The sequence below is a fragment of the Pseudomonas sp. FW306-02-D09B genome, assembly GCF_058782685.1.
The window spans coordinates 1-56,077 of sequence record NZ_JBYSXY010000006.1; the positions used below are offsets into that span (position 1 = coordinate 1).

At 54.7% G+C, this 56,077-nt stretch carries 60 protein-coding genes and 2 tRNA genes (1 of these 62 cut by a window edge); 48 read left to right on the forward strand and 14 right to left on the reverse strand.

The window, feature by feature from the left end; translation table 11 throughout:
- Nucleotides 1-313: 313 nt before the first annotated feature.
- On the reverse strand, nt 314-1,597 hold the full coding sequence (locus tag AC3WK5_RS11900; protein ID WP_103319760.1) for an NAD(P)/FAD-dependent oxidoreductase: 1,284 nt from the start codon (nt 1,595-1,597) through the stop codon (nt 314-316).
- 184 nt (nt 1,598-1,781) lie between these two features.
- Here AC3WK5_RS11900 and AC3WK5_RS11905 point away from each other — a divergent pair.
- Nucleotides 1,782-1,858, forward strand: a tRNA-Val gene (locus AC3WK5_RS11905).
- Between the two features lie 637 nt (nt 1,859-2,495).
- On the opposite strand, the gene ybiA is transcribed toward AC3WK5_RS11905, so the two are convergent.
- Together ybiA and AC3WK5_RS11915 are read right to left on the reverse strand one after the other, a co-directional pair.
- Entirely contained in the window at nt 2,496-3,041 is a 546-nt protein-coding gene (ybiA, locus tag AC3WK5_RS11910) for a riboflavin biosynthesis intermediates N-glycosidase (RefSeq protein ID WP_054598287.1), read from the reverse strand.
- A gap of 887 nt (nt 3,042-3,928) precedes the next feature.
- Nucleotides 3,929-4,450 (reverse strand): GNAT family N-acetyltransferase, encoded by a 522-nt coding sequence (locus AC3WK5_RS11915; protein ID WP_103319766.1) that lies wholly within the window; start codon nt 4,448-4,450, stop codon nt 3,929-3,931.
- 231 nt (nt 4,451-4,681) lie between these two features.
- On the opposite strand from AC3WK5_RS11915, the gene AC3WK5_RS11920 reads away from it, so the two are divergent.
- Entirely contained in the window at nt 4,682-5,404 is a 723-nt protein-coding gene (locus AC3WK5_RS11920) for a metallophosphoesterase (RefSeq protein ID WP_103319769.1), read from the forward strand.
- A 14-nt stretch (nt 5,405-5,418) separates the two neighbouring features.
- Here AC3WK5_RS11920 and AC3WK5_RS11925 read toward each other — a convergent pair whose 3' ends face one another.
- Nucleotides 5,419-5,601 carry a hypothetical protein gene (locus AC3WK5_RS11925; RefSeq protein WP_054596640.1) on the reverse strand — a complete coding sequence of 61 codons (183 nt, stop codon included), beginning with the start codon at nt 5,599-5,601 and terminating at the stop codon, nt 5,419-5,421.
- 162 nt (nt 5,602-5,763) lie between these two features.
- On the opposite strand from AC3WK5_RS11925, the gene AC3WK5_RS11930 reads away from it, so the two are divergent.
- Both AC3WK5_RS11930 and AC3WK5_RS11935 read left to right on the forward strand, forming a co-directional pair.
- On the forward strand, nt 5,764-6,312 hold the full coding sequence (locus AC3WK5_RS11930; RefSeq protein ID WP_103319805.1) for an NADPH-dependent FMN reductase: 549 nt from the start codon (nt 5,764-5,766) through the stop codon (nt 6,310-6,312).
- A gap of 159 nt (nt 6,313-6,471) precedes the next feature.
- Nucleotides 6,472-6,672: a hypothetical protein gene (locus tag AC3WK5_RS11935; RefSeq protein WP_054596642.1), complete on the forward strand. Its 201-nt coding sequence runs from the start codon at nt 6,472-6,474 to the stop codon at nt 6,670-6,672.
- Between the two features lie 250 nt (nt 6,673-6,922).
- Here AC3WK5_RS11935 and AC3WK5_RS11940 read toward each other — a convergent pair whose 3' ends face one another.
- Complete coding sequence (locus tag AC3WK5_RS11940; protein ID WP_103319771.1) at nt 6,923-7,624, reverse strand: alpha/beta fold hydrolase; 702 nt, start codon at nt 7,622-7,624, stop codon at nt 6,923-6,925.
- A 187-nt stretch (nt 7,625-7,811) separates the two neighbouring features.
- Between AC3WK5_RS11940 and AC3WK5_RS11945 the strand changes: the two genes are divergently transcribed.
- A complete protein-coding gene (locus AC3WK5_RS11945) occupies nt 7,812-8,330 on the forward strand; it encodes a DUF2214 family protein (RefSeq protein WP_256585321.1) in 519 nt (172 codons plus the stop codon).
- Nucleotides 8,331-8,494: 164 nt separating this feature from the next.
- Here AC3WK5_RS11945 and csrA read toward each other — a convergent pair whose 3' ends face one another.
- A complete protein-coding gene (csrA, locus tag AC3WK5_RS11950) occupies nt 8,495-8,689 on the reverse strand; it encodes a carbon storage regulator CsrA (RefSeq protein WP_007920550.1) in 195 nt (64 codons plus the stop codon).
- A gap of 249 nt (nt 8,690-8,938) precedes the next feature.
- Here csrA and AC3WK5_RS11955 point away from each other — a divergent pair, with 249 nt between their 5' ends.
- A complete protein-coding gene (locus AC3WK5_RS11955) occupies nt 8,939-9,304 on the forward strand; it encodes an SPOR domain-containing protein (RefSeq protein WP_103319773.1) in 366 nt (121 codons plus the stop codon).
- A 14-nt stretch (nt 9,305-9,318) separates the two neighbouring features.
- Here the strand turns inward: AC3WK5_RS11955 and AC3WK5_RS11960 are convergent, their stop codons facing one another.
- From AC3WK5_RS11960 to AC3WK5_RS11970, 3 genes are all read right to left on the reverse strand, one after another.
- Nucleotides 9,319-10,011 carry an endonuclease gene (locus AC3WK5_RS11960; protein ID WP_103319775.1) on the reverse strand — a complete coding sequence of 231 codons (693 nt, stop codon included), beginning with the start codon at nt 10,009-10,011 and terminating at the stop codon, nt 9,319-9,321.
- A 4-nt stretch (nt 10,012-10,015) separates the two neighbouring features.
- Nucleotides 10,016-10,297 (reverse strand): DUF1654 domain-containing protein, encoded by a 282-nt coding sequence (locus AC3WK5_RS11965; RefSeq protein ID WP_103319777.1) that lies wholly within the window; start codon nt 10,295-10,297, stop codon nt 10,016-10,018.
- A 196-nt stretch (nt 10,298-10,493) separates the two neighbouring features.
- The gene (locus AC3WK5_RS11970) at nt 10,494-11,582 is read right to left on the reverse strand and encodes an asparaginase (RefSeq protein ID WP_103319779.1); all 1,089 of its coding nucleotides are present in this window, start codon (nt 11,580-11,582) and stop codon (nt 10,494-10,496) included.
- Nucleotides 11,583-11,933: 351 nt separating this feature from the next.
- Here AC3WK5_RS11970 and AC3WK5_RS11975 point away from each other — a divergent pair, with 351 nt between their 5' ends.
- From AC3WK5_RS11975 to AC3WK5_RS12010, 8 genes are all read left to right on the forward strand, one after another.
- Nucleotides 11,934-12,389, forward strand: a complete 456-nt coding sequence (locus AC3WK5_RS11975; RefSeq protein ID WP_103319781.1) for a hypothetical protein — start codon at nt 11,934-11,936, stop codon at nt 12,387-12,389.
- Between the two features lie 235 nt (nt 12,390-12,624).
- The gene (locus AC3WK5_RS11980; RefSeq protein WP_054596650.1) at nt 12,625-13,578 is read left to right on the forward strand and encodes a sugar ABC transporter substrate-binding protein; all 954 of its coding nucleotides are present in this window, start codon (nt 12,625-12,627) and stop codon (nt 13,576-13,578) included.
- A 57-nt stretch (nt 13,579-13,635) separates the two neighbouring features.
- Complete coding sequence (locus AC3WK5_RS11985; RefSeq protein WP_103319783.1) at nt 13,636-15,189, forward strand: sugar ABC transporter ATP-binding protein; 1,554 nt, start codon at nt 13,636-13,638, stop codon at nt 15,187-15,189.
- Nucleotides 15,186-16,163: an ABC transporter permease gene (locus AC3WK5_RS11990; protein WP_103319785.1), complete on the forward strand. Its 978-nt coding sequence runs from the start codon at nt 15,186-15,188 to the stop codon at nt 16,161-16,163. Before AC3WK5_RS11985 ends, AC3WK5_RS11990 begins: the two co-directional genes overlap by 4 nt.
- Before the next feature lie 3 nt (nt 16,164-16,166).
- Complete coding sequence (locus AC3WK5_RS11995; protein ID WP_103319787.1) at nt 16,167-17,186, forward strand: LacI family DNA-binding transcriptional regulator; 1,020 nt, start codon at nt 16,167-16,169, stop codon at nt 17,184-17,186.
- Between the two features lie 23 nt (nt 17,187-17,209).
- Nucleotides 17,210-18,127, forward strand: coding sequence for a ribokinase (gene rbsK, locus AC3WK5_RS12000; RefSeq protein WP_103319789.1), 918 nt, complete (start codon nt 17,210-17,212; stop codon nt 18,125-18,127).
- Complete coding sequence (rbsD, locus tag AC3WK5_RS12005) at nt 18,124-18,528, forward strand: D-ribose pyranase (RefSeq protein WP_103319791.1); 405 nt, start codon at nt 18,124-18,126, stop codon at nt 18,526-18,528. Before rbsK ends, rbsD begins: the two co-directional genes overlap by 4 nt.
- A gap of 45 nt (nt 18,529-18,573) precedes the next feature.
- Complete coding sequence (locus tag AC3WK5_RS12010; protein WP_103319793.1) at nt 18,574-19,602, forward strand: nucleoside hydrolase; 1,029 nt, start codon at nt 18,574-18,576, stop codon at nt 19,600-19,602.
- Nucleotides 19,603-19,643: 41 nt separating this feature from the next.
- Here the strand turns inward: AC3WK5_RS12010 and AC3WK5_RS12015 are convergent, their stop codons facing one another.
- Nucleotides 19,644-19,847, reverse strand: a complete 204-nt coding sequence (locus AC3WK5_RS12015; protein WP_054596657.1) for a hypothetical protein — start codon at nt 19,845-19,847, stop codon at nt 19,644-19,646.
- Between the two features lie 128 nt (nt 19,848-19,975).
- Here AC3WK5_RS12015 and AC3WK5_RS12020 point away from each other — a divergent pair, with 128 nt between their 5' ends.
- Entirely contained in the window at nt 19,976-20,281 is a 306-nt protein-coding gene (locus tag AC3WK5_RS12020; protein ID WP_054598288.1) for a hypothetical protein, read from the forward strand.
- A gap of 163 nt (nt 20,282-20,444) precedes the next feature.
- On the forward strand, nt 20,445-20,759 hold the full coding sequence (locus tag AC3WK5_RS12025; RefSeq protein WP_054596658.1) for an I78 family peptidase inhibitor: 315 nt from the start codon (nt 20,445-20,447) through the stop codon (nt 20,757-20,759).
- A 72-nt stretch (nt 20,760-20,831) separates the two neighbouring features.
- Here AC3WK5_RS12025 and AC3WK5_RS12030 read toward each other — a convergent pair whose 3' ends face one another.
- Nucleotides 20,832-21,044, reverse strand: coding sequence for a cold-shock protein (locus AC3WK5_RS12030; protein WP_003179963.1), 213 nt, complete (start codon nt 21,042-21,044; stop codon nt 20,832-20,834).
- Between the two features lie 293 nt (nt 21,045-21,337).
- Complete coding sequence (locus tag AC3WK5_RS12035) at nt 21,338-21,637, reverse strand: hypothetical protein (RefSeq protein WP_103319795.1); 300 nt, start codon at nt 21,635-21,637, stop codon at nt 21,338-21,340.
- Nucleotides 21,638-22,022: 385 nt separating this feature from the next.
- Between AC3WK5_RS12035 and thrS the strand changes: the two genes are divergently transcribed.
- The 31 genes from thrS to AC3WK5_RS12190 all read left to right on the forward strand — a co-directional run bounded on the left by thrS (nt 22,023) and on the right by AC3WK5_RS12190 (nt 54,196).
- Entirely contained in the window at nt 22,023-23,945 is a 1,923-nt protein-coding gene (thrS, locus tag AC3WK5_RS12040) for a threonine--tRNA ligase (RefSeq protein ID WP_019692640.1), read from the forward strand.
- Nucleotides 23,945-24,496, forward strand: a complete 552-nt coding sequence (gene infC, locus AC3WK5_RS12045; protein ID WP_173860028.1) for a translation initiation factor IF-3 — start codon at nt 23,945-23,947, stop codon at nt 24,494-24,496. The genes thrS and infC overlap by 1 nt, the downstream gene beginning before the upstream one ends.
- Before the next feature lie 60 nt (nt 24,497-24,556).
- Complete coding sequence (gene rpmI, locus AC3WK5_RS12050) at nt 24,557-24,751, forward strand: 50S ribosomal protein L35 (RefSeq protein ID WP_002553160.1); 195 nt, start codon at nt 24,557-24,559, stop codon at nt 24,749-24,751.
- Nucleotides 24,752-24,780: 29 nt separating this feature from the next.
- Nucleotides 24,781-25,137: a 50S ribosomal protein L20 gene (rplT, locus tag AC3WK5_RS12055; protein WP_007905879.1), complete on the forward strand. Its 357-nt coding sequence runs from the start codon at nt 24,781-24,783 to the stop codon at nt 25,135-25,137.
- Nucleotides 25,138-25,246: 109 nt separating this feature from the next.
- On the forward strand, nt 25,247-26,263 hold the full coding sequence (pheS, locus tag AC3WK5_RS12060; protein ID WP_007905876.1) for a phenylalanine--tRNA ligase subunit alpha: 1,017 nt from the start codon (nt 25,247-25,249) through the stop codon (nt 26,261-26,263).
- A gap of 26 nt (nt 26,264-26,289) precedes the next feature.
- Nucleotides 26,290-28,668, forward strand: a complete 2,379-nt coding sequence (gene pheT / locus AC3WK5_RS12065; protein ID WP_103319796.1) for a phenylalanine--tRNA ligase subunit beta — start codon at nt 26,290-26,292, stop codon at nt 28,666-28,668.
- Between the two features lie 3 nt (nt 28,669-28,671).
- Nucleotides 28,672-28,974: an integration host factor subunit alpha gene (gene ihfA / locus AC3WK5_RS12070; RefSeq protein WP_002553164.1), complete on the forward strand. Its 303-nt coding sequence runs from the start codon at nt 28,672-28,674 to the stop codon at nt 28,972-28,974.
- Nucleotides 28,955-29,311, forward strand: a complete 357-nt coding sequence (locus tag AC3WK5_RS12075; RefSeq protein ID WP_003179985.1) for a MerR family transcriptional regulator — start codon at nt 28,955-28,957, stop codon at nt 29,309-29,311. Before ihfA ends, AC3WK5_RS12075 begins: the two co-directional genes overlap by 20 nt.
- A gap of 89 nt (nt 29,312-29,400) precedes the next feature.
- Nucleotides 29,401-29,477: transfer RNA gene (locus AC3WK5_RS12080), tRNA-Pro, on the forward strand.
- Between the two features lie 318 nt (nt 29,478-29,795).
- Complete coding sequence (locus AC3WK5_RS12085) at nt 29,796-31,487, forward strand: ShlB/FhaC/HecB family hemolysin secretion/activation protein (protein ID WP_256585322.1); 1,692 nt, start codon at nt 29,796-29,798, stop codon at nt 31,485-31,487.
- Nucleotides 31,488-31,498: 11 nt separating this feature from the next.
- Entirely contained in the window at nt 31,499-32,011 is a 513-nt protein-coding gene (locus tag AC3WK5_RS12090; protein ID WP_103319800.1) for a toxin-activating lysine-acyltransferase, read from the forward strand.
- Nucleotides 32,012-32,077: 66 nt separating this feature from the next.
- Entirely contained in the window at nt 32,078-40,735 is an 8,658-nt protein-coding gene (locus AC3WK5_RS12095) for a two-partner secretion domain-containing protein (protein ID WP_371919154.1), read from the forward strand.
- A gap of 28 nt (nt 40,736-40,763) precedes the next feature.
- Entirely contained in the window at nt 40,764-41,183 is a 420-nt protein-coding gene (locus tag AC3WK5_RS12100) for an SMI1/KNR4 family protein (RefSeq protein ID WP_103319803.1), read from the forward strand.
- 770 nt (nt 41,184-41,953) lie between these two features.
- On the forward strand, nt 41,954-42,439 hold the full coding sequence (locus tag AC3WK5_RS12105) for a hypothetical protein (RefSeq protein ID WP_285378656.1): 486 nt from the start codon (nt 41,954-41,956) through the stop codon (nt 42,437-42,439).
- 21 nt (nt 42,440-42,460) lie between these two features.
- The gene (locus AC3WK5_RS12110; protein ID WP_103315111.1) at nt 42,461-43,066 is read left to right on the forward strand and encodes a tetratricopeptide repeat protein; all 606 of its coding nucleotides are present in this window, start codon (nt 42,461-42,463) and stop codon (nt 43,064-43,066) included.
- 23 nt (nt 43,067-43,089) lie between these two features.
- The gene (locus tag AC3WK5_RS12115; protein ID WP_103315112.1) at nt 43,090-43,491 is read left to right on the forward strand and encodes a DUF6911 family protein; all 402 of its coding nucleotides are present in this window, start codon (nt 43,090-43,092) and stop codon (nt 43,489-43,491) included.
- Nucleotides 43,492-43,679: 188 nt separating this feature from the next.
- Nucleotides 43,680-44,132, forward strand: coding sequence for a hypothetical protein (locus AC3WK5_RS12120; protein ID WP_146039797.1), 453 nt, complete (start codon nt 43,680-43,682; stop codon nt 44,130-44,132).
- 181 nt (nt 44,133-44,313) lie between these two features.
- Complete coding sequence (locus AC3WK5_RS12125; RefSeq protein ID WP_256585128.1) at nt 44,314-44,613, forward strand: hypothetical protein; 300 nt, start codon at nt 44,314-44,316, stop codon at nt 44,611-44,613.
- A 347-nt stretch (nt 44,614-44,960) separates the two neighbouring features.
- The gene (locus AC3WK5_RS12130) at nt 44,961-45,428 is read left to right on the forward strand and encodes an Imm6 family immunity protein (protein WP_103315114.1); all 468 of its coding nucleotides are present in this window, start codon (nt 44,961-44,963) and stop codon (nt 45,426-45,428) included.
- 152 nt (nt 45,429-45,580) lie between these two features.
- A complete protein-coding gene (locus AC3WK5_RS12135) occupies nt 45,581-45,991 on the forward strand; it encodes a hypothetical protein (RefSeq protein WP_146039798.1) in 411 nt (136 codons plus the stop codon).
- A gap of 431 nt (nt 45,992-46,422) precedes the next feature.
- On the forward strand, nt 46,423-46,896 hold the full coding sequence (locus tag AC3WK5_RS12140) for a lytic transglycosylase (RefSeq protein WP_146039799.1): 474 nt from the start codon (nt 46,423-46,425) through the stop codon (nt 46,894-46,896).
- Nucleotides 46,897-47,082: 186 nt separating this feature from the next.
- Nucleotides 47,083-47,238, forward strand: a complete 156-nt coding sequence (locus AC3WK5_RS12145; protein WP_103315296.1) for a GH-E family nuclease — start codon at nt 47,083-47,085, stop codon at nt 47,236-47,238.
- Nucleotides 47,238-47,792, forward strand: a complete 555-nt coding sequence (locus AC3WK5_RS12150) for a suppressor of fused domain protein (protein ID WP_103315117.1) — start codon at nt 47,238-47,240, stop codon at nt 47,790-47,792. Before AC3WK5_RS12145 ends, AC3WK5_RS12150 begins: the two co-directional genes overlap by 1 nt.
- A gap of 495 nt (nt 47,793-48,287) precedes the next feature.
- Nucleotides 48,288-48,764, forward strand: a complete 477-nt coding sequence (locus AC3WK5_RS12155) for a lytic transglycosylase (protein ID WP_103315118.1) — start codon at nt 48,288-48,290, stop codon at nt 48,762-48,764.
- A gap of 640 nt (nt 48,765-49,404) precedes the next feature.
- Nucleotides 49,405-49,890: a hypothetical protein gene (locus AC3WK5_RS12160; protein WP_103315119.1), complete on the forward strand. Its 486-nt coding sequence runs from the start codon at nt 49,405-49,407 to the stop codon at nt 49,888-49,890.
- Between the two features lie 320 nt (nt 49,891-50,210).
- On the forward strand, nt 50,211-50,924 hold the full coding sequence (locus AC3WK5_RS12165) for a hypothetical protein (protein WP_146039800.1): 714 nt from the start codon (nt 50,211-50,213) through the stop codon (nt 50,922-50,924).
- 135 nt (nt 50,925-51,059) lie between these two features.
- The gene (locus AC3WK5_RS12170) at nt 51,060-51,548 is read left to right on the forward strand and encodes a hemagglutinin repeat-containing protein (protein WP_256585119.1); all 489 of its coding nucleotides are present in this window, start codon (nt 51,060-51,062) and stop codon (nt 51,546-51,548) included.
- A gap of 118 nt (nt 51,549-51,666) precedes the next feature.
- Entirely contained in the window at nt 51,667-52,086 is a 420-nt protein-coding gene (locus AC3WK5_RS12175; protein WP_103315122.1) for an RDD family protein, read from the forward strand.
- Nucleotides 52,087-52,237: 151 nt separating this feature from the next.
- Nucleotides 52,238-52,798: a hypothetical protein gene (locus AC3WK5_RS12180; protein WP_103315123.1), complete on the forward strand. Its 561-nt coding sequence runs from the start codon at nt 52,238-52,240 to the stop codon at nt 52,796-52,798.
- 65 nt (nt 52,799-52,863) lie between these two features.
- Nucleotides 52,864-53,274: a hypothetical protein gene (locus tag AC3WK5_RS12185; protein WP_103315124.1), complete on the forward strand. Its 411-nt coding sequence runs from the start codon at nt 52,864-52,866 to the stop codon at nt 53,272-53,274.
- Between the two features lie 532 nt (nt 53,275-53,806).
- Nucleotides 53,807-54,196: a hypothetical protein gene (locus AC3WK5_RS12190; protein WP_103315125.1), complete on the forward strand. Its 390-nt coding sequence runs from the start codon at nt 53,807-53,809 to the stop codon at nt 54,194-54,196.
- Nucleotides 54,197-54,571: 375 nt separating this feature from the next.
- Here the strand turns inward: AC3WK5_RS12190 and AC3WK5_RS12195 are convergent, their stop codons facing one another.
- Complete coding sequence (locus AC3WK5_RS12195; RefSeq protein ID WP_103315126.1) at nt 54,572-55,183, reverse strand: hypothetical protein; 612 nt, start codon at nt 55,181-55,183, stop codon at nt 54,572-54,574.
- Between the two features lie 390 nt (nt 55,184-55,573).
- Between AC3WK5_RS12195 and AC3WK5_RS12200 the strand changes: the two genes are divergently transcribed.
- Nucleotides 55,574-55,801, forward strand: a complete 228-nt coding sequence (locus AC3WK5_RS12200; protein WP_103315127.1) for a hypothetical protein — start codon at nt 55,574-55,576, stop codon at nt 55,799-55,801.
- Between the two features lie 212 nt (nt 55,802-56,013).
- Here AC3WK5_RS12200 and AC3WK5_RS12205 read toward each other — a convergent pair whose 3' ends face one another.
- Nucleotides 56,014-56,077: the final stretch of an MFS transporter gene (locus AC3WK5_RS12205; RefSeq protein ID WP_103315128.1), read on the reverse strand. Its footprint extends 1,202 nt past the window's final position; only the last 64 of its 1,266 coding nucleotides appear in the window; the start codon falls outside the window, past its right edge; its stop codon occupies nt 56,014-56,016.

A 56,077-nucleotide genomic window follows, 5' to 3' on the forward strand; every position in this document is an offset into this window, starting at 1 on the left:
GCGGTAGTTCAGTCGGTTAGAATACCGGCCTGTCACGCCGGGGGTCGCGGGTTCGAGTCCCGTCCGCTGCGCCATATCTGCCTCAAGGCCCACTGAACGCCTTGAAGCACGAAGAGAGCCACTGGCTACTTCGAGTCGATAGCAAAGACCCTGGTCGAAAGGCCGGGGTTTTTTGTTTCTGGAATTTGGAATCCGAATGTTGGCTCCCGCCGTGCGTAGGAGCCAAGCTTGCTCCGGGCGGCGATCCGACGATAGCGATTTCAATGACGCCATCGCCGGCAAGCCGTGCTCCTACAAGTGTGCTGGCATTCAATCAGAAATCGAACTTGTCTCGCAGGCCGTAATACCAGGCGCCTAGCGCCGCAAACGGTGTGCGCAACAGCTGGCCGCCGGGGAAAGGGTAGTGCGGCAGGTCGGCAAAGGCATCAAAGCGCTCTGCCTGGCCGCGCAAGGCTTCGGCCAGGACTTTGCCTGCCAGGTGCGTGTAAGTCACGCCATGGCCGCTACAGCCCTGGGAGTAATAGATGTTGTCGCCCAGGCGTCCGACCTGCGGCAGGCGCGACAAGGTCAGCAGGAAATTGCCGGTCCAGGCGTAATCGATCTTCACATCCTTGAGCTGCGGGAAGGCCTTGAGCATCTTCGGTCGAATGATCGCTTCGATGTTCGCCGGATCCCGAGCGCCGTATACCACGCCGCCACCGAAGATCAGGCGCTTGTCGCCAGAAAGGCGATAGTAATCGAGCAAGTAGTTACAGTCCTCGACGCAGTAATCCTGTGGCAACAGACTCTTCGCCAGCTCATCGCCCAAGGGTTCGGTGGTGATCACCTGGGTGCCGCACGGCATTGATTTGGCGGCCAGCTCTGGAACCAGATTGCCCAGGTAGGCATTGCCGGCGACGATGATGAATTTGGCCCTGACCTTGCCTTGAGGCGTATGTACCACCGGATTGGCGCCACGCTCGATGCGTATGGCGGGTGACTGTTCGTAAATCGTCCCGCCCAGCGACTCGACGGCCGCGGCTTCACCCAGTGCCAGGTTGAGCGGGTGGATGTGGCCGCCGCTCATGTCGAGCATGCCGCCCACGTATTGATCGCAGGCGACGACCTCGCGAATGCGGCGCTTGTCCAGGAGTTCCAACTGAGTGTGGCCGTAGCGCTCCCACAGGCGCTTCTGCGACTCCAGATGGCCCATCTGCTTGCTGGTGATGGCTGCAAATACACCGCCGTCTTTCAGGTCGCACTGGATCTGGTATCTGGCCACTCGGTCGCGAATGATTTTGCCGCCTTCGAACGCCATCTGCCCGAGCATTTGCGCTTGCTTGGGGCCGACGCTACGTTCGATCACATCGATATCGCGGCTGTAGCTGTTAACGATCTGGCCACCGTTGCGGCCCGAAGCGCCGAAGCCGACTTTGGCTGCCTCCAGGACCGTCACCCGAAACCCGCTCTCCAGTAGAAACAATGCGCTGGACAGGCCGGTATAGCCCGCACCAATAACGCATATATCGGTTTCTACGTCATCCTGCAGCATTGGGCGCAACGGCGCGGCGTTGGCCGACGCCGCGTAATAGGATTCCGGGTAGGGGGTGTTCGCCATCCTGCAGCCTCTGTTTAATATATTTTACGAGTGCCCCGATCCTACCTGAGTTAAAAATCGACTGCCAGCTACCCGGAATATCTTCTTTGCCGTACCAAAATTAAATATTTTGCATATTCATAGGGTTAGGTGAAAAAAAGGTGTTGACACCCCTACGGAATTCCGTAGAATGCCGCCTCACAGCAGGCACGTAGCTCAGTTGGTTAGAGCACCACCTTGACATGGTGGGGGTCGTTGGTTCGAGTCCAATCGCGCCTACCAAACAAAATCCGCTCTGCTGGGCGGTCTAGAAGGGCTCACCGAAAGGTGGGCCCTTTTTTGTTGCTTCGCGATAGCGTCGATGGGAAACACGGCGGAAAAATAATAAGGAAATTACGTGCTACGCAAGCTCATCTTGATTTTGGCCATGTCACAACTGAGTGGCTGCGCCTGGCTTGGGGCCGTTACGAACCCTCCGTATGATTGCTATGACGGTGTCAAGGGTGAATACGTGTTCGCGCAGTTCGTCGGTCCGTTTGTACTCATCGACTTACCATTCACTTTCGTGGCCGATACGGCTTCACTACCTTTTTGCTGGTACTGACCAATATGCGCCGCTGGCACCTCGACAGCCGTATGGGGTATCCCGTCGTGGGCAGGCTTTCGTGCCTGTCTGTCGCCGGTCGCCAGTAGTGGCAGCATGATTTTGTTCATCTGACTTTCTCTCGCCCCGCAGGTGTGGCCGGGGCTGACCTCCCAGCGAATCCCGAGACTCAAAAAAGCCCGCACATGGCGGGCTTCATATTGCGGCTTGATAGATTCTGGAAGGGTGGAGTAGACCGTGGGTCTTGCTCCGCGCCGTGTGTGCAGCGCAGAGAACGAAAATGCGGAGCACTTCGACACCCCATTAACGGGCAAATCAGGTTTCGTCGCGGACCTGCATAAGCGCGAACCCCAGCAGATTCAGGCCTCGCCACAGGTTGGGGTTGCTCGCGTTTTCGTCGTCCTGGGCGAGCCCAATGCCCCAGATGCTATCAACCGGACTTGCCTCAACTATGATGCGAGAACCGGTCTCCTTGAGGAAAGCGTTCAACTCCGGGTTTTGGGAGAACTTGGCTTGGTTGGCCCGGACGACAATTGCATATCTGTGTTGCAGCCAATCGTGATCGTTGAACCCGCGCACGTTGCGGCCAAGAGCTTTGGCTGCGTTGGGGGTTGGAGCCTGGAGCACTTGAGCACGAATTTCTTGATCGCCGAACAAGGCTGCCTTCTCTGCCATCATGAAATGTTCGGCAGTTGGGTAGCGTTGCCCCTCGACAGTGAATTCGGCGTTGAACCACTGGCTAAAGCACGAAGATGTAATTCCACTCTTGCTTCGCTGGTGTCCCCAGAAAAAGGCATATTTCAGCTCCTCTCCAGAATTGAAGCGAGAGCGGAGATCTTCTAGATACTTAGAATCGTGCAATGAGGCTTCCTCAGCAATTAGCATTTGACGTGAGAGGTTTACCACTATGCATCAAGGTAAATCTCGATTGAAGGGTTTACTTGCGCTTGGCTGGGTATGACTCACCCACATAGGTAACAAAACGGTTCAAGCACATAGGTAACAGTTTTTAACTGGCACTGGTCGATTCCGAGGATCTGACCATGCCTGGGCTCGGTGTGGGCATGTATTTGAAGTGGCGCGTTAAGTCGCGACACGTTTCGCGAATAGGCAAAGTGTGTGGCGAGCAGTGCTAATCACCAAGACTTACGACCTTGTCACAGTGGGAGCACTGAATGAATTTTTCCGTGAAGATTTCATGTGGCAATAACGCACGACTAATTAGCAATCCATCCCCTGGTCTGTAGAAGTGATGCATCGATTTATTACACTCCGGACACCGCACAAAAAACGCGGCAAGGTAGAAGAGGCAGATATTCGCGACTGCAATCGCTGCATAAGTTTCGAAATAGTCTACTGCCGAGCGGTCAATCAGTAGCCAAATCAAAAATACCGCACCGCTCCAGATTGTAATGTTGATGAGCGTTGTCAGTGTGATGGCTAAATAACGGCTTTTGAGACTCTTCGATAGGATCATCCATTGATCGTGGAACTGTTGTTCGGTCGATTGTATCGCAATCACGCAGCGTGAAGCCGGGCTGCCTCAAGGATTCATTGTGGCCCTGCTGCATGGGCAGGCGCACAGCGAGATGATGTGAGCTGCCTGCCAGCCTTTAAATGGTTCAACTTGTAATCCCAGCCAGCCTGCGCACTGTACGATGCCGCCTGTGTTATCTGCGTCAGTGTTTCAAGTACCAGAGTAATGCTATGACAACCAAGCAACCCGACTGGGAGGCGATCGAATGCGCCTATCGGGAAATGTCGCAGCACATCACAACCATTCCGATTTCGGTCTTGTCGGTGCTAAATGGAATCTCACCTAGTACTTCGAAGCCGAAGTCCTCGTAGAAGCGCCTCGCACTGGCGTTGGTTTTTAGTACGTCGAGCCAAATGAAATGCTCTTTACGATCTTTGGCAAGTTGGCGGATAAATTGCAGAAGCTGTTTCCCGTAGCCTTTGCCCGCTTGGGTCTTGAGGAAGTAAATTTTTTGGAGTTCCGCACCGGCCTTGCCGGTAATAGGCATTGGCTTCGACCAGTTAACCTTTGAGAACCCTACCGCTCTGTCGTCTTCATCGAGGGCTATGAGCCAACAGTGATGTGTGGGTGCCCCTATCGATTTTTGAAGCGCCAGGACTGAAAAGTCTTCACTCAAGAAATGCTGCATGCCTGAGGGGCTCCAGATGTCGGAGAAGTGGTCCCGATACGTCTCTATGCCGATATCACGAAGTGCATGGATATCTTCAATGATCGCCTCTCGAATTTTGATCACTGTCTCGCTCCTTGCGTTGAGTTGATCTGACCAATACCTACAACGCGCCGGTATTTCAAGTATTAGGTAACCCATGGACAGGCCACACCCCACCGCGCTACACCTTCGGGTCAGCATTTACCATTCGTAAATAGCTGAGCTCGAAGCGTTCAAGGGGGTAGCATAAGAGTCGCAAGCGAGGCGAATACACTGGATTGAACAGAGCCTTAAGACGGTACCGGGGGTGGCAGCATGACCCAGGTTCGGCGTTTCACAATCAACACTGCGGGCCGCGACTTTGCGGTGGGTGATATTCACGGCCATTTCACCAGGCTTCAGGCAGCACTTGATGCTGTCGGCTTCAACCCCGCAACCGATCGTCTGTTCAGTGTTGGCGATATGGTCGACCGTGGCCCCGAATCTACCGACGTTGATGTGTGGCTGGCCAAGCCGTGGTTCTTTGCCGTGCAGGGCAATCATGAGCAAATGGCGGTCGATGCCCATCGGCTCAGTCATAACGGTCGGGCCATTTACATACACATGCTCAACGGCGGTGCCTGGCTGTACGGTCTGTCCAGCGCTGAGCAGGCCTTCTATGTCGATCTGCTTGCCGAGCTGCCTATCGCAATTGAAGTAATGACGCCTATGGGATCGGTAGGGATCGTGCATGCCGATTGCCCGTTCGATGATTGGGCGCAAATGCTTGGCGCCCTTGAGCGGGAGCAAGGCTCGATGCAGCGTAGTGTTCAAACTATCTGCCAGTGGTCGCGTTCTCGCATTACCAGCGAAAACGCTACTGGCGTCAGTGGCATCAGGGCCGTGATCGTCGGTCACACGGTGGTCCTTCTGCCTGCGGTGCTGGGCAATGTCTATCACATCGATACTGGCGGCTGGATGGGCGGCCATTTCACGCTGATTGATCTGGCTACTCTCGAGTGTATGCCGACGGTCAATCCAGAAATGCACGGCTGGTAAGTGGGTTACAAAGCTCAGGAGGCTGTGTACTCGAGATACAGTCTTTCGAGAGCCTCTTGGTACTTGTCTCCTGTTAAGGACTTTTTCAGGGCTTCCACGACTTCGAGTGCTGAAGCTGCAGCCAGGGCTTCGTTATCTCCCCGGCTTGCAGCGCGCAGTCGTGCTGCTGCAATGATCGCGTCTTCAGTCGTTTGCATGGTGTTGCCCTCGAAGGACTCAGTCTCACTGATGCCGGCAATCCACCATTAATTCTACCCCCGGGATCTGCCATGACAATCAGGCCGACTGACCGCGAGGCAATCGAGCGCGCCTGCGTATGCGACAATTCATCCGTCCACCAAGTCATGGAGCGTATACACATGGTGCAACTGCTTGCGATCTCAGGAAGCCTTCGCGCAGCCTCTTCAAACTCCGCGCTACTGCGTGCTGCCGAGAGGCTCAGCCCTGAAGGGATGTTGATCAGGCACTACCTGGAGGTGGGTCAATTACCTCACTTCGATCCGGATCAGGCTGACGATCCGCCGCAGATCGTCGCAGAGTTGCGTGGGATTATTGCCGAGGCGGACGGCATTCTGATTTCGTGCCCTGAGTACGCTCGTGGAATTCCGGGGTCATTCAAGAATGCACTGGATTGGCTCGTGGCCAGTCAGGACTTTCCCGGCAAGCCGGTAGCACTTTTCAATGCATCTCCTCGAGCAAGTCACGCCCAGGCGGCACTCAAGTTAGTGCTGGAAACGATGTCCGCGATTATTGTCGAGCCCGCCTCGATAACAGTCGACTTGCTGGCTAAAGGAATGGATGAGGCAGACATCGCAGCGAGCCCGCAGATCAGTCAGCAAATCGTTTCGGCCTTGGGCGTATTCAAAAATCAAATTGAGGGTGGTCGTTCTGGCACTGTTCCTGTGTGAGTCCGAATGTTTTTGGCCGATTGCCGATACTCGGAATGACAGCCTGTCGGGATCGACCTACGGTTGTTGGGGCGGCGCGCACCAACTGCCAACTCAAGTGCGGCATGTGCGTGGTTCGGGCGTAAAATAGCTGGGCTACCTCATCAAAAGGAGCCGCATATGAACTCCGACCAAATGAACAGACGTACGGCTGGAGAAAGAGTCGTTTGGGATCAGTATTTTTGTGCTGCGCTGATAGCCGAAAGCAATCTCACGGCGCCGACGATAGGGGGCTCGAAGTCGAGTCACGATGAGTGGCAGAGTCTATTGGTCGACAGGGCCAGGATTCTTGCTGACAAGATGATGGAACACCGGCAATAAACCGAGCCCAGCCATCGTGCTGGGCTCTTCACATGCGTCGGTAACGAGCATCGTGCAGGCGAAAAAAAACCCGCAGGTGGGCGGGCTTTTGATCGATAGGGGCGTTGATCCTTCAACTGCCGCAAGTGTGCTCTGCGGCTCATGCCCAATCAACTGAATGGCGACGAAACGCAGAAATAAAAAATGCAGTATCGAGGCGTTGGCCGCGAGTATAGGCAATGCGCGTCGAGTTTCTGTCAGGGTCGAAGTCTCACAGGCTGCTCACGAACTCTTTGATGCTTTTTGTGGCGTTATGAGGCGCTGCCTGAAGTGCGCAATGTGGAGCGTCCAGATCGGTTATCCGTATATCCGGTTTTAGCTGCGAGATCAGCGCAGAGGCTGTCGCAAGTACCAGTCGATCATGAGTTGCGCGCAAGTAAAGGGTTGGAACGCTGACACGCGCGAGCTCTTTTGCCACGTCGACAGTCAGAACGGCGCGTAACCGTGCACGCATCACCGAAGGTGTGACCAGCGATATTGCCCGATGCAATGAACGGCGTAGCGCAGGGGTGGAAAAATGCCCCAGTAATAGTGTGCTGATCAGTCCGATAGGCACAGGGTGCAGTGGCAGGATATTCAGCAGAAAACTCAAGCCACGTAGTCGCGGTCGCGGGTTGCGTACAAACGTGCTGCACAATACGAGCCCTTTGAGTTGAGGGGGTTGCAGCGCTGCCAGTGAAATGGCAATCGGCCCCGAGAACGATTCGCCAAGCAAGACAAAAGGGCTGTCGGTTGGCAATGCCTTGAGCACTATTGACTGCAGTTCGGCATAACTCAAGGACCGGTCGTTGGGATAACTCACGACGAGCGTGTTGAATTGCCCTTCCAGTGCCGAGAGTAAAGGTTCGAACAGTTCGCCTGTGCCATCCATCCCCGGGAGGAGAACCAGTGTGGGTGTTTCTGATGAATTCATCCCTGATGAGCTCATGCTCCGTTATCCCTGTCTTGAGTGAGTGCATTCTCGCCGATATTCACGTGTCCCCGGTTTAGAAATTGCGGGTTTTCCTTGGGGAGCTCCGAGGCGCTTGTCTGCGAAGCAAAGCATTTTCGGCTACTACTGACAGGCCGATTATTTTTTGTCTTGAATGGGGAGCAATTCGATGCTGGTTCACTGGTTTCTCGCCGCGGTCCATCTCTTGGCTTATGCCCTGGCGTTCTGGGGTGTTCTGACGCGTGGCATGGCTTTCCGTCGAGTGGGCACGGAGGGAGTGGGGGCTCGTAGTGTTTTGCTGGCAGATAACGTTTGGGGCGTCTGCGCATTGATTCTTCTGGTTAGCGGCGGGATCCGTGCTTTTGGCGGGTACGAAAAGGGCGCGGACTACTATCTGCATCAACCGCTGTTCCATCTGAAAATGACTTTATTCGTCATCATCCTGCTGCTTGAGATTGCACCGATGGTGGCCTTGATCAAATGGCGGATCGCTTTGCGTCGAGGTGCGCCGATTGATGTTGGGCGTGTCGGTCTCTTTGCGCGGATCAGTCATATCGAGGCACTGTTGATTATCCTGATGGTCGTGGCCGCGACAGGCATGGCGCGAGGTGTGACGTTTGGATCGTCGGCTAACGTTGCGCTATGGCTCGGTGCGTCCAGGCCGGCTGTGATGTTTTCACCAGGCTAAATCCGAATCGTCCGACAGTAAGGGACATGGCGATGTCGTTAGTATCAGCATCGCCGGCGGGGTGTCGGTGCTGTGTCGTTGTCATGGGGAAAGGAGGGGGCGCGCAGAATCTTTAGCCAGCCGTTGCCGTGAGAGAAAAGGCTGGCTACTGATTGCTGACGGGTTCAGGGGGTTTCGCGCTTGTCCGGCGCAGTAAGGCCCGCCTGAATACGTTGGTAGATTTCTTCGCGATGCACCGCAACGTCTTTCGGGGCATTGATGCCGATTCTGACCTGCTGGCCGCTAACGCCCAGAATGGTGATGGTGATGTCATCACCGATGTTTATGCTTTCACCGACTTTGCGGGTGAGTATCAGCATGATCTTCTCCTTGATAGCTTTGTAGGGCACCTGACTCAGACAATGCAGATGTCGGTAGTACCTATAGATTAGTGCGAAGTGTCACGGTTTGGGTGCCTCTTTCTGACGTGCAGACGCTGCATTAATTCCCAAGGTGCGACTATACAGAGGCGAGAAACATCATTCTCGTTGTTTTGAGGCCTGTTTACTGGGTCGCGAAGCATTTTCGGGTGATAAAATCCCGGCTTTTGGCATTCAGAGGGGAAGGTTGTGCGCAAAATGGCGTTGGTGGTCGCGGTATTGGTATTGGCCGGATGTGGTCAGGAAAAGGCCGGGGAGTCGAAAAAAACTCAGGCGCCGGTTGTTTCGGCGCCCGCTGTGGCGGCTGCCCCGCAATGGGATGTTCTGGTTCAGGGCGAGACCGTGCAGGCGATCAGCGATCTCACTGGCTGGCTGATCGAACACAGTTTTGTTTCCTACGTGGTCACGCAAGACGGTAAACAGCGCGTGCTGGTCGGGCCGTTCAACTCGAAAGCCGAAGCCGAGGCAAGGCAGGTCGAGCTGACCGCGGCACTGGCCAAGGCGAAGAAGATGAATATCGAATCAATGGTCATTGAGCACAGCACGGCTCAGTAATTGACGCCACCTGATTAACCGCAAGCCTTCATGTTGACGGGGCCGACGAACTCATTGCCGCGCCCCATCACGCACGCGACGCGCTGATTGCGTTGGCGCTCCCAGCTTTGTGCCGGGTAAGTCTTGTTCCAGGCCTCGTAGAGTTGCCGATCCTGTTTGGACAGTCGCAAACCGTATTGCTTGCTCATGTAGAAATAAGTGCGAGCGATCATCCCGCGAATGGACGGGCGGGGCATGACCTTCTTGGCCTTGAAGTCGACCTGGGTCAGGCACGAACCGTATTGCCCTGATTGCACGGGGAGCCAGCCGAAGCTGAAATTGCTGCGGTCCCCGTTCACCTCGCCGATGCTTGGCACCAGGTTGTGCAAGTCGGCCTCGGCACGCTGATAGGTCGGGTCGTGACGTGTGCAGTTCTGGCGACCACCCTGTTGCCAGCACTGGCGTTGGTGACCGATTTGCCATGCCGGAACAATGTGCTCCCATTCGATGCGTGCCGCGCGCTTGGCGTTTTTACGTGGCACGTACCCGCAGGCTTTGAGGTCGACCCGATTGCCCGTGTATTTGCAGCCACAATAGAACTCGGTTGACTGTGGGGCGTAGAGTGTCCAGGCGACCTTTTTCGCTTCGTTGAAAGTGCGTGGCGCATCCGCCTGAGCGCTGATGACAACGAAGAGCAACAACAGCAAAGCAAAACAGCGAGCAATCATTGACTCAATCTTCCTTCGGCACAACCCAGAAAATCTGCACGCCGCCATCGTCGCGATAAGCGAGGGTGACGTTGTCGTTCTCGGCGATTTCCTCGAGCAAGCGTTCCCATTCATCTACCGGCTCGTCGGGGAGGCGGAAGATCAAGGCGGCCTTGGCTTTTTGGGCGGTCGGGGAGTTGATGATTTTCTGAACGCGCAAACCGAGTCGTTCGTAAGAGCCTGGAGGGTTAGTCGCTGCTGAAGAGGTCGTGGCCACGGGGTAATCCTTATTAAGCTGTACGTGCATACAGTATTTAACTGTAGGCGATTTCGCAACTGCTTAAAGTTCAAGAAATTCCTCTGACAGCGAATTTTTCCGTTTGCTGTAAACCGATTGGTGATTATTCAGAAGTAATGGCAGGGAAGGCGGGAGGGTAGATCACTCGCCCGAGTGGGCGAGTGGGGGGGCAAGCGTCCGACCGGATCCGGCCGGACGCAATGAATCAGTACTCCCAGAACATCCGTTGCAGCTCTTTGCTGTCCGACGTCTTGGTCAGTGCAACCATCGTCAGGATGCGAGCTTTTTGCGGGTTCAGGTCATGCGCAACGACCCAGTCATACTTGTCGTCTGGCTGTTCGGCGTTACGCAGGACAAAGCCGCCAGCATTGACGTGGGAAGAACGAATGATCTGCACGCCATCCTTGCGCAGTTCCTGCAAGGTTGGAACCAGGCGCGAAGATACCGAGCCATTGCCGGTGCCGGCGTGGATGATGGCTTTGGCGCCAGACTGGGCCAGGGCCTTGTAAGCAGTGCCGTCGACATTGCCATAGGAATAGGCGATTTCGACGTCAGGCAGGCTCTTGATGTTTTTGATGTCGAATTCCGAATCCATGGTGTGGCGCTTGGCTGGCAAGCGGAACCAGTAGGATTTGCCTTCGATCACCATGCCCAATGGGCCCCATGGGCTTTTGAACGCTTCGGTCTTGAGGTTGACCATTTTGCTGACATCACGACCCGACTGAATTTCGTCGTTCATGGTGACCAGCACGCCTTTGCCGCGAGCATCTTTGCTACCCGCTACGGCGACAGCGTTGTACAGGTTGAGCATGCCGTCAGCCGACATCGCGGTGCCTGGGCGCATCGAGCCGACAACGATGATGGGCTTGTCGGTTTTTTCCACCAGGTTCAGGAAGTAGGCGGTCTCTTCCAGGGTGTCGGTGCCGTGAGTAATAACGATGCCATCGACGTCTTTGCTGTCGGCCAGTTCGGCCACGCGACGGCCCAGTTGCAGCAGGTTTTCGTTGGTGATGCTCTCGGAGGCGATTTGCATCACTTGCTCGCCGCGAACATTGGCCAATTGGCTCAGTTCAGGGATGCCGGCGATCAACTGTTCGATCCCGACTTTTGCGGCCTGGTACGTAGCACTATTGGCCGAGCTGGCACCAGCACCGGCAATCGTGCCGCCTGTAGCCAGGACGACCACGTTTGCCAGTTTCTGTCGGGTTTCGACTTCTTTTGCTTGCAGTGCAGTCGGGAGGAGCAGCAGGAGGGCCAAAGCGCCCGGAATAAAGGTGTTGAAGGCAGATTTCATTGTTTTCTCTCTAATAGTGATGACGGTGCTGATGCAGGTTCATCTAGAAACACCCCAAGCAGATCTGTATGCCGGGGATACCCAGTAAAAGCAGGATCTGTACCAGTCATATCTTCGATTTAAAAATCTTTTAACCTTTTGATTTATATAGATTTATATCTTCTGTGCGGTGGCGCTCGAGGCGATAGTCGTCCGGGTTTCCGAATATGTGCGATGGAAGCGTTCGGCTGTCCGAAATCTCCTACAGCGTAAATCTAGGATTTCCCACATTTTTGAATGGGAATTAGTGCTAAAGAAAACTGCTCAGAGGTCGATGATCCCTTCAGGATCATTTTTTGTGCAGGAGCTCATATGTCCATTTCAGTAGGTTTTCCAAACGCAGGCGGCATCACGATTGGCGGCAAGTCGCTCGCTACGATCAACTCATTGAACGACGCGAGGGCAGAAGCCGAGACACAACTGACGGCTGGCAAGGAAGGTGACAGCAAGCAAGTCAAGACAGGTCCGGTAGGGCAAAACCAGGGCGCTGAGACCCAAGCGGATGACGGTGGTAACCAAAGCATCACGGTGAAGATGCTGCTCAAGCGCATGAAGGAACTGCAAGAGCAATTGCGCCAGCAACAACAGCAACTGGCTGCGGCCCAGGCCGCGTCATATCCGACGCCGGAAGCCAAGACCACCGCGGTCATGGCGATTCAGGGGCAGATCGCTCAAACCAACGGTGCGCTGATGGAGGTGAGCAGCAGCCTGGTCAAGGAGCTGGCCAAGGGTGCCAATAGCGGATCGGTGGTCAACACCACGGCATAATCGGCATTGCCGTTTTTTCGCCAGACAGACCACAAAACGGTTTTTTCTGACCGTTGACAAATGTCGAAAGGGTTCGCATAGTTCGGTCTACGCAAACGTTTGCGCAGCCCTGTCGACGGTTTGGTTCCGTGGGCGCGGCGATCCTCGTTCCCGCGTATCAGAGCGCTGGTGAACGGGTTTGAAGCGTATGCAGTGCAAGCGTTGCTCACAATAATCATAAGATCGGAGTGAACTCATGAAGCTGCCATTCGCTGGACGTCTTCTCGCTGTCGCTATGCTGGCTGCCGCATCCGCCGCTTTGCCCCTCTCTTCGGCCTTTGCCGACACTGAAAAACCGAAAGTCGCGCTGGTCATGAAATCCCTGGCCAACGAATTCTTCCTGACCATGGAGGATGGCGCCAAGGCTTACCAGAAAGAGCATTCTGCCGATTTCGACCTGATCTCCAATGGCATCAAGGACGAAACGGACACCGCTGGTCAGACGCGCATTGTCGAGCAAATGATTCTGGCCAAGGTCAATGCGCTGGTGATTGCGCCAGCCGACTCCAAAGCGATGGTTCCGGTGATCAAGAAGGCTATCGATGCCGGTATCACCGTGATCAACATCGACAACCAGCTGGACCCGGCCGTCGTCAAAAGCAAGAACATGACCGTACCGTTCGTAGGCCCGGATAACCGCAAAGGCGCGCGTCTGGTCGGCGAGTACCTGGCCAAACAGCTAAAGGCCGGTGACGAAGTCGGCATCATCGAAGGTGTTTCCACCACCACCAACGCCCAGGCTCGCACCGCTGGCTTCAAGGACGCAATGGAAGCGGCGCAGATCAAGGTCGTCTCGTTGCAGTCCGGTGACTGGGAAATCGATAAAGGCAACAAGGTTGCCGCCTCGATACTCAGCGAATACCCGCAAACCAAGGCTCTGCTGGCGGGCAACGACAGCATGGCGGTCGGTGCTGTTTCGGCGGTGCGCGCAGCAGGCAAGGCGGGTAAGGTGCAAGTGGTCGGTTACGACAACATCAATGCCATCAAGCCAATGCTCAAGGATGGCCGCGTATTGGCGACTGCCGATCAGTTTGCAGCCAAACAGGCGGTGTTCGGCATCGAGACTGCCCTGAAAATGCTCAAGGGCGAAAAGGTCGACAGCGGCACCAACGGCGTAATCGAAACTCCGGTTGAGCTGGTTACCAAGTAGTCATTCTGGCGATACAGCGGCGCTCGCTCGCAAGGGCGAGCGCATGGAGAGTTTTTTATGTCAGTTTGTGCTCCGAACGCGGTCCTCTCGGTCAGCGGTATCGGCAAGACTTATGCGCAACCGGTATTGACCGGCATTGACCTGACGCTGATGCGTGGTGAAGTGCTGGCGTTGACCGGCGAGAACGGTGCCGGCAAAAGCACGCTCTCGAAAATCATTGGCGGGCTGGTCACTCCGACCACCGGCCAAATGCAGTTCCAGGGGCGCGATTACCGTCCTGGCAGCCGAACCCAGGCAGAAGAGCTGGGTATTCGCATGGTCATGCAGGAACTCAATCTACTGCCGACCCTGTCTGTCGCAGAGAACCTGTTTCTCGACAACCTGCCGAGCAATGGCGGCTGGATCAGTCGCAAGCAACTGCGCAAAGCGGCAATCGCCGCGATGGCTCAGGTCGGGCTCGATGCGATCGATCCGGACACGCTGGTCGGTGAGCTCGGGATCGGTCATCAGCAAATGGTCGAGATCGCGCGCAACCTGATCGGCGACTGCCATGTGCTGATTCTCGATGAGCCGACAGCGATGTTGACGGCTCGCGAAGTCGAGATGCTCTTTGAGCAAATTACCCGCCTGCAAGCTCGTGGCGTGGCGATCATTTATATTTCCCATCGGCTGGAAGAGCTGGCGCGGGTTGCTCAGCGCATCGCGGTATTGCGTGACGGCAATCTGATCTGCGTCGAGCCGATGGCCAATTACAACAGCGAGCAACTGGTCAATCTGATGGTCGGCCGCGAATTGGGCGAACACATCGATCTCGGTCCGCGGCAGATCGGCGCACCGGCCCTGACTGTCAAAGGGTTGAGCCGTTCGGACAAAGTTCGCGATGTGTCTTTCGAGGTGCGCAGCGGCGAGATTTTCGGAATTTCCGGTTTGATCGGGGCGGGGCGCACGGAGCTGTTGCGGCTGATTTTCGGTGCCGATGCGGCAGACAGTGGCACGGTCGCGCTTGGTTCACCGGCGAAAGTGGTGAGCATTCGTTCGCCCGCCGATGCGGTCGGTCACGGCATTGCCCTGATTACCGAAGATCGCAAAGGCGAGGGGCTGCTGCTGACTCAGTCGGTCAGCGCCAACATCGCCCTGGGCAATATGCCGGTGATCTCCAGTGGCGGCATTGTAAATACGCGTGACGAGATGGCGCTGGCGCAGCGTCAGATCGACGCAATGCACATTCGCAGCTCCGGTCCTGCGCAGCTGGTTTGCGAGTTGTCGGGCGGCAATCAGCAGAAGGTGGTGATTGGCCGCTGGCTTGAGCGTGAGTGTTCGGTGCTGTTGTTCGATGAGCCGACTCGCGGCATCGATGTCGGTGCCAAATTTGATATTTACGCGTTGCTTGGCGAGTTGACGCGTCAGGGCAAGGCGCTGGTGGTGGTGTCCAGTGATCTGCGCGAGCTGATGTTGATCTGCGACCGTATTGGCGTGTTGTCGGCCGGACGCTTGATCGACACCTTCGAGCGCGACAGCTGGACTCAGGATGATTTGCTTGCCGCCGCTTTTGCCGGCTACCAAAAACGTGATGCGTTGCTCCATGAAGCGGCGCCTAGGGATCTCCCATGATAACTGCACTGTCTGCTGGCAAACGTAGTAGCAATTTTTACGGCCTCGGTACCTATCTGGGCCTGGCTGGTGCCTTGCTGGCGATGATTGCGTTGTTCTCGGTCTTGAGCAGCCATTTCCTCTCTTATGACACCTTCAGTACGCTGGCCAATCAGATTCCGGACCTGATGGTGCTCGCAGTCGGCATGACGTTCGTGTTGATCATCGGCGGCATCGACCTCTCGGTGGGTTCGGTGCTGGCCTTGGCGGGCTCTACTGTCAGCGTGGCGATCCTCGGCTGGGGCTGGAGTGTCTTGCCGGCAGCGCTGCTGGGTATGGCCGCCGCCGCAGTGGCCGGGACCATCACCGGTTCGATCACCGTGGCCTGGCGCATTCCGTCGTTCATTGTTTCGCTGGGTGTGCTGGAGATGGCTCGCGGCGTTGCCTATCAGATGACCGGCTCGCGCACGGCCTATATCGGTGATGCCTTTGCCTGGCTGTCCAATCCGATTGCCTTGGGTATTTCACCGTCATTCATTATCGCGTTGCTGGTTATCTTCATCGCCCAGGCGGTGTTGACCCGTACCGTGTTCGGTCGCTACCTGATCGGTATCGGTACCAACGAGGAAGCTGTGCGTCTGGCGGGTATCAACCCAAAACCCTACAAGATTCTGGTGTTCAGCCTGATGGGGTTGCTGGCGGGTATTGCCGCGCTGTTCCAGATTTCCCGCCTGGAAGCGGCGGACCCGAATGCCGGTTCCGGCCTGGAGCTACAAGTCATCGCTGCCGTGGTGATCGGTGGCACCAGCCTGATGGGCGGTCGCGGCTCGGTGATCAGCACCTTTTTCGGCGTCCTGATCATTTCTGTACTGGCTGCCGGACTGGCGCAAATCGGCGCGACCGAACCGACCAAGCGCATCATTACCGGCGCGGTGATCGTGGTCGCGGTGGTGCTGGACACCTACCGCAGCCAACGTGCAAGTCGACGGAGCTGAATCATGGCGACTATCAAGGATGTAGCAGCGCTCGCGGGGATTTCCTACACCACGGTTTCCCACGTGGTGAACAAGACCCGGCCGGTCAGTGAAGAGGTTCGGCTCAAGGTCGAGGCCGCGATCAAAAGCCTGGATTACGTGCCCAGTGCCGTGGCGCGCTCGCTCAAAGCGAAAACCACCGCAACTATCGGTCTGCTGGTGCCCAACAGTCTCAACCCGTACTTCGCGGAATTGGCCCGTGGTATCGAGGATTACTGCGAGCGTAACGGTTATTGCGTGATCCTCTGCAACTCCGATGACAACCCGGACAAGCAGCGCAGTTACCTGCGCGTGCTGCTGGAAAAACGCATCGACGGGCTGATTGTCGCGTCCGCCGGCGGCGATAGCGGGTTGGCGCAAGGGCTGGCGGGCGTGCGCACGCCGATGGTGATCGTCGACCGTGGGTTGGAGGGGCTCGATGCGGACATGGTACGCATCGATCATGAATACGGTGCTTATCTTGCGACCCGGCATTTGCTCGAGCTGGGCCATCGCGACATCGCCACTATTGGAGGTCCGGCACATACCAGCGTGGCGCAGATGCGTCTGGCAGGTTACTGCCGGGCCTTGAAAGAGGCTGGCGTCGAAGTGCCGGGGGAATGGATGCTCGAAAGTGACTTCACCAGCATTGGCGGTTACAACGCGGCGACAATGTTGCTGGAAAAACACCCGCCCAGCGCAATTTTTGCCGGTAACGACATGATTGGTATCGGCGTACTGCGGGCCGCCGCCGAGCGCAATATCCGGGTGCCGAGCGAGCTTTCGGTCATCGGTTTCGACGATATTCAAATGAGCCGTTATGTCTATCCGGCGTTGACCACCGTCGGCCAGTCGATCCTGGAGCTTGGAGAAATGGCTGCGGAGGTATTGTTGCGACGGATCGCGACCCCTGAACTGGCGACCGATCAGCGGATCGTGAGGCCCAGCATTGTCATGCGAGAGTCGACCGCGCCGCTGGCCGGCGTATTCGACCAATACCGCTGAAGCGAATTGATGAGTAGGGATGTATGCCAGCAAAAGTAGTGGTTGTAGGCAGTCTGAACATGGACCTGGTGACCCGCGCCCAGCGGTTGCCACATGCCGGAGAAACGCTGCATGGCGAGTCGTTTGCCACCGTGTCGGGCGGCAAGGGTGCTAATCAGGCGGTCGCGTCTGCCCGGCTGGGTGCGCGGGTGTCGATGATCGGCTGCGTGGGTGACGATGCTTATGGCGAGCAATTACGCGCAGCGCTGCTGGCAGAACAGATCGATTGTCAGGCGCTGACATCGGTCGAGGGCTCCAGCGGCGTGGCGCTGATCGTGGTCGATGACAACAGCCAGAATGCGATTGTTATCGTTGCGGGTGCCAACGGTCAGCTGACACCTGGCATGGTCGCGGGGTTCGATGCGGTGCTTGCAGCGGCCGACGTGATCATCTGTCAGCTTGAAGTGCCGATGCACACGGTTGGTTATGCCCTCAAACGCGGTCGTGAGCTGGGCAAGACGGTGATCCTGAATCCGGCGCCGGCAACGAGCCCATTGCCGGCCGACTGGTATTCGTCAATCGATTACCTGATCCCCAATGAAAGTGAAGCGTCGGCCCTGAGCGGTTTGCCGGTGGACTCTCTGGAGAGCGCCGAGCTGGCTGCGAGCCGATTGATCGCCGCCGGTGCCGGCAAGGTCATCATCACGTTGGGGCCCCAGGGTTCATTGTTTGCCAACGGGCAGGGCTGCGAACATTTCCCGGCACCCAAGGTCAAGTCCGTCGACACTACGGCGGCTGGTGACACCTTTGTCGGCGGTTTTGCTGCGGCATTGGCTGCTGGCAAAAGCGAAGTCGAGGCCATTCGTTTTGGTCAGGTCGCAGCAGCCTTGTCGGTGACGCGGGCCGGCGCACAACCCTCGATTCCTTCCTTGTCAGACGTACAGGCCTTCAAAGCATCATGAAAAAAACACCCTTGCTCAATATCGCGTTGTCGCGGCTGATTGCCTCTCTGGGGCATGGCGACATGCTGGTGATTGGCGATGCCGGTCTGCCGGTGCCGCCTGGCGTTGAGTTGATCGACCTGGCGTTGACCCAGGGCATTCCGGACTTCGTCAGTACCTTACGCGTCGTGCTCAGTGAAATGCAGGTGGAAAGCCATGTGCTGGCCGAAGAAATCCTGCTCAAGCAGCCGCCGGCGCTGCAGGCGATCGACGAGCTGACGACCAATGCCGCGATGGGCCAGCGGCGGTTGCTGAGTCATGAAGAATTTAAAGCCCTTAGCCGACAGGCGCGGGCGATTGTTCGTACGGGCGAATGTCAGCCGTACTGCAACATCGTGCTGGTCGCAGGGGTGACTTTCTAGTCCGTCATATCCCGATTCGATTTATCAACGCACAAGGAGTGCGCTATGTACCGCTATGCTCAACGCCTGCATCACCTGATCCGGAGTCTGCTGCTTTTGTCCTTGCTCACCGCTACAGGCGCCCACGCGGCGGAAAAGATAGATCTGATCATCGACACCGATCCAGGTGCCGACGACGTGGTGGCGCTGCTGTTTGCCCTGGCGTCGCCCGAAGAACTGAACATTCGCGCACTGACTACCGTTGCCGGTAACGTGCGCCTGGACAAAACCTCGCGTAATGCGCGGCTGGCCCGCGAGTGGGCAGGGCGCGAAGACGTGCCGGTGTATGCGGGTGCACCGAAACCGCTGATGCGCACGCCAATCTATGCCGAGAACATTCATGGCAAGGAAGGCTTGTCGGGTGTCACGGTGCACGAGCCGAAGAAAGGTCTGGCCAAAGGCGATGCGGTCAGTTACCTGATTGACACGTTGCGCGCGGCCAAGCCTCACAGCATCACTATCGCAATGCTCGGGCCGCAGACCAACCTGGCGTTGGCGCTGATTCAGGATCCGGAAATCACCCAAGGCATCAAGGAAGTGGTGATCATGGGCGGTGCGCACTTCAACGGCGGCAACATTACCCCGGTGGCCGAGTTCAATCTGTTCGCCGATCCGCAGGCAGCTGAAGTGGTCCTCAAAAGCGGCGTCAAGCTGACCTATCTGCCGCTGGACGTCACTCACAAGATTCTGACCAGTGACGCTCGCTTGAAGCAGATTGCCGCGCTGAACAACAACGCCAGCAAACTGGTGGGCGATATTCTCAACGAATACGTCAAAGGCGACATGGAACACTACGGTATTCCTGGTGGCCCGGTGCATGACGCCACGGTGATCGCGTACCTGCTCAAGCCGGAACTGTTTACCGGTCGTGCGGTGAACGTGGTCGTCGACAGTCGCGAAGGGCCGACCTTTGGCCAGACCATCGTTGACTGGTACGACGGCCTGAAAGCCCCGAAGAATGCGTTCTGGGTCGCAAACGGCGATGCTCAGGGCTTCTTTGACTTGCTGACGGCGCGTCTCGCCCGTCTCAAGTAAGTCATGCCCCGCAGGTGCCAGCCTGCGGGGTTTTACTCCCTTTACGTGTGGGCGGCGCCCATGTCGTCGATGGGGTACTTCTCGAATACCTGTTCGATGAACTGTTGAGCAGCTTTCGTGCCCAGGTCCTTGACCAGCAGGTCTATGCCAATGATTGCCAGCTCTTCCGGGGTGCTGGGGCTGTAAGAGCTGTGGCCTTGGGGCCAGCTGACTTTGATGTCGGCGTCGATTGTCACGGTGGTCATGAGTGTCTCGCGAGGTCGGGAAGTCTGTCTGTTGAGTTAACCACCTTGCGCAGCTTTTGGCACTCCGACTTAGGCATGAACGGAGGGCTATGCGACACTTGGGCTTTGTAGATTTCAAGGACAGTGCTGTGCAGATCGATTTGAATACCCCGGATGGCTTGACGCTAGAGGCAGTGCGCCAGCTGCTGGCGTCTGCCAGCGACGATACGCACACCCAGTTGCGGGTCACCAAGTCAGGAATTGCCTACATTTCGTCAGGTGTTGTCGGCGGAACGGATATCGACGGGCTGCTGTTTCGCCTTGAGACGTGGGCCAAGGGCTCCGGGTATGTAGGCATGGTTGCCGCCAGTGATGAGGTCTGGGTCATGCAGATATTCAACGCATTGAAGCAGAACTGGCCGAAGCCACCCTTTGATTACATCGATATCTACTGAGTCTGCTCATATTCAGTCACGATTGCGCACTGAACAGCAGGTGATAGCTCAGGCAAACTTGCGTGTTTGACGGCTTTGAAGGCGGGGGATGGCACTGACCATGAAACCAAGCGCCCAAACGGCTGTCGCACGAATGCAGTTCAACTATTGAAAAGGAGGCGTCATGCCTTGGAAGCTCGCGTCATTGGGTACTTTGCTGGCCGCCGTCATGTTGGCGGGTTGCAGCAGTACCTCCGAGTCGGCAAAAGACCCTGTGGTAGCCGGGGCCGGTAACGGTCGTTGTGAGGCAAAGGCTGCCGAATTCGTCATTGGCAAAAAGGCTTCGCCAGAGTTGCTGGAACAGGCCCGCACGCGTTCCGGGTCGCAGACTGCACGAGTCCTCAGGCCGAACGACATGATCACTCTGGAATACCGTTCGGATCGTTTGAATCTCAACACCGATGCCAACCTGGTCATTACCCGCGTCAACTGCGGCTGATTGCTTCAGGCTTTGGTTGCGCCCATAAAAAACCCCGTCACATGGACGGGGTTTTTTTAGTGCGCCAGGAAATTACTCTGGGCGAACTTGTGCAGCTTGCATACCCTTTTGGCCTTTCTCAGCCACGAAGGAAACGGTTTGGCCTTCTTTCAGGCTTTTGAAACCGTCGCTTTCGATAGCTTTGAAGTGTACGAACAGGTCGTCACCGCCACCTTGAGGAGTGATGAAGCCGAAGCCTTTTTCATCGTTGAACCATTTAACGGTGCCGGTTTGGCGATTAGACATGGTGTATCTCCAAGAAACATATATTTTCAGTAGTGCTGTGCTGCTCAGGCCAACTGGGCACACCGGAGTATCATAGTCGAAATGTTCGATTTGGGAGCCCCCCGGACGTGCTGTTTGCCTTCGTATCGTCTGTTCTTTGTCACTGTATATGGCTGGAAGCCCCGGTTTAAAAGGCCTGCAGCCAAATACATGTCCTGTAAAAAAAGCTGTAAAAGCTGCGTAATTTGTCTGAAATAGCGGTTTTTTGGCTATTTTCTACTCGCCAGAGGCGTTGTTTTTAGCCTCGCAGCAGCTTATTTCTTGACCCGGCAATCCTGAATGGCGTCCAGCGCCTTGGTTCGCAGCTCTGCGCTCGGCTGTTTTGTCTTGCTCATCAGCTCGCTGATTTCGGCCGTTGTAAACTTCTCGTTGAGCTTGTCCGCGCCACAAGCGCAATGCAATTCGGCGGACTTCTGGTCGACGCTCTGACTGGCGGCGGAAACGCAATCCTTCATATAGCTTTCGCGAACCCCGGCAGGCCAGGCAGCCTGTGCGCTCAGCGGGAGCAGCATGAACAGTGGGGAGGCAAGGGCGATAAGGCGGATAAGACGCATAGCTGGAACTCCGTGAGGTCGATAATGTGTGGCGATTCTCAGCCTATTCGAGGTGGGCCGTACATCTCAAGTTCACTTTTTAATGCAAATGCCCTGAATTCGGCGTTGGTCAAACAAGGTCGCGGCGACGACCGTTCATCTGTGCTAGGATCCAGCGCTTGGGTATTTTCAGGCTCTGGACGATCTGTTCTCCGGTAGCGGCCAATACCCGAATAACCCTGATTTGATCTCCAGTCACTCTGGTTCGGTTCCCGGTTGGCCACAAGGCTCCTGCCGCTGTAAGGCAGGCGTTCATTATTGAATGGCCTGGACTGAATCGCGTACTGGCTGCTCATCCCAACCCACGTGACCTTTGGTAGGGGTCACCACTAGGAGAGGAGGCGCCATGCCCACTATTACTCTTCCCGACGGCAGTCAACGTTCCTTCGATCATCCGGTTTCCGTAGCCGAGGTCGCCGCATCCATTGGTGCCGGTCTGGCCAAGGCCACCGTGGCCGGCAAGGTCAACGGCAAGCTGGTTGACGCCAGCGATGTCATCGACAGCGACGCGACCCTGCAAATCATCACGCCCAAGGATGAAGAGGGGGTGGAGATCATTCGCCACTCTTGCGCTCACCTGATTGGCCACGCGGTCAAGCAGCTGTACCCGACGGCGAAAATGGTGATCGGTCCGGTCATCGATGAAGGCTTCTATTACGACATCGCCTACGAGCGTCCTTTCACTCCGGACGACCTGGCGGCGATCGAACAGCGCATGCACCTGCTGATCGAAAAAGATTACGACGTCATCAAGAAAGTCACTCCGCGCGCCGAAGTGATCGACGTGTTCACCAGTCGCGGCGAAGACTACAAGCTGCGCCTGGTCGAAGACATGCCGAACGAGCAGGCCATGGGTCTGTACTATCACGAAGAATACGTCGACATGTGCCGCGGTCCGCACGTGCCGAACACCCGCTTCCTGAAATCCTTCAAGCTGACCAAGCTGTCCGGCGCCTACTGGCGCGGCGATGCCAAAAACGAGCAACTGCAGCGCGTTTACGGCACTGCCTGGGCTGACAAGAAGCAACTGGCGGCCTACATCCAGCGTATCGAAGAAGCCGAAAAGCGCGACCATCGCAAGATCGGCAAGCGTCTCGGCCTGTTCCATACCCAGGAAGAAGCGCCGGGCATGGTTTTCTGGCACCCGAACGGCTGGACCCTGTACCAGGTACTCGAGCAGTACATGCGTCAGGTTCAGCGTGAAAACGGTTACCTGGAGATCAAGACTCCGCAAGTGGTTGACCGTAGCCTGTGGGAGAAATCCGGGCACTGGGCCAACTACGCCGAGAATATGTTCACCACGCAGTCGGAAAGCCGCGACTACGCGATCAAGCCGATGAACTGCCCTTGCCACGTGCAAGTGTTCAATCAGGGCCTGAAAAGCTACCGTGAACTGCCGATGCGTCTGGCCGAGTTCGGTGCTTGCCACCGTAACGAGCCGTCCGGTGCGCTGCACGGTATCATGCGCGTGCGCGGGTTCACCCAGGACGATGCACACATCTTCTGTACTGAAGAGCAGATGCAGGCCGAATCCGCGGCGTTCATCAAGCTGACCATGGATGTCTACGCCGATTTCGGCTTTACCGACGTCGAAATGAAGCTGTCCACTCGTCCGGAAAAACGCGTCGGCTCCGATGAGCTGTGGGATCGCGCAGAATCGGCGCTGGCCTCAGCCCTTGATAGTGCGGGCCTGCCGTACGATCTGCAGCCGGGCGAGGGTGCTTTCTACGGTCCGAAAATCGAGTTCTCGCTAAAAGATTGCCTCGGTCGTGTCTGGCAATGTGGTACCTTGCAGCTCGATTTTAACCTGCCGATCCGTCTGGGAGCCGAATACGTCTCCGAAGACAACAGTCGCAAGCACCCGGTAATGTTGCACCGGGCGATCCTGGGTTCCTTCGAGCGTTTCGTCGGGATTCTGATCGAGCATTACGAGGGCGCGTTCCCTGCGTGGCTGGCTCCGACTCAGGCAGTGATCATGAATATCACTGATAAACAGGCAGATTTTGCCGCTGAAGTTGAAAAAACTCTCAATCAAAGCGGTTTTCGTGCCAAGTCTGACTTGAGAAATGAAAAGATCGGCTTTAAAATCCGCGAGCATACTTTGCTCAAGGTTCCCTATCTCTTGGTTATTGGAGATCGGGAAGTCGAGATGCAGACTGTCGCTGTGCGTACTCGTGAAGGTGCTGACCTGGGCTCGATGCCCGTCGCCCAGTTCGCTGAGTTCCTCGCGCAAGCGGTTTCCCGGCGTGGTCGCCCAGATTCGGAGTAATTATTATTAAGCGTGAAATGAGACAAGATAAACGAGCTGCACCGAAAGCCCCGATCAACGAGAATATCTCGGCACGCGAGGTTCGGTTAATTGGCGCTGACGGCGAGCAGATTGGCATCGTCTCGATTGATGAAGCGCTTCGTATTGCTGAAGAAGCCAAACTGGATCTGGTGGAAATTTCCGCCGACGCAATCCCACCGGTTTGCCGTGTGATGGATTACGGCAAATCGATCTTCGAAAAGAAGAAGCAGATTGCCGCAGCGAAAAAGAACCAGAAGCAGATTCAGGTAAAAGAAATCAAGTTTCGTCCAGGGACGGAGGAAGGGGATTACCAGGTAAAACTGCGCAACCTGGTACGTTTCCTGAGTGACGGGGACAGGGCCAAGGTATCCTTGCGATTCCGCGGCCGTGAGATGGCCCACCAGGAGCTGGGGATGGAACTCCTCAAGCGGGTTGAAGGTGACCTGCTCGAGTACGGTTCGGTCGAACAGCATCCTAAGATGGAAGGACGCCAGCTGATCATGGTCATCGCCCCGAAAAAGAAGAAGTAATCAACAGGGCACGGCAGGCCTTGCGATTATGTTTATCAACTGAATGCGGAGTATCCGAACATGCCAAAGATGAAAACTAAAAGTGGTGCTGCTAAGCGGTTTCTGAAAACTGCTAACGGTATCAAGCACAAGCACGCTTTCAAGAGCCACATCCTGACCAAAATGTCGACCAAGCGTAAGCGTCAACTGCGCGGTAGCAGCTTGCTGCATCCGTCTGACGTGGCAAAAGTCGAGCGCATGCTGCGCCTTCGTTAATTTTTGGTTAAGAATAGAGGAAGTAACTCATGGCTCGTGTAAAGCGTGGCGTCATTGCCCGTAAACGTCACAAAAAAATTCTGAAACTTGCTAAAGGCTACTACGGCGCTCGCTCGCGCGTATTCCGTGTTGCCAAGCAAGCGGTAATCAAGGCAGGCCAATACGCCTACCGTGACCGTCGTCAGAAAAAACGTCAGTTCCGCGCTCTGTGGATCGCTCGTATCAACGCTGGTGCACGTATCAACGGTCTGTCCTACAGCCGTTTCATCGCCGGCCTGAAAAAAGCGTCCATTGAGATCGACCGTAAGGTTCTGGCTGATCTGGCAGTGAACGAAAAAGCGGCGTTTGCTGCGATTGTCGAGAAAGCTAAAGCCACCTTGGCTTAAGTACCCCCGACAGTCACCCGGGCTCACCTCTGTGGGCTCAGGTGTTAAACGTCATAAATAGGGGAAGAGCCTTCAAGCTCTTCCCCTATTTTGTATCTGGAGTCTGTACATGGAAAACCTGGATGCGCTGGTCTCTCAAGCACTAGAGGCTGTGCAAAGCGCTGAAGATATCAATGCCCTGGAGCAAATCCGGGTTCACTACCTTGGCAAAAAGGGTGAATTGACTCAGGTGATGAAGACCCTGGGGAATTTGCCGGCAGAAGAGCGCCCGCAAGTCGGTGCCCTGATCAACGTTGCCAAGGAGCGTGTCACAGAGGTTCTCAATGCGCGCAAGGCACTGTTTGAAGAGGCCGACCTGGCCGCCAAACTGTCCGCCGAGTCCATTGATGTGACCCTGCCTGGCCGTGGTCAGACCTCCGGTGGTCTGCATCCGGTTACTCGCACTCTGGAACGTATCGAACAGTTCTTCACCCATATCGGCTACGGCATTGCCGAAGGCCCTGAGGTCGAAGACGACTATCACAACTTCGAAGCGCTCAACATCCCAGGCCATCACCCGGCCCGGTCGATGCATGACACCTTCTATTTCAATGCGAACATGTTGCTGCGCACCCATACCTCGCCGGTACAGGTCCGCACCATGGAATCGAAACAGCCGCCGATCCGCATCGTCTGCCCAGGCCGTGTGTATCGCAGTGACTCCGATATCACTCACTCGCCGATGTTCCACCAGGTCGAAGGCCTGCTGGTCGACCGCGATATCAACTTCGCCGACCTGAAAGGGACCATCGAAGAGTTCCTGCGCGTGTTCTTCGAAAAAGAACTGGCAGTGCGTTTCCGCCCTTCGTACTTCCCGTTCACCGAGCCGTCCGCCGAAGTCGACATGGAATGCGTGATGTGCAGCGGTAAAGGCTGCCGCGTCTGCAAGCAGACTGGCTGGCTGGAAGTGATGGGCTGCGGCATGGTTCACCCGAACGTGTTGCGCATGTCCGGGATCGACCCGGAAGAGTTTTCGGGCTTTGCCTTCGGCATGGGCGTTGAGCGTCTGGCCATGCTGCGTTACGGCGTGAACGACTTGCGTCTGTTCTTCGACAACGACTTGCGGTTCCTCGCGCAATTTCGCTAGTCGTAACGAATTCTTAGGAGAGCAGGATGAAATTCAGTGAACAATGGCTGCGCGGCTGGGTAAGCCCGCAGGTAAGTCGCGACGAGCTGGTTGCTCGTCTGTCGATGGCCGGTCTTGAGGTCGATAGCGTTACGCCGGCCGCCGGTGAATTCAGTGGCGTGGTGGTGGGCGAGGTGCTGAGCACCGAGCAGCACCCGGACGCCGACAAGCTGCGTGTTTGCCAGGTCAGCAATGGCACGGAGACCTTCCAGGTAGTTTGCGGCGCGCCAAACGTGCGCCCGGGCCTGAAGATCCCGTTCGCCATGATCGGTGCCGAACTGCCAGGCGACTTCAAAATCAAGAAAGCCAAGCTGCGTGGCGTTGAGTCCAACGGCATGCTGTGCTCGCAAGCCGAATTGCAGATCGGTGAAGGCAACGACGGCCTGATGGAATTGCCGGCCGATGCGCCGGTCGGTCAGGACATTCGTGAATACCTGAGCCTGGACGACGCCAGCATCGAGGTCGACCTGACCCCGAACCGCGGCGACTGCCTGTCCCTGGCCGGTCTGGCCCGTGAAGTCGGTGCGCTCTATGCTGCCGAAGTCACGCGCCCGGTCGTTGCCAGTGTTCCAGCCGCGCACGATGAAGTGCGTTCGGTTGAGGTCCTGGCGCCCGCCGCTTGCCCGCGTTACCTGGGGCGCGTGATCCGTAACGTCGACCTGTCCAGGCCTACGCCGCTGTGGATGGTCGAGCGTCTGCGTCGTGCTGACGTGCGCAGCATCGATGCTGCCGTCGACATCACCAACTACGTGATGCTGGAACTGGGTCAACCGCTGCACGCTTTCGATCTCGCCGAAATCAATGGCGGCATCCGCGTGCGTATGGCCGAAGAGGGCGAGAAGCTGGTGCTGCTCGACGGTCAGGAAGTCAGCCTGCGTAGCGATACGCTGGTGATTGCCGACCACTCCCGCGCCCTGGCGATTGCTGGCGTGATGGGTGGCGAGCACAGCGGTGTTTCCGCGACCACTCGCGATGTCTTCCTTGAAAGCGCGTTCTTCGATCAGATCGCCGTTGCTGGCAAGGCTCGTTCCTACGGCCTGCACACCGACGCCTCGCACCGCTACGAGCGTGGCGTGGACTGGCAGCTGGCCCGTGAAGCCATGGAGCGCGCCACTGGCCTGCTGCTGGAAATCACCGGAGGCGAAGCTGGCCCGATCATCGAAACCGTCAGCGAGCAGCACCTGCCGTCGATTGCTCCGGTCACCCTGCGTGCCCAGCGCATCACCCAGATGCTGGGTATGGAAATGGACTCAGCCGAAGTCGAGCGTTTGCTCAGCGCTTTGGGCCTGAAGATTTCCGCGGACGGGGCAGGGCAGTGGCACGTAGAAGTGCCAAGCCATCGCTTCGATATCAGCCTGGAAGTCGACCTGATCGAAGAGCTGGCCCGTCTGTACGGTTACAACCGTCTGCCGGTTCGTTACCCGCAAGCCCGTCTGGCACCGCAAGCCAAGGCTGAAGCGCGTAGCGATCTGCCTGAGCTGCGCCGCCTGCTGGTGGCTCGTGGTTATCAGGAAGCGATCACCTACAGCTTCATCGATCCGAAGCAGTTCGAACTGTTCAACCCAGGCGTCGAGCCTCTGTTGCTGGCCAACCCGATCTCCAACGACATGGCCGCCATGCGTTCGTCTCTGTGGCCGGGTCTGGTCAAGGCGCTTCAGCACAACCTGAACCGTCAACAGGACCGCGTCCGTCTGTTCGAAAGCGGCCTGCGCTTCGTCGGTCAGCTGGAAGGCCTGAAGCAAGAGCCGATGCTGGCCGGTGTGGTCTGCGGCGGCCGTCTGCCGGAAGGCTGGGCACAGGGTCGCGATACCGTGGACTTCTTCGACGTCAAAGCCGACGTGGAAGCGGTGCTGGGCTTTGCCGGTGCACTGGATTCGTTCAAATTCGTACCAGGCAGCCACCCTGCGTTGCACCCGGGTCAAACCGCGCGCATCGAGCGTGAAGGTCGCGTAGTCGGCTACATCGGCGCTATCCACCCTGAATTGTCGAAAACCCTCGGTCTCGACCGTCCGGTCTTCGTTTTTGAGCTGGTGCTGGCCGAAGTGGCGTTGGGCAAAATGCCTAAATTCAGCGAGTTGTCGCGCTTTCCTGAAGTGCGTCGAGACCTTGCGCTGCTGGCGGACAAAGACGTTGCAGCCAGTGCCGTACTGGACGTAATCCGTGAAAATGCAGGCGAATGGCTGACGGACCTCAGGCTATTTGACGTGTATCAGGGTAAAGGTATTGATCCGCATAGAAAAAGCCTTGCAGTTGGCTTGACCTGGCAGCATCCATCGCGCACTCTTAATGACGATGAGGTGAATACCACGACGCAAAACATCCTCACCTCGCTCGAACAAAGGTTGAACGCCACGTTAAGGAAGTGACGTATGGGGGCTTTGACGAAAGCTGAGATGGCGGAACGTCTGTATGAAGAGCTGGGCCTGAACAAGCGGGAGGCCAAGGAATTGGTCGAACTGTTCTTTGAAGAAATCAGGCACGCTCTTGAAGACAACGAACAGGTGAAGTTGTCCGGTTTCGGCAACTTCGACCTTCGTGACAAACGCCAGCGGCCTGGCCGCAATCCGAAAACGGGAGAAGAAATCCCGATCACGGCTCGCCGTGTGGTCACCTTTCGTCCAGGGCAGAAGTTGAAGGCCCGAGTTGAGGCTTATGCTGGAACCAAGTCATAACGACGAGCTTCCCGTCATCCCAGGCAAACGCTACTTCACCATTGGTGAAGTCAGCGAGCTTTGTGCGGTAAAACCGCACGTGCTGCGCTACTGGGAGCAGGAGTTTCCTCAACTCAACCCCGTCAAGCGCCGCGGAAATCGCCGGTACTATCAGCGCCAGGATGTGCTGATGATCCGGCAGATCCGCGCGTTGCTCTACGACCAGGGGTTCACCATCGGTGGAGCGCGCCTGCGCCTTTCCGGCGATGAAGCCAAAGACGACACCACTCAATACAAGCAAATGATCCGCCAGATGATCGCCGAGCTCGAAGATGTTCTGGTGGTACTCAAGAAATAAATTCCTGCTTTTAAATACTTCCAGTTTTCAAAAGCTTGCGATATATTCTTGAGCGTTCCTCGAGATGAGGAACAGGTTTCACGCCTAGTCGGGGCGTAGCGCAGTCCGGTAGCGCACTAGCATGGGGTGCTAGGGGTCGAGTGTTCGAATCACTCCGTCCCGACCATATTTGAAGAAAAAACCCAGCCTTTCAGGTTGGGTTTTTTTATGCCTGAAAATCCCTTCCTTTCATATTTTCGTGTGAATACACCTCGGATTTGGCACGCGGTTACGTACTTTTTCCTGCCAACTCTCACACCTCAAGAAAATGAGAACCACGCCACAAAAGGCGTCCTCGACTATTTTTTGCCCCTCTGAATTGCACTTTTCTGGCTACCCACGGACTAACGGCGCGTGTAGGAAGTTTCACTATCAGGGACGTGCCGTGTTTTTTATACCTCATCCATTTGTTCGTTCGCTGGCTTTTGGGCTTGGTCGTGTGGCGGTGCAACGCTCCTTATGCGTGCTCTCCATCGTCGCCAGTTTCTCCGCCTCAGCTGCCGAACCCGTTGCGCCCGCGCAGCAGTTGCTCCGTCAGCAGGAGCGCGAACGGGTCTTGCGCGAGCAGCTCGAACCCTCTCCTGACGTACGCCTCAAGGCCTCCCTGGATGATGGTCAGGGTCTGCTGCCGGCCAATGAAACGCCATGCTTCACGATTCGCCATATCGTGCTCGAAGGTGAGGATTCAGCCACCTTCCAGTGGGCGCTGCGTGCTGCCAACCCGGCGTCCGATCCGGCGCTGAACCGTTGCCTGGGGGCCGCGGGCATCAACCTGACCATGAAGCGCATACAGAACCTGATCATCGCGCGGGGTTTCGTCACCACGCGGGTGCTGGCCGCCCCTCAGGACCTGAGCCAAGGGACGCTTGCTCTGGTACTGGTTCCGGGACGCATCAAACACATTCGGTTTGCCGACGGCACCTCGTCGCGGGCGACGCTGTGGAACGCCATGCCCGCCCAACCCGGTGATCTGTTGAACCTGCGGGACATCGAACAAGCCCTGGAGAACTTCAAGCGGGTGCCCACGGCCGAAGCTGACGTGCAGATTACGCCGGCAAACGACACTGACGCCAAGCCGGGAGAAAGCGATGTGGTGATCCTCTGGAAGCAAGCTTCCGTGGCGCGCCTGAGTCTGTCGACGGACGACTCGGGCACCTACGACACCGGTAAATATCAGGGCAATGTCGCGCTGTCGCTGGACAATCCGTTGGGGCTCAATGACCTGTTCTATGCCAGTTTCAGCCACAACCTGGGCGGCGGCAAAAGTGGTGATCGTGGTTCTGAAGGGCACACCCTGCACTATTCGCTGCCGTACGACTACTGGCAACTGGGCCTGACGTCCAGCGAGTACGACTATCACCAGACCGTGGCCGGGAGCAATCAGACTTATGACTATCAGGGCCACAGTAGCAACGTCGAACTGAAACTTTCACGACTGCTCTACCGCGATGCCGTACGCAAGACGTCGGCATGGGCCAGTGGCTGGTCGCGCACCTCCAGCAACTCTATCGACGACACCGAAATTGAAGTGCAGCGCCGGCGTATGGCGGGCTGGGAGCTGGGGCTCGATCACCGCGAGTTCATGGGCAGCAATACCCTGGATCTGGGCCTGAGCTATCGACGTGGAACCGGGGCGGACCATGCCTTGCGAGCACCGGAAGAAGACCTCGGCGAGGGGACGTCACGGCCGAAGATCATCAGCGCCAACGCCCAGTTGCAAACCCCGTTCCGTCTGGGGACGCAGCAATTTCGCTACATCGGCGCTTGGCGCGGCCAATGGAATCGCTCGCCGTTGATCGCTCAGGATCGCTTCTCCATTGGTGGGCGCTACAGCGTCCGCGGGTTCGATGGCGAACAGATCCTCTCCGCCGAACGCGGCTGGACCTTGCGCAATGACCTGGGCTGGTTTGTCTTTCAGAGCGGCCAGGAACTCTATCTCGGCGTCGACTATGGCGAGGTCGGCGGACATTCCAGTCAGTCCTTGTCCGGGCGCCGTCTGGCGGGCTCGGTGGTCGGTGTGCGGGGCGGCTACAAGCAGTTTTCCTATGACCTGTTCGTCGGCCAACCGCTCATCAAGCCCAGCCATTTCGAAACGGCCGCCGTAACCACGGGCTTCAACCTCAACTGGTCGTTTTGACGGAGACCGGCATGCACTTCGACAGTCTTGAAATCCTTGCCCCCCAGCTGTCCGACGAACCCTGGAACGAGGCGACCGTGTTCGGTTCCGCCGTCTGGTTGTGGATGCAGTCGGCGGCGCATCGTGATGCGCCGCTGCATACCTTGTCGGCACTGCTGCTGCCGGCGATCAAGCAGCGCCAGTTCATGCTCGCCAGCGAGCAAGGCACGCCGGTGTTTTTCATGTCCTGGATGAACCTCAGTGCCGAGGCCGAGCAGCGCTATCTGAACAATGCTCCGGTGTGCATGTCTGAGGCTGACTGGAACAGTGGCGAGCGTCTTTGGATCAGCGACTGGGTCGCGCCTTTCGGGCATACCCGACAACTGTCGAGACTGCTGCTGCGTCGGCTCTGGCCGCAACGCTTTGGCCGCTTCCTGGAGCATCGGGGCGATGAGCGCGGCTTTCGTATCAAGAAGTGGCAGGGCATCGGAGTCCTGCCCGCCGAGGCGCGCGCCTGGTTCGCCGCTCACCCGCTGCTTCAGTAGCTTTCGGCCTCATTATTTTGGCGTCTGGCGCATCTGTGGCCTGGCGCAGTTCAAAAGGAATTGATCATTAACAAGCATCTGTATCGGATCATTTTCAACAAGGCGCGTGGCCTGTTGATGGTGGTTGCCGAAAATGTGAGCAGCGGCTCGAAATCATCCGGTGGTAGTGCAACCGGTACAACGTCTGGCGGCGGTTGCGTAGTCCGCCTGACACCCCTGCGTTTTGCCCTGATGGCGGCGCTCGGCCTGATCATGCTGGACGCCTCGTCGGCCCAGGCGGCCGTGGTCGCCGACCCCGGCGCGCCGGCCGCGCAGCAGCCGGGAATCGGGGTGACCGGGAACGGGGTAGCCCAGGTCAACATCACCGCGCCCAGCGCGGGCGGTGTGTCACGCAATACCTATCAACAGTTCGACGTCGATCGGCGTGGCGTGATCCTCAATAACTCGGCAACCAGCACTCAGACCCAGCTGGGCGGCTGGGTGGACGCCAATCCGGCGTTGGGTCGCGGCACGGCGCGGGTGATCCTCAACGAAGTCAATTCGAGCAACCCGAGCCAGCTCAACGGCTATGTCGAAGTGGCCGGGTCCCGGGCGCAGGTGGTGATCGCCAACCCGTCCGGGATCAGCTGTGATGGCTGTGGTTTCATCAACGCCAATCGCTCGACCCTCACCACTGGCAAGGCGCAGTTCGAGAACGGGGTACTGCAGGGTTATCAAGTCGACGGCGGCAAGATAACCGTCAACGGTGCCGGGATGGATACGCGTGACAGCGAATACACCGAAGTCATCTCGCGCACCGTCGAGGTCAACGCGGGCATCTGGGCCAAGGACTTGAACATCCAGGCCGGCAAGACCAGCGCCGACAACGGCGCAGCGGGCACGCCGGTGGTCGGCATTGATGTCGCGCAACTGGGCGGTATGTATGCCGGCAAGATCGTCCTGGTGGGCAATGGCGCGGGTGTCGGGGTACGCAATGCCGGGCAGATCGGCGCCAGTGTCGGCGATGTGGTCATCCGGGCAGACGGGCGTCTCGAAAACAGCGGGCAGATCAGCAGTGCCGGTTCGACCACGGTCGAGACAGGCACCGGAGTCCAGAACAGTGGCACGCTGTACGCCAAGGGCGACCTGACGCTCAATACCTCGTCCGACCTCGACAACAGCGGCATCGTGTCCGCCCAGGGCAATACCCGGGTGACGGTAGCGAACCTGCGCAGCTTCAGCGGCTCGACCCTGGCCGGCGGGGTACGCAATGCCGGGCAGATCGGCGCCAGTGTCGGCGATGTGGTCATCCATGCAGACGGGCGTCTGGAAAACAGCGGGCAGATCAGCAGTGCCGGTTCGACCACGGTCGAGGCCGGCACCGGAGTCCAGAACAGCGGCACGCTGTACGCCAAGGGCGACCTGACGATCAATACCTCGGCCGACCTCGACAACAGCGGTATGGTGGCCGCCCAGGGCAATACCCGGGTGACGGTTGCGAACCTGCGCAGTACCAGCGGCTCGACCCTGGCCGGCGGGGTCGACAGCAGTGGCAAGCTGGGTCAGACCGGCGGATTGACCCTGGACGCTTCGGGCCAGCTCAGCGCCCACGGGCAGAATATCGCCGCCGAGAGTTTGCAGGCCCAGGCAGGGGCCCTCGACTTGAGCGACAGTCAGACCTCCGCCGCCCAAGTGACGCTCACCAGCCGCCAGGGTGATGTCGATGTCAGCCGCGCGCGCGTGGCCGCAAAGGGCACGCTGACCGCCACTGCTGCGAAGGTTTTGCGCACCGATGGCGCCAAAGTCAGTGCGGCTCAAGTGGGGATCAAGGCCGGTCAGTTGTCCAACGTGAAAGGCGAAGTCCTGCAGAGCGGCCTTTCACTCACGAGCATTGATTTGCAGGGAGCACTGGATAACAGTCAAGGTGTGATCGCCAGTCAGGGCGCACTGAAAGTCACCGCCGCCTCGCTGAACAACTACCAAGGCAGCCTCGGTTCGGTGAAGTCGAGCCTGACACTGACGGCCACGAACGGCTTGCTGGACAACAGGAGCGGTCACCTTGAGGCGCTGCAATCGATCGCGCTGGTCTCGGGCCAGTTGCTCAACACCGCAGGCTTCGTCGGTGCCGGGCAGGCCCTGGACATCAGAGCGGGGACCATCGGCAATGGCGGCGCCGGGCAACTACAGAGCGGTACCGGTACGACAATCGTGGGCGCCAGCCTCGACAATCACGGTGGGCGCATCGAAGCGCTGGGCGATCTCACGTTCACTATCGACGGCAAGCTCGATAACCGCGGCGGCCTGATTCGCACCGGTGCTGATCTGCTGATGACCGCGGCGCAGATCGACAACGCGGGCACTCAAGGCCTGGATCAAGGTATTGGAGGGCGCACCCTCACCCTTACCGCCGATCAGTTGGGCAACCAAGGCGGCTCGATCATTGCCGATCAGGCACTGACCTTGACCGGAAGCGGTGTGGTGAACAACCAGTCCGGGAAGATCTCGGCCGGTACTCAGTTTTTGCTGACTGACCGTAATCTGGCGGCTAAAACCCAAGCCGTGAACAACCAGGGCGGCACCTTGGTCGCCGGACGCTCGTTGACGCTCAACAGCGCCAGCTATAGCGGCAGCGGTCAGGCCTTGAGCCTGGGTGATTTGTCCTTCACGCTCAATGGCGATTACGTCAACACCGGCCTGCTGCAGGCCAATGGCAACCTGACACTGGCAACCACGGGGCTACTGAGCAACCAGGCCAGCTTGCAGGCGGGTAACCTGCTGACGCTGTCGGCCCGGCAAATCGATAACGCCGCGGTCGGTGTGATCAGTGCCCCACAGGTACAACTGAGTGCCAGCCAGTCGCTGGTCAACCGCGGCCTGATCGACGGCCAGTCCACCCGGCTGAGCGCGCCCACCCTGAGCAACCTGGGTACCGGGCGAATCTACGGTGACCAGCTGTCGCTGGCAGCGGGCACGCTGACCAATACCGTCGAAAACGGCACGGCGGCGGTGATTGCCGCCCGCGTGCGGCTGGATATCGGTGCGCAATACCTGAACAACAGCGAACACGGGTTGATCTTCAGTGTCGGTGACATGGCCATCGGTGGGGCGCTGGACAGCGCCTACCAGGCCACCGGTCAAGCCCGCGAACTCAATAACGCCAGTGCGACTATCGAGGCCCTCGGCGGTCTGACGTTGAACGCGGCTTCTGTGCGCAACACCAACGAACACTTCTCGACACGCGAGGTCGAGGTCTCGCGCCAGGCGCTGCAACAGTATCAACTGACCGGCTCGGTCAATCGCTACGATCCGAATCAGATTTCGACCTATAACAACGAAGTCGACACTCTGGTGACACCTGAAGGCAGTAATGACGACTGGAACCGCTACAACCTGACCCGTGTCGTGACCCAAACCCAGATTGCCAGTTCCGATCCCGGGCAAATACTCGCCGGCGGCAATTTGCGCATCAACGCCGACCAGATCCTCAACGACAAGAGTCGGATCATCGCCGGTGGCGTGTTGCAAGCCAGCGCCAACAGCCTGACCAACACCGAAGTCGTCGGACAGCAGGTCACCACGGACAGCGGCGCACTCGAACACTTTTATCGCATCCAGCGCAAAGGCCGCGACCGTCAGGGGATCGACTCTGCCGCCTACAACCCGGCGCCCAGTGTGCAGGCCATTTCCTTGCAACCGACGGTCTATAAACAGAACACCGCCCCGCAAGGCAGTGGTACCCAGCTCGCCAGCCTGAGTCTTGGGAAGGTGGGCGCTAGCGAGGTGTCCAGCCGCACGATCACTGCACCCAGCCTCACGCCGATCAGCGAGGTCCTGGCCAATTCCACCAACAACGTCGGTGGCGTGGCAGAGCGCATTCTCACCGGCGGGGTGAACAGCGCCTTGCCGGACAACGCACTGTTTCGGTCGATGCCCAGCAGCACCTCCGGCTATCTGATCGAGACCGATCCGCGCTTCACCAACTATGCCAAATGGCTGTCTTCGGATTACATGCTCGGCAGGCTGAACCTGAACCCGGCGGCGACCCAGCAACGCATGGGTGATGGTTTCTATGAGCAGAAGTTGATTCGCGAGCAGGTGGCGCAACTGACCGGTCGCCGTTTCGTCGACGGCTATGCCAACGACGAAGCGCAGTACCGAGGCCTGATCGACAACGCCGTCACCTACGCCAATAGCTGGAAGCTGATTCCCGGTGTGGCTCTGAGCGCCGAACAGATGGCCCAGTTGACCAGCGATATCGTCTGGTTGGTGGCCAAGAATGTCACCTTGGCCAGTGGCGAAGTACGCAGCGTGCTGGTGCCGCAGGTGTATGTGCGGGTCCGTGATGGTGACATCAACGGTGCGGGCGGGTTGATGGCCGGGCAGCAACTGAACCTGAACGTGACGGGCAATCTGGTCAACAGCGCAAGCTTGTCGGGACGTCAAGTGGTCGCGATCAAGGCGGACACGCTCAGTAACCTGGAAGGGCGCATTCAAGGCAGCGCCGTCAGCCTTGATGCGACGCAGGACCTGAACAATCTCGGTGGCCAGATCGCCGCCGACAAGAGCCTGATGGTCAGTGCCGGGCGTGATCTGAATGTGCGGTCCAGCACGATCACCACGCACAGTGCGCAGGGCGGCCAGACCAACCTGTCGCGGGTCGCGGGTTTGTTCGTTTCCGATCCGGCGGCCAGCCTGATGGCCACTGCCGGACGTGACATCAACCTGCAGGGGGCGCAGGTGGCCAATAGCGGTAGCGCCGGTGTCACCAGCCTGTCCGCCGGTCGTGACCTGAACCTGACGACGGTCATCGAGAGTCGCGACCAGAGCAACCACTGGGACAAAGACAACTGGCGTACCGAAACCAGCCGTAGCGAGAGTGGCAGCAGCCTCAAGACCCAGGGCGACCTGGGCCTTCGTGCGGGCAACGACCTCAACGTGCGTGCCGCCAGCCTCAGCAGCACCGCCGGTGCGGTGATTGCCCAGGCGGTGCGGGATGTCAACCTGACGGCCGGCGAGAACGCGCGTAGCGCCGACGAAGCGCACAAGGTCAAAGGTAGCAATGGCTTCCTTTCCAGCAAAACCACGACCACCCGCGACTCCACCAGTGAAACCACAGCCCAGGGCTCGCACCTCGATGCGCAGCAACTGGCGGTTCAGGCCGGTCGCAACCTGGTGGTTCAAGGTAGCCAAGTGGTCGCGGAAAAAGGCGCGGCGCAGCTCCAGGCCGGCAACGATATTTCGATTATCGCCGCGGTCGACAGCACGCAGACGCGCCACGACAAAGACAGCAACAGCCGCAGCCTGGGTGGATTCAAGGCCAGTAAAGTGACCGACAAGGTCAGCGAAAGCCGGACCACGGCGGTCGGCAGCCTGGTCTCCGGCAACAGCGTCGATGTCCACGCAGGGCAAGACGGACTGGTCCGCGGCTCGTCGCTGGTGAGCACCGCGGACCTCTCGGTGAGCGCGGGGCGCGATCTGCAGATCGACGCGGCGCAAAACACCTTCAGCCGCGACGAACTGCACAAGGAAAAGAACCACGACTTCACCGGCGTTCTGACGGGGAACAAGCTGGGCCTCGATGACATGACCGGCAACCAGCACCTGTCCACCAGCAGCCAGAACCATACCGGTGACGCCTCGGAAACCACCTTGACCGGCAGCACCCTCGGTTCCAGTGCCGGCAATGTGTCGCTCAACGCCGGTCGCACGCTTGGCGTGACCGCCAGTGACCTGGTCAGCACCCAGAGCATGAGCCTGACCGGTGCCAACGTGACCCTCGCCGCCGGTATGGAAAGCGCGAGTCAGAACAGCACCGACGAGAGCCGTAGCCTGGCGGTGGGGCGAGTGGTGGGCGGCATGGTGATTGATAGCATCAACACCATGCGTAGCGCGATCAAAGCCGCGAACAGCGCGGATGATCCTCGACTCAAGGCGGTGAAGTGGGCGCAGGCGGCGTTGGCGGGTTACAACCTGGGGGGCGCGGCGTCAGATGCCTACGATGGTCTGTCGGACGATACGAACAAGAAAGCCGCTTCCGCGAGCAGTGGCTCGTTGATCAAGATCGGCACCGAACTGGCGAGCACCCACAACACCAGCACCAGCGAGTACGACAGCCAGACCGCCAAGCAAAGCTCGCTCACGGCCGGTAAAACCCTGACGATCATCGCCGATGGCAGCGCGCCGGGAACGGCGGGCGATATTCATGTCATCGGCAGTAGCCTGAAAGCGGCCGATACGCTGTTGCAGGCGAAGAACAACATCACCCTGGAAAGCGCGCAGAGCACCGCGAACTGGGCCAACGACAGCAATAACGACAGAACCGCCATTGGTGTCAGTTTCAATATCGGCCAACAAACTGGCTTCACCCTCGATTTGGGCGCGTCCATCGCCAAGAGCATGGGCACAGGCGATTCGGTCACCCAGGTCAACAGCACGCTGGATACCGGTTCCCTGGTCCTGCGCAGTGGACAGGACACCACCCTGGCTGGCGCGCAAGTCCGGGCGCAGAGCATCAAGGCGGATATCGGCGGCAACCTCACTATCACCTCGCGTCAGGACAGCGAGACCCAGAAGAGCGAGCAGGGCAGTGCCGGTTTCGGCGGGAGCATCTGTATTCCGCCGTTCTGCTACGGCACGCCGGTGGCGGCTTCCGCCAGCCTGGCGGCCGGCAACATGAACAGCAACTACAAGGCGGTGACGGATCAGAGCGGGCTGTTCGCCGGCGCGGGTGGTTACAACATTCATGTGGGCGACAAGACCACGCTGCAAGGCGCGGTGATTGCCAGTGAGGCGTCTGCGGACAAGAACCTGCTGGACACGAATCGGTTGATTGTCAGTGACATTAAAAACGTCAGCGAGATCAAGAGTCAGTCGGCTGGCTTGAGCGTGTCCGGAAGCTCAGGTGGTGGTGGAGGGCCAACGGCCTCTCTGGGTGGTTTGTTTGGTATGGCGCTGACTGACTCGGATCACGGCAAAACTCGCAGCGCGGTCAGCGAGGGCACGATAGTCGTGCGTAGCGCCGAGGGCGTGAATGATTTGGTTGGGCTCAACCGCGATACCGCAAATGCCAATCAGAAGCTGGACAAGCCTGATGAAAAGGCCATGCAAGAGCGCATGGAGCTTGTAAGGAGTTCGGTAGAACTGGCCAATGGTCTTGCGGATGCCATCGCTACGGCAAAAATGAAGGCGGCTCAAGAGTCCAATAGCGAAGAATCGAAGGCTGCTCGACAGGCGCTGTTGGACAAGGGCAATCCTGACCCGACCAATGAGCAAATCGCCGAGCAGGTTAGTCATGAGTACGGAGTGGGCAGCAGCTTCAGAAAAGCGGCCCAAGCCGTCACCGCGATTGTTGAAGGGGTGGCTGGAGGAAATATTGGTGGTGCGGTAGCGGGAGCGGCTGCACCTTATCTTGCCCAGACTGTAAAACAAATGACGGAGGGAGATGAGACCGCGAATCTAATGGCTCACGCTGTTCTGGGGGCGGTGATCGCCAAGTCGCAAGGAAACTCCGCGTTGGCTGGCGCGACAGGAGCCAGTGTGGGGGAATACATCGCCAATCAGCTCTATCCAGATAAACCCGCTGATCAGATGACCGAGTCTGAGAAGCAAACCGTTTCGGCGCTTTCGACCCTGGCCGGGGGATTGTCAGGGGGGCTTGTTTCCGGTAGTTCGCTCAATGCTGTTGCTGGGGCCGGGGCGGCGAAAAATGCGGTGGAAAACAACCACCTGACTATTCTCGAACCGCTTTCACTGGCTGTGAAACAAAAGGAATACGACGCCTCGTGTACAGGCAGTACCTCCACGCACTGCACACAGCTAGCGAGCGATATTGCTGATTTGCTTGAAAAAGGTCGGAGCGTTCTCAAGAAGGAAGTGCTGACAGAGGCCAGTGATATGACTCGGCTTACCCCTGTGGAGTCCAAGCCAGGCGATATCGTGAAGTGTTCGATTTCTGGTAATGAGTTTTGTGTCGTTACTGATCAATCGGTGACCACCGCCAGAGGTGATGAGTGGTTTCTTCAGCCAGCTACGCATGAGCAGGCGATCGTAGGGCAGGCTCGGTACGACGCGGAGGTGGCAGGCACAAAAGCTCGCCTTGATGGTATAGCCGCTGATGCTTTTGCGACGGGTTGTGGAGGGATGGGGCCCATCGGAATTGGCTGTCAGACCTACATGGCTGCAGGTGGAACGAACCTGGTGACAGGGGTTGAAGCGACCACTGGCGAACGGGTTATGTGGGGTGTGGGTGCGGTGCTTAATACCGCTGGGCTTCGGGGAGCACTGGGAGTTGCGGCAAAAGAGGTAGGTGGTGTACAAGGGGCGGCAGATGTAGTTGAGATTGGTGCAAAAGCAACAGGAGCGGCGTTAGAGAGCGAGGCGACGGGCTTCTTTGGTCAGCAAAGAAAGTATTGGTCTCAAGAGCCAATACAATTTAATGGTAATAAAGTTTATCAGAGGAATGACTTGGTTGATCCGAGTAGGGTGGATAGCCAAACTGGTCTGACAAATTTGGATCTCATGAAAAATGGATTGGCTCCATATGGGCCTGATGGCAAGAAGGTCAATCTGCATCATATGTTGCAAACCCAGGACGGTCCAATTGCTGAGGTTACGCAAAGCTTTCACCAACAAAATAGTGGTGCTATTCATATAAATTCGGGTTCTGATATTCCTTCTGGAATCAACAGATCACAGTTTGAAAAGTGGAAAAAAGACTATTGGAGAAGCCGAGCAAATAATTTTTGAATTATGAATTTTAGTATTGGAGGTTATTATGGATATTGACATAAGAGATGTTGTCGCAGAGCTGAAAAGCGTTCGTATGTCTCTTCCAAATGCACAGCGACTTCCTGATGATGCCTTAATTATTGCTTATGAGCGTGAACTCGGTATCTCATTTTCGGATGAGTATAAGTTTTTTGCCAAGGAGGCAAGTGATAGTATTTTTAATGGTAAGGATGCGCTTCGATTAACCGTGGACAGAAATAGCCCGAGAGAGCTTCTGAACGTTGTTGCGGAGGCTCGAGAGCAAGGTGTTCCAACGTCGTGGCTCCCCATTTGCGAGGATAATGGGAACTACTATTGTCTTCTTGAGGATGGCTCTGTCAGTTACTGGGCGCATGATGGGCGCTCCAATGAAACTTGGCCCAGTCTCGCTAGTTGGATAAAACACGCATGGATAGATGGTGAGTAGCCTTTATAGGAACATTACTAACACCGGCCTTGCGCCGGTGTTTTTTGCACCCTATCTGCACCCTTTTTGCCGCCTTCCTGCACCCATCCTGTAGCCTTCTTGTACTCAAGCTGTATCCTTTTTGCAGTTCTTTTGTCTCCTTTTTGTCTACCAACCTGACGACCTACGGTCTACCTGCTCAATACGCCCTTTTTCAGCATGAACTTTCGCTCCTTAACAGGAGCAAAATCTCAATACACAACACGCACCTCTTGCGAGGTGGGTATTTTCTATATGTATCAATTGGTTATCCGGTTTATGTCTTCTAGGTGCTGCTATACACTTGTAATACGAAATGCAGGTTTCACCCAATAAACACTGACGTATGGCGTATAGCTTTTGCTATACGCAGCAGCGAAGTATGGGGGGGCGGTTTACTTTTTCAGATCGGCCCTTTTTTCTGGTTACGCACTGGGTGGTCGGCTGCTGTTATCCGCCCCCATGATTTTTGATGCCTGGTACTTGAGAATCATCCCATCGAGCAGCATCTAAAAGGGGACGGATTTATTTTATATGCGTGAGTAAGGTGATAGTCCTGTCAGGCTCATCGAAAATAAATCCGTCCCCTTTTCGTGTATAAATGGTGGCGCAGTAGCTGCAGCCGTCGGTTGCTATTTTAATTGCGCCACCTTTCCAAGTAGACTTGACATACCGATCCCGGAAAATTCCGGAGTTATGATGATTTATATACCCAAGCTTGAGCAGGTTGGGACGCAGTGGAGGCCACAAAAGTGAGCGAGGAATTAGTATTTTTATCTGAGAAAGTGGCGAGATATGATCTTGTTTTTGTCAATATTGTTGATGCGCCACGCCCACAAGTATTACGGGCAAAAATTGAGAGAATATATACAACAGGGAAAGGAATTGATAGCACCTTCCTTGGCTCAGAGATTGAATTCGTTCGATCTGGTGGGACGTGGGGGGATGTGGCTTTGATTGTGGGGGATCAGGCTATTTTATTTGTTAAATCAATTTCTGGGGAGTTGTATGAAGATCCTTGGCGAGGGCATATGCTCGTGGAACAGATCGAAGGAGCTTCATATGCTATATTCCAATATAAGGAGTTGTGGCTAAGGGAAGATATTCCATCTTCGATTAGAACGTGTTCACGGCAAGACCCAAAACGCCCGTATGCGACGGCGATCCGCCTCGATGTCATGGAAGCTTATTTGTCGAGTGTAATTGAAGAATTGAATAATGATGCAAGTAAAATGTGAGACTAATTGAGGGGCGGTTGTATGAGTGAAAAGAAGATTGATCTATCGGTTTTTTGTATGAGGGCGAGAGTATTCCTGTCCCAGGGGCGGGCTGATGATGCACTTGGTTTATACGGGGATGTCATTCAGGTCGACCCAGACAATGCTTTGGCATATGCTGATCGTGGTACAGTGTATGCGATGCTGAAGAGGTCCGATATGGCGCTCAGTGATCTGGAGCGAGCTTTTGCTCTTGGGTATGCTGATGCGTCAGCTTATAGCACTGTGGCTACAATCTATTTAGAATTGAAGCGGTTTTCAGATGCGCTCAAGTATTTTGCTAAAGCTATTGAATTGGATCCGAACTACCCGTTGACCTACTATAATCGGTCTGATGTTTTTCACGAGTTGGGTGATGATAGGGCTGCCGTTGCGGATCTTAAAAAATGTCTTGAATTTAATCCAGAGGAGAATTTAAAAAAATTGATTTTGAGTCGCCTTGGCTTACTGAGAAATCAGCAAGGACCTAAAAGGGGACGGATTTATTTTTTATGCGTGAGTAAGGTGATAGTCCTGTCAGGCGCATCGAAAATAAATCCGTCCCCTTTTCGTGGTCCCCTTTTCGTGATTACTGGGAGTCAGGTATGAAGTCTATTAAGGAGAAAAAATAGATGATCATCGGAGGGTATACCCTTAGTCCTGAGCATGGCAGATCGCAAATCCCTCTCATTGATCAGCCGACCATGGAAGATGTAAGGTCCATTATATGTAAATATAGTAAAGTCGACGGCGTCGCTTCGTTGTCTATTTCCCCGGCACCTGAAGTCGGACCTTACGAAATCAATCTTTATGCTGATTCTGGAAATTATATTCTGATGCTGAACCAATACCTTGATGATGGTGAGCATGTTGTGCGTACTCTTAATAATGCGTCGACTGGAGCAAAACTGGTTGATGTTCTGGGCGATTACTATCCGGCGAGTTTTGTCACAAGAAATATAGATATCGTTATTTCTTGTTTTCAAGAATTTTTGAAGTCCGGTGATGTAAGCTTTACAGTGTTGAATGCTTAAAGTAAGACCTAAAGGGGACGGATTTGAATGGCACTTACTTAACCTTCTTCGGGTGCCCATTCCTCCGTACCTCAACCCTTGCCGAATCGAAAATAAATCCGTCCCCTTTTCGTGGTAAAGACTTTGTTCCTCGTTGGCCGCAAGACCACTCCGCTGTCGATCCATACAGAAAGCCAGGATACTAAGAAATGACAGAAACGCTTTCTTCAGCTTTTCAACGTACACGAGGGGCACCTGTTCAAGTAGGTGAGCGTCTTGTGTACCCGATCTTTCAAAAAAAAATTAAAGCAGGTCGAAGCAATTTTTTGGCTCGAAGATTGAAGTCATCCATGCAGCCTGTAGCTGGTTTACGTTTAAAAGTAGTAAAAGGTGAACTGGAGGTAAATGACCAACGTCACTCTGAAATTATTCTATGGGAAGATACTAGCCCGGAGTCTGTTTTTTTTTCGGTGCTATCCAAAACAGATTGCGAATTAAAAATTTGGAATGTATGGCGTGTGAACGATATTGTTCAGGCCTGGGTTGGAAATGCAGGGATGGTAATCAGTGAGGAGGGTCGCATAATAAATTTGGAGTGTAGTGGAGGTACTGAAGCAATAGACTTTTCTACTTTGGTGTTTCAAATAGAGTCTATTGATTAAGATTTACCACTAGGTCTAAAAGGGGACGGATTTATTTTATATGCGTGAGTAAGGTGATAGTCCTGTCAGGCTCATCGAAAATATATCCGTCCCCTTTTAAATTATAAGGCATATGATATGAAAATCACCACGCCGCAACAGCTGCCGCCTGCGCTGCAGCCCGGAAGGACTATTGAGTGATGTGGATATGATTGTTCGAGAAATTGGGCGAGAAGAGCCTGTGCAGGTGTTTGGGATTTACTGGATAGGGAGCGAACGCTTTTACTGGGTCATTCCTTATGATGGTTACGGTGGCCTGATGGCACTCAGTGATAGAGAAGTCAATGTTGTTGGCTCTTCTTTGTCAAGTGATCTCATCCTCTGCAAGGATGGGGATGGGGGTGACATGATTCTGCACTGGGCAGCGGAAGATTTGATTGAAGAACTCGTGGAGCGTGATCCACTAGCAATGCTCGAGTTCTTAGGGCGCATAAAAAACTGATGGTGCAAAAGGACCTGCGACCGATTTACTGTCTGGTGAAACAAAAGTAGTAGGTGATGGTGCACCAGCGGCTAACGATGCGGGGAGTGTCAGTTTTTTTGTGTGCGGGCCGTTACCGGCCTGCCCTCAGGCAGACCTCCATTTCACCACGTCGGTCTGATGAATCGATCCCCGTACAGGATCGCAAACTGATTCATTACTAAAAGGGGACGGATTTATTTTTATGCGTTGTAAGGTGATAGTCCTGTCAGGCGCATCGAAAATAAATCCGTCCCCTTTTAGATTAGAGGGGGGGGCAGCAATGCCAAATCGTCTAACAGTGCTGGTTAAAGGTGGGAGAATAGTTAATGGACAATAAAGACGCTCTCAAGGTCATTGGCAGTATGGTATGGATGAAGAAAGCCTCAATTTTTCTTTTGTTGCTTGATTATGCTCTACGTAATCTTGACTCGGCAAATGGTACGCAAGAAAAATGTCAGGAGGCAGTGGATAGATGTTGGCTATGGCTGTCTGACCGAGGGCTCAGTGCCGATAAGTTAGCATACTACATAGACTCCGATGAAATGCAGAGCGGACCGTTAGCAGAAGAAAATTTTGGATCTGAAAGCTTAGAACAAAATAGTTTGATTTTGATTTTGTTGGTAGTCGGTTTTTTTGCTAATAAGGCCTATAAGGTTGCAGGGCTACAAGAGCAAATGTCTGAGCCGATATGTGAGGCAGACGAGAGCTCCGCTGTATATATCGTTGATTATATTGGTCGGATAGATTTGTCTGGTGTGTTGAGTATTTATCTATCTGCTAAAACTGAGCTTTGATATAGTTAGGCTTCTCAGGGTAAGATCACAGAGATAAGGTGCAACATCTAAAAGGGGGCGGATTTATTTTTTATGCGTGAGTAAGGTGATAGTTCTGTCAGGCGCATCGAAAATAAATCCGCTCCCTTTTAAATTTCTGTGGGTTTTTAGAAATGAAAGATTTTTCGTATTACTGCTCTTTGCCAGACTCTATGTCAGAGGGTGAGTTGTATATTGAGTTTTTAGGGGTTGTTGAAAGTGGCGCGGATACTAAGTGTAATAAATTCGATGTTGTAAATGTTCTACTTGAGCTTAGTGATCGTCAGTGGCATACGTATACGATTTTATGTGACTCCTTGAGAAGTGACTTGGAGAGTATTTTAATATCGTACTGGGATGGCAGTGATTTAGAATTTGTTGAAGGTGCTATCGCTATCACTGCAAGACTTGGTCTTGTTGGGTTTTTTAATTTTATATTGGCTCAGGATTTTAAAGTCTTATCGTTGGAGGTTGCTGAGGAAATTAGAGGTGCAATAGCTGAGTTCGGAGATTCTGTTGGTGATCCATATAGTGGTGTTCAATGATTTCTATGGGCTAGGACCTAAAAGGGACCTAAAAGGGGATGGATTTATTTTTTATGCGTGAGTAAGGTGATAGTCCTGTCAGGCGCATCGAAAATAAATCCGTCCCCTTTTAAATTCAAGGGGGCGAGGTATACGCGGCTCGATTCGTATAATCCAACATCTGGCGAAATCGTTTCGCGGAAATTTACGCAGTTGTCCGATGTGCAAGAAAAAACTGCATTTAATTACATTAACGAGCTTCCGGCCAAATACCCTATCGACGAGACAATCGCGAACGTACCATCAAGTGGAGAATTGGCTGGGCAACCTTTGTTAGGTCAGCACATTCTTGAGGTGCCAGTTCAGGTTAAACCGATCCCACAATCAGTTCTCGACGCTGCTAACCGTGTAGGGGTATTCATTCGAGACATTAATGGACATGTGTATTAAAAATGAAGCGACAAATTTTTTACTGTAAGTCATGGTTTAGAGCAAAAAAACGACCAACGGATGTTTGGACGGAAGAGCAAGCTAGATCTGCTCATATGAACAAGAGGCGCTATACGGTTCTTGTAGACTCTGCTGACCGGCCTTATTGCTTCCTTGATGTTACGGAACAGGTGGTTGGTGTTGGATTTCTTGATGAAAGCTTACGTGAGTCATTGACATATGCTTTTCAGAAAGTTGAAGATGGAAGGCTGTTTTTAACGATGGCGACTCACCGTGAGTTTGAAGGTGAGACGGACAAGATTGCTAGTGGCATTTCTTATATTTTTAAACAAGACGGCACGGTTCAGATGAGACGCGAATTCTTCAGTCCTTATCGTCTTGAGGTTTCGACAACGTCGTCTGATGTTAGCGCGAATTACTCTTTAATGCCGGAGTTTGGTGAGTATGATGATTTCATTAAAATAGAAAGAGGTTAGATTGACTGGTAAGGAGCGTTTTTGAATGACGCTTATTTAATTGATGTACCGTCGAAGATTATGCATTGTCAGCGTGCATGCAATCTTCTAAAAGGACTAAAAAGGGATGCCCATTAGCCGGTCCTACGTCAAGAGATTCAAAGCCGACCAGCCCTGCTTGTTTAACGGCAGGGTGTCCCCTTTTAGATTACCAGAGATTGGGATGTAGACCACCAGCCACCTTGGAGTCAGCGTGATCTATCCGGGAAAACGCGCTCAGAGGTATTGGATGAATATAACCAAGGTACGAGGCTCGAATGTCCGGGCTGTAACCGTTCACGCGGGGCGAGGCCTGCTGATTAATGACTTTAATTTCGCACATAGAGCATACGCTTGGGCAACTAGACCAGGGCTGGAGTTTTAGAGACGGCTCCAGTCCAGTGCAGGTTGCTCGTTTTAGGAATCAGCCCTTCGCAGGTGTGGTGACGTATGTCACGCTTGGCCTTAGTAATGTTTTGCTATCTATGCCACAAGAGCGCGAAGTTAGGCAGGAGCTTGTTTTTACCTCTTATGAAACGTTTTCCGCTGAGGAAATTGCATCTTTTATGCTTTCCTTTTGTGATTATATTTTAGCGCGCAACCAAGCATTGCTTCGCGGTGATGTCGTAGGGCCTAGCGCTCCGTTGATTCCGAATGTGGCCGTAAATTCAGTTTATGCCTCTATTCCAGTTATATTTGACGAGAGCTTTTCAACATACAAAGGATCTTCGCCACATACTGTGATGGTATGGTTGATTCCATTACTCAAGGAAGAGGCTGATTTTGTAAAAGCTAATGGCTGGAGTAAATTTGAGGATTTGCTTGAGCGTCAGAATCCTGATCTTATGGAGCTGAATAGAGCGTCTACTGTTCAATAAATTTTAGATGGCTCGATTGATTAGGCACCGATTTTGCGTCGGTGTTTTTTTTATCTGGTTTTTGATTTTCCGACTTTTATTTAGTCGCCCGCTTATTCCTTCCCTTTAGTCGCTGGCCCTGCCGCACAATAGAACCTAAAAGGGGACGGATTTATTTTATATACGTGAGTAAGGTGATAGTCCTGTCAGGCGCATCGAAAATAAATCCGTCCCCTTTTCGCTCATAAAAGGCGAAATCGTCTCTCGTAAATTGACACAGCTTTCTGAGGTTTCAGAGGCGACAGCAAAGAGCTACATAAGTGAGGCCATTATGAAATACCCTTCTGGTGCGACCATTGCGAAAGTTCCATCTAGTGGGTCTTTGGGTGGTCAAAAATTGCAAGGTACTGTTATTCTGGAGGTTCCTCCACAGAATGGAGTAATTCCAAAAGCCATCTTGGACTCTGCCAATAAGGCAGGGGTTTTAATTAGAGATACTAATGGGAAGGTGTATTGATGGGGCTGCCTATTTATTATTGTAAGTCTTGGTTTCGGATGAAGAAGTTTGCGATAGAGCCTATGGATGAAACTCTGGCACATTCTAGGCATCTCTCGGGCGAGTCATATACGGCTCTTATTGGGTCGGACTCTGCGCCATCTTGCTTTGTTGAGTTCTCCATAGATAAAGGAATGGTTGGTGTCGGATTTTTAGATAAGAAATGTCGTGAGTATCTGACCTACCAATTTCAAGTAATAGATGCGGATAACTTATTTTTGACTATGGCGACTCATCGTGAGTTTGAAGGGGATGGAGACGAGGTCATAGGTGGGGAGTCCTACATTTTCAATGAGGAAGGCGGCCTTGTTATTAGGCGAGAAAAGTTTAATCCTCATGAGATTGAAGAGGCCAGATCAAGTTTCGAACCGTCTCGAAATTATGAAAAAATTCCAAAATTTGGTTGTTACTCTAATGTAACAAAAGCTGATAGATAAAACAGGCAGGTGAGTTTCATTATAAAATTTAAGGGGTCTGAGTTGATCTGGCACCGGCCTTGCGCCGGTGTTTTTGCACCCTATCTGCATCTAAAAGGGGACGGATTTATTTTTTATGCGTGAGTAAGGTGATAGTTCTGTCAGGCGCATCGAAAATAAATCCGCTCCCTTTTAAATTTCTGTGGGTTTTTAGAAATGAAAGATTTTTCGTATTACTGCTCTTTGCCAGACTCTATGTCAGAGGAGACCTACAAAAAGGGGACGGATTTATTTTTATGCGTTGTAAGTTGATAGTCCTGTCAGGCGCATCGAAAATAAATCTGTCCCCTTTAGATTATTGAGTCGGGGCAAACACCGATTTCCGGACCTGGGAAAGCGTCACTACCAGGTGCAGATTACATTACGTATGATCCATCATCGCGATCTGTGATCGTCTGGGACGCCAAATATCGTGCTCCTGGCGGAAGCTATCCAACCTCCTTGCCAGATTCAAAGTTACAGGCCTGGCGATCAGAGATCATAAACTCCGTTAAAAGTATGCCGGAGGGGCCGGCCAAAGTAGCCGCAGAGAGCGCGCTTAAGGCTGGCAGGGTCGAAGGTCGAATATTCAAATGGCCACAATAGGTTTGAGGCATTTAAGATGCAAGAGTGGTTGTCGCTGTGCAAGTCAAAGGTTGGGGACGCCGTCGATGTACGGAAGCAATGCGTTCTCGCTATGGAAGACGGTGTATACAAAATTTCAGACGATCAGTATTTTTTAGCTGACGCTTTTTTTGATGGGGGAAAGGAAAAACTTCGTTTGCTCTCCCTCTACTGGGCCTGCAGTGAGCCTGCATTTCGGAGAGCCTACTACAGGGATATTGAAAATGATGACATGGCTGTATGCCGGCCGCCGTCTGAATTGCTTCCAATGGGGGCGGGGGCGACCTATAGTCAGATAAAAAATGCTCTTGGTTCTCTTGGTTCTGACAAGTTTATGGAGTACGCCTCTTATCGTGTGATGTCTGATGGTGCATTTGTTCATAAGAGCTTAGAAAGCTCATCGGCTGTTTATTATTTTCGCTTGCATGATATTGTTGATGATGAACTGCCTTACGCGATACTGTGGAAGCTTTCTAGTGCGTGAGTTAGCGAGAAACAGTGTCTTGTTGCTGGGGTGAAGTGGTGCAAAAGGACCTGGGGCTGTTGTAGATGACACGATCAAGGCCTTACCAGCTCCAAGACAAGTAGATGCATCGTGGATGCGCGAACACTTATAACAAGTGCGGTCAACCTAAAAGGGGGCGGATTTATTTTATATGCGTGAGTAAGGTGATAGTCCTGTCAGGTGCATCGAAAATAAATCCATCCCCTTTTAAATTGGAACAAAAAAGTTGAGGCGCAGGCTAAAGCTTTCATTCGGTCCAGTGGTTTCGATAGCATTGTTAGTACTAGGACAAGAACCCCATGAGTGCAGCAGATATAGAACTATGGTTTTATACGTGTCCTGATAAAACTCTATCTATAAATCAGCGACATGCTGAAATCATGGATAGGATGTCTCGGATTGGTGCTCCTTTAGGGTTTGCGGGTCTTGAGCTTCCGGCTACCCCGAGTTGCGGCGACGGGTTAGTTGCTACCTATACAGTTAAACTTCCCATCAGAGGGCTCCGGTGTGTGGGGGACTATGCGTATCGTGGTGATCGATACATATATGAAGATAGGGCCTCCTATGACGAACACTTGCGGTTTGGATTTAAGATATCAAACAAGGCTATTGATTATAAACTTGTTGTGAGTGAGCACTTGCCAAAAGTGATTGAGGCGTTCAAGGGGTATAGGGCTCATGTATCCTATGATCTGTATGGTTTGTATTATCAAGGAGGGTTGAACGATGACAATGCGGTTTATAATCGGTTGCGTGAGGACAAAACTTTAGATATTGATGGGCGCAACAATATTTATACGCTATATCCTGCCCAGTTCTGGGATGCAGCCCTTTGTCAGCGTGTTCTAGGCTATGGCCCTGATGAAGTAATTGCACGATTGGAAGGCAAGTGTCGTATGGCGGTACGGCTGATGGGTGGGGTCTATTTAATTCTCAATGATGACCCGAACATGTCCTATGAAACTTTTGTACAAGTGAATGAACAGATCAAGCCGATCTTGGGGCTGGTCTAGTGGGCATATATTGAAGGAAAGGGGTTTATTTGAATTTAGGATTTATGAAATGGTGCAAAAGGGCTTGGAAGTAAGGTCGATGACTTACTGCCAAACCTCAATGTCCGGGTACTTACCGAGACTGAGGCAAGAGCCTTGGGTGGTGAAAATAAAGGTCTGATTTATGTCGCGGAAGGCCCAAAAGGAAAGCCTGCGGCGCAGGACTTTCAGGCGGGTACCAATGGCGCGTTTACTGATTTAGCGACAGGTAAAGGAGGGGTGCCGGCGCTGCGCTATACCAACCCCAATGAAAAAGGAACATCTAAAAGGGGACGGATTTATTTTATATGCGTGAGTAAGGTGATAGTCCTGTCAGGCTCATCGAAAATAAATCCGTCCCCTTTTCGTCCACTGTTGCAGGCGAAGAACAACATCACCCTGGAAAGCGCGCAGAGCACCGCGAACTGGGCCAACGACAGCAATAACGACAGAACCGCCATTGGTGTCAGTTTCAATATCGGCCAACAGAATGGCTTCACCCTCGACCTGGGCGCGTCCATCGCCAAGAGCATGGGTGCAGGCGATTCGGTCACCCAGGTCAACAGCACGCTGGATACCAGCTCGTTGGTCCTGCGCAGGACCTAAAAGGAGACGGATTTATTTTTTATACTTGAGTAAGGTGTTAGTCCTGTCAGGCGCATCAAAAATAAATCTGCCTACTTTTCAGTTATTTATTACAATGATCTGGCAGTCAAGAGATAACATGGAGTTCAGAATGGATGGGCGCGCACAGCAACACTCTCCCGATTTGGCCAGTCTAGTCCGTCGATTAGCTGCTCAGATCATTGACTCAGTCATCGTCCTCTTTCTGATGTCTGTCAACATCATGGTTTTGAGCTTTGTAGGCCTGTACAGTATTGCCTCTCTCTCGGGTATGGTATTCGGCGGCGGATATTTTTTGTTTTCTGACGCTATCTGGGATGGTCAAAGCATTGGCAAAAAAATGATGAAGATTTCAGCTGTTGATGAGTTTAGTCTTTTAGGGTGCAGTTACCTTCAATCATTTAATCGTAATTTCCTGAAATTTTCTCTGTCCTTTATAGACTGGATGTTCATATTTTTTGGATCCCGGAAAAGATTGGGGGATATGCTCGCATCGACAGTGGTGATCAACGTGAAATAGACGTCATGTCTGTCGGCATCGTAGAATATTAAATGCGGTCCCTTCTTCTCACGGCTGCTGATGAAGTGCAAAAGGAACAGGCAACGTTGTCTGCTCCTGAGACACCCCAGTCGGGCGGCAAGTAATTTTTAATGATGTACATGGAGTGTTCATGAAAAAAACTTCACTGCTGATGTTGAGCCTGATTCTGACGTTACCAGGGTGTAAATCCAACGTCAGAGACTCTTCCCCCAGTTTGCTCAATAATGGCATCCAACTGCACCAGGACAAAGTGACCGTCGATACGCAACACGCCAAGGTCATCATGAAAGCGTCGGGTGCCACCTTCCCAGTTGAGTTTTCGATCAGGCGCGCAACGGATCCTGACCAGCGAATGGATGTGCAGGGAACTGTTGCGGATACCGGCCGGGGCAAGGTGTTTGGCTGGATTGCCACGCTCAACGAAACGGTCCACAGCGCCACTTTGAAGCACTTCCCGCAGTTGGAAGTACAAGCCGACGCCGATCAACCGTTCGTGGTATCAGGTTACGCCAGTGGCGAGAGCATTGGCAGTCGCTACCGATGTGGCCCGGTCAGAAGCACTTTCACACCGGAACGAAGCAAGGTCTATCTGGTGGAGTTTCAGTTTGTGGATGACCGCTGTGAACAGCATGTCTACGATGTCACTCAGTCAGAAACGCGTATTCCCGTCGCGAGCGTACCGGGCCTTTGAGACCGATTTAAGTCAACGCTGAGCCATCGCAACACACAGAATCCATTTGAAGAAGGAAGCACTACGTGAAACGGAATTTCTCCCTGAGCCTTATCGTCCTGGCTGCAACGTTAGGTGGCTGCGCCGCCAACAAGCCGGTCAACGATCCATCCTTGATTGGTTCGTGGAAAGGTCTGCGGGCAGAAAACGGCAAATGCCAGTTCCTATCCTGGAACAATGACTTCAAGCCCGACGGCAGCTTCACCATCACCTTTTTCCGGGATGCCCAGCAGACCCAGCCGATTCAAACCGAACATGGCCGCTGGTCGGCTGCCAATGGCAAGAACGAATTGAGAACTGATGGAGTGCGTTTGCCAGATGTCTACACCTACAAGTTGATCGATGCCGACACGGTGCATTACGTGAATGTGGCGTCAGACCCTTCCGGCGATTGCCAGGAAGATTATGAGTTCACTGAGCGCCGCATTCGCGGTTAAGCCTGCCTGTACGAGCAGCCATAGAGCTGCGCGGGTGACGTACATCTAAAAGGGGTGACACCGTTTGCGCTGTCGAACTTGTGGGTGGCGCGTAGATATTTACTGACGAGTGCGAGAGAGGTGCGCCTGTAATGTGGGGAATGGTTGCCGCGAGGTGCTCGCAGTGGCTAAAAACACAGAAATGAGCGAGTGACCTGATCGTCTTTGATTGATTCGCCGCGTTCAAGATCGGCAGAGGCTGGAGTCAGCCAGAAATACATGACTACTTCAGACCCTCCCTGGCTGCTGCGGCTCTTTCATTGGTTCGTGACGGCGTGATCAGGCTTGACGACACTGTGTACCCGAGGGCTCATTCACTCTGCGTCAACTACTGAGCCATCAGGCTTATGCCCTGACAAGGCGTTCGGTAAAAATACATCCGTCGAAATAGACGTTGACAGTGAAATAAACGAGGCCCGGTTGACGGGGGGGGGGCGATTGTCGAATGACACGTTTTATTCGTTAATCAGGGCCTTTGTTCGCATGATTCATCATGTTGCTGGTAATTGATTTCAAGTTATTGCCGCGGCGCTACTTTTTTGTTAGATTGCGCGCCTCAAAAATTAACCAGGGACGTGTTATGTTTTTTATTATTTGGCAAGGCTGGGGTGTTCTTTCGATTCTTATCCCGCTGCTCTGCATTGTGCCTTTCGCTGGGCTCTTCAATGGGCTTGGGCTGGGAGTCGGTCTATTGGTTGGTGCGGCCGTCAACGCCTATATTGGCCACAAGCTGAATAACCAGCCGGGCAAAACCTACATAGATAAAAACACGGGTGGCGAAGTGATCTTTCGCAAGAAACACACGTTGTTTTATGTGCCCATGCAGTATGTGTCAGTGCTGTGGGCCGTGGTGGGTGTATTTGCGTTGTTTAGTGCGCTCTAAGGAAGGACTGAAGTACCTACCGATTTTTCATGCCCTCGCTACTTGAGGTTCAAAAAATCATGAGTTGGTCGAAAAACAGATCTTTCCTGTCCTTAACTCATGGATCTTTCCTCTAGTCGTACTGTTTCAGGGGGATTGGTCCACGCTACGGGCGCTTACCCACTTCGGTGTCTCCCGTATCGCCGCAGACGTAAGTTTCTTCGCCATGAAGCGACTGATCGAGCTGTGTCACGTTCGCCATATTGTTTGCGCATTGCGAAAGCCATCAGATACATGCCATCCGATCTACTGATTGACGCCGGGCGTTGAACATGGAGCTCGGGGGCATGTTTTACTCTGGTCACGTAAACGTCTAGCCAGTAGGCATCAGCGTGCTTATTCCACAATCGTATGTACATCCTCCTCGCTCAAACAGACCGACAACTGCTGACCTTCCTTGCTGAAGGCGCAATAGGGCAATGCCTGCTGCTTGAGGAAGGCCAGTGGCACGGCTATAAAAAATGCGCTCAACGCTGCTGCAGCCACGGTTTTCCCGAATATTTTCAGCCCGGAGAGTGACGCGTTTCTGGACGCCGTTTTTGCCCTGGAACGGGCATACAAACCGCTGGCCAGGATCGCTGCACCGATCAGCATGGCAATCGTGATATCGGCCTGTACGGGGCTGTAAAGCAGATTGCCGTTGGCATCGTCCGGGTAGTTCAATTGCCACCAGCCACCGATGCACAGCGGCACAAGCCCGGCGGTGATCCAGGCGAGAATCGACCCCGGCAGCCGTAGCAGGATGGCCACTATCAGGCCGAGGGTGGCAACGGCCCAGCCGCTGAGAAACAGTTGGGTGGACATGGCTCCGCCGAACAGGGTACCGCCGACATCCTTGGGCGTCAGAAGGGTCCAGTCGTAGAAAACGATGTGCAGAAGCACACCCCCTACGGCAATCCAGCTCATCGGGAAGTAAAGCCATAACCATCGGGTGTTGGAGCGAAGCATTGTCTTACTCATGCTGGGGGACGAGAACGTGTCAGAGATGTGCATGAATGAGAGAGGGTGCCAGGCATCAGCACTATCACTGAACGTGTGGCGTTCAGATTCGGAATAACACACATCTTCCTTTTTGTGTTTTGGGCACCAGTTTGTAATGTGCTCTTGCGCATTGTATATGCTTGTTGATCCGGTGAGGGTTGAACGCTTGAGCGTACTTTCAGGCGAGAGGACATGCGGCCAGTGAAGTCCTTTCCGGCTTAATGTGAGATCAGCATGACCAAAAAGCCCTGCAGGTTTACGCGTGCAGGGCTTTTCTCGTTTTCGGCCCCAGGGAGCATGATTCATTGACCTTGGGATTGATCTACGCTTAATGCTCTACACAGAGGGTTGCGTGTCATGAGCGAAGATCGAGTGGTTGCGCTTGAGATAGCGCTTAAAACGGTAATGGCCGTCGCTGGGCGACAAGGCGTGGCAGCCGACGAGCTGTGCAGGAAGTCAATTCGCGCAATCATTAGTGACCCCGAGTTTAATTGGGTCAAGCCCGACCATGCTGAAGACGCCATCGCCGAGATTGAAATGGCTCAAGCTGCCATTGCGCACCTGTCTCTACCCTCGGCGAAATAAGCGGGTGTGGATCGGGCAGAAGCTCGTTTGAGTTGATCGATCATCGTTGTCGGTAGACCGCGTGGCGTCAGCGTGACCGTCCGGATAGCTTCCGGCCGCGACGTGAATACTCACGTGGATAACGAGGTTGCTGCAGGGGCGATCCGCTGCCCATGCAGCACCTGTTTCAGGACGAGGCACTACGGCCCGGTTTCCGCTAACCGCGCCGATGTTCAGGTTCGCGCTGCGCTGACTTCGCCGGTGGTCGTAGCGTTATTGCGGACAGCCTGATACAGC

Coding starts and splice junctions, on each gene's coding strand:
- AC3WK5_RS11930 (WP_103319805.1), top strand. CDS start 5,764: ATGGTGCAACTGCTTGCGATCTCAGGAAGCCTTCGCGCAGCCTCTTCA.
- AC3WK5_RS12115 (WP_103315112.1), top strand. CDS start 43,090: ATGATCATCGGAGGGTATACCCTTAGTCCTGAGCATGGCAGATCGCAA.
- AC3WK5_RS12140 (WP_146039799.1), top strand. CDS start 46,423: ATGAAGCGACAAATTTTTTACTGTAAGTCATGGTTTAGAGCAAAAAAA.
- AC3WK5_RS11970 (WP_103319779.1), bottom strand. CDS start 11,582: ATGAAATCTGCCTTCAACACCTTTATTCCGGGCGCTTTGGCCCTCCTG.
- AC3WK5_RS12015 (WP_054596657.1), bottom strand. CDS start 19,847: ATGACCACCGTGACAATCGACGCCGACATCAAAGTCAGCTGGCCCCAA.
- rbsD (WP_103319791.1), top strand. CDS start 18,124: ATGAAAAAAACACCCTTGCTCAATATCGCGTTGTCGCGGCTGATTGCC.
- csrA (WP_007920550.1), bottom strand. CDS start 8,689: ATGCTGATACTCACCCGCAAAGTCGGTGAAAGCATAAACATCGGTGAT.
- rpmI (WP_002553160.1), top strand. CDS start 24,557: ATGCCAAAGATGAAAACTAAAAGTGGTGCTGCTAAGCGGTTTCTGAAA.
- AC3WK5_RS12120 (WP_146039797.1), top strand. CDS start 43,680: ATGACAGAAACGCTTTCTTCAGCTTTTCAACGTACACGAGGGGCACCT.
- AC3WK5_RS12165 (WP_146039800.1), top strand. CDS start 50,211: ATGAGTGCAGCAGATATAGAACTATGGTTTTATACGTGTCCTGATAAA.
- AC3WK5_RS11940 (WP_103319771.1), bottom strand. CDS start 7,624: ATGAATTCATCAGAAACACCCACACTGGTTCTCCTCCCGGGGATGGAT.
- AC3WK5_RS11985 (WP_103319783.1), top strand. CDS start 13,636: ATGTCAGTTTGTGCTCCGAACGCGGTCCTCTCGGTCAGCGGTATCGGC.
- AC3WK5_RS12175 (WP_103315122.1), top strand. CDS start 51,667: ATGGAGTTCAGAATGGATGGGCGCGCACAGCAACACTCTCCCGATTTG.
- AC3WK5_RS11945 (WP_256585321.1), top strand. CDS start 7,812: ATGCTGGTTCACTGGTTTCTCGCCGCGGTCCATCTCTTGGCTTATGCC.
- AC3WK5_RS11920 (WP_103319769.1), top strand. CDS start 4,682: ATGACCCAGGTTCGGCGTTTCACAATCAACACTGCGGGCCGCGACTTT.
- AC3WK5_RS11925 (WP_054596640.1), bottom strand. CDS start 5,601: ATGCAAACGACTGAAGACGCGATCATTGCAGCAGCACGACTGCGCGCT.
- rplT (WP_007905879.1), top strand. CDS start 24,781: ATGGCTCGTGTAAAGCGTGGCGTCATTGCCCGTAAACGTCACAAAAAA.
- AC3WK5_RS12010 (WP_103319793.1), top strand. CDS start 18,574: ATGTACCGCTATGCTCAACGCCTGCATCACCTGATCCGGAGTCTGCTG.
- AC3WK5_RS11965 (WP_103319777.1), bottom strand. CDS start 10,297: ATGCACGTACAGCTTAATAAGGATTACCCCGTGGCCACGACCTCTTCA.
- AC3WK5_RS12160 (WP_103315119.1), top strand. CDS start 49,405: ATGCAAGAGTGGTTGTCGCTGTGCAAGTCAAAGGTTGGGGACGCCGTC.
- AC3WK5_RS12130 (WP_103315114.1), top strand. CDS start 44,961: ATGGACAATAAAGACGCTCTCAAGGTCATTGGCAGTATGGTATGGATG.
- AC3WK5_RS12035 (WP_103319795.1), bottom strand. CDS start 21,637: ATGCGTCTTATCCGCCTTATCGCCCTTGCCTCCCCACTGTTCATGCTG.
- AC3WK5_RS12075 (WP_003179985.1), top strand. CDS start 28,955: ATGCTGGAACCAAGTCATAACGACGAGCTTCCCGTCATCCCAGGCAAA.
- AC3WK5_RS12025 (WP_054596658.1), top strand. CDS start 20,445: ATGCCTTGGAAGCTCGCGTCATTGGGTACTTTGCTGGCCGCCGTCATG.
- AC3WK5_RS12110 (WP_103315111.1), top strand. CDS start 42,461: ATGAGTGAAAAGAAGATTGATCTATCGGTTTTTTGTATGAGGGCGAGA.
- AC3WK5_RS12180 (WP_103315123.1), top strand. CDS start 52,238: ATGAAAAAAACTTCACTGCTGATGTTGAGCCTGATTCTGACGTTACCA.
- AC3WK5_RS12030 (WP_003179963.1), bottom strand. CDS start 21,044: ATGTCTAATCGCCAAACCGGCACCGTTAAATGGTTCAACGATGAAAAA.
- pheT (WP_103319796.1), top strand. CDS start 26,290: ATGAAATTCAGTGAACAATGGCTGCGCGGCTGGGTAAGCCCGCAGGTA.
- AC3WK5_RS11935 (WP_054596642.1), top strand. CDS start 6,472: ATGAACTCCGACCAAATGAACAGACGTACGGCTGGAGAAAGAGTCGTT.
- AC3WK5_RS12200 (WP_103315127.1), top strand. CDS start 55,574: ATGAGCGAAGATCGAGTGGTTGCGCTTGAGATAGCGCTTAAAACGGTA.
- AC3WK5_RS11960 (WP_103319775.1), bottom strand. CDS start 10,011: ATGATTGCTCGCTGTTTTGCTTTGCTGTTGTTGCTCTTCGTTGTCATC.
- AC3WK5_RS11900 (WP_103319760.1), bottom strand. CDS start 1,597: ATGGCGAACACCCCCTACCCGGAATCCTATTACGCGGCGTCGGCCAAC.
- AC3WK5_RS12100 (WP_103319803.1), top strand. CDS start 40,764: ATGGATATTGACATAAGAGATGTTGTCGCAGAGCTGAAAAGCGTTCGT.
- AC3WK5_RS12155 (WP_103315118.1), top strand. CDS start 48,288: ATGGGGCTGCCTATTTATTATTGTAAGTCTTGGTTTCGGATGAAGAAG.
- ihfA (WP_002553164.1), top strand. CDS start 28,672: ATGGGGGCTTTGACGAAAGCTGAGATGGCGGAACGTCTGTATGAAGAG.
- AC3WK5_RS11990 (WP_103319785.1), top strand. CDS start 15,186: ATGATAACTGCACTGTCTGCTGGCAAACGTAGTAGCAATTTTTACGGC.
- AC3WK5_RS11975 (WP_103319781.1), top strand. CDS start 11,934: ATGTCCATTTCAGTAGGTTTTCCAAACGCAGGCGGCATCACGATTGGC.
- thrS (WP_019692640.1), top strand. CDS start 22,023: ATGCCCACTATTACTCTTCCCGACGGCAGTCAACGTTCCTTCGATCAT.
- AC3WK5_RS11980 (WP_054596650.1), top strand. CDS start 12,625: ATGAAGCTGCCATTCGCTGGACGTCTTCTCGCTGTCGCTATGCTGGCT.
- AC3WK5_RS12195 (WP_103315126.1), bottom strand. CDS start 55,183: ATGCTTCGCTCCAACACCCGATGGTTATGGCTTTACTTCCCGATGAGC.
- AC3WK5_RS12135 (WP_146039798.1), top strand. CDS start 45,581: ATGAAAGATTTTTCGTATTACTGCTCTTTGCCAGACTCTATGTCAGAG.
- AC3WK5_RS12150 (WP_103315117.1), top strand. CDS start 47,238: ATGACTTTAATTTCGCACATAGAGCATACGCTTGGGCAACTAGACCAG.
- AC3WK5_RS11995 (WP_103319787.1), top strand. CDS start 16,167: ATGGCGACTATCAAGGATGTAGCAGCGCTCGCGGGGATTTCCTACACC.
- rbsK (WP_103319789.1), top strand. CDS start 17,210: ATGCCAGCAAAAGTAGTGGTTGTAGGCAGTCTGAACATGGACCTGGTG.
- AC3WK5_RS12190 (WP_103315125.1), top strand. CDS start 53,807: ATGTTGCTGGTAATTGATTTCAAGTTATTGCCGCGGCGCTACTTTTTT.
- pheS (WP_007905876.1), top strand. CDS start 25,247: ATGGAAAACCTGGATGCGCTGGTCTCTCAAGCACTAGAGGCTGTGCAA.
- AC3WK5_RS12090 (WP_103319800.1), top strand. CDS start 31,499: ATGCACTTCGACAGTCTTGAAATCCTTGCCCCCCAGCTGTCCGACGAA.